Origin of the sequence: Bacillus cereus group sp. Bc031 (genome assembly GCF_027716265.1) — a bacterium.
Taxonomy (GTDB): domain Bacteria; phylum Bacillota; class Bacilli; order Bacillales; family Bacillaceae_G; genus Bacillus_A; species Bacillus_A paranthracis.
Genome location: NZ_JAQFUL010000024.1, coordinates 1 through 57,671, shown reverse-complemented (window position 1 = coordinate 57,671; position 57,671 = coordinate 1). Strand labels below are relative to the sequence as shown.

The window sequence follows — 57,671 nt, the reverse complement described above, 5'->3', positions numbered from 1 at the left end:
CGGATAAAGATTCCTGAAAGCGCTCTGTAACGATAATATCCCAGGTATCTTTTAGAAAATAATCCCAGACCGAAGGAAACACTCGTAATTTAGTACCTCGCGGCGGAAGTCGTAATGGATTTTCTAAGTTTTTTCTCGGCAACTTTAAATTTATGCCTTTAAAATCTAAAAAAATATCACTATGCTTTTTCGATTGATCATGTCGGGTAACCTTTGCCTCAAGCCCAATACTCGGCTGGAACAAAGCTAAATCTTTAAAAGCACCCTTTGCAATGGAGAGAACGTAAGAGTAATGCTCGAAATCATAATAATCCACAAAAAATGGGATTTCAGCATGCTCGTCGTACTCCTTCACCATGTCATAATCAGCACATGAATAATTCAATGTAAACTGGTCGTTAACATCGAAAATACCATTTTGTGTGACTTCCCCTTTTTTCATAAAAAGAACTTGTCCACGATAAGGGAACTGCTTTGGCAACAAGAACTCAAATGGCTCCGGTAAATCCCTTCCAGAACGTACACAATATGCTAAATGCTTTTCATATTTCTTTAAGTATTCTAAGTAGCTATTGATCTTCTGTAGTGATTCTTGAAGAGTAAATTCTAATTGCGTTAACGATTGCTTTCTCAGTAACGAGTAATGATGTCGCTTTTTAATTTCACGGATCCGACTGATAGCGGAACTAATTTCCTCCTTCACCAATTCTCTTCGATTTCGATGCTCGGATAATTGAGCCAAGATTGCTTTATGATATATTTCGCGAAATCTATGATTTTCATTTGTAAGTTCCGCAATTTCCTTGTCTAATTTCTCCTGCTCTTGCTTCGATAAAGAGTCAAACTCTTTTTGTTTACGGTCTAATAACGCTTGCAGCTGCTCCTGCTTTCTCGCAACGTAATCCTCGTAATCTCTTCGTATCCTACCTTGTTCCTGTTTCTCTTCCTCTGTTAATGTATCAAAAATAAAGGCGCCAATGGTTGCACCTATCCCTACTACTGCCAAACCTGCTGCAATTAACGGAATCACACTCTCACCTTCTCTCTACCAATAAGCTATTTTTTAACGGTCCAATTTCTGAATAGCCTCCATTAGCATTTTGCTTTCAAAAGAGTAATCTTCTCCTTTTTCCATCTTCAATCGAAAAGCGTCTTGCCACAATTCAATCGTTGACGTTTTACTTTTCCGCTTTTCACTTTCCTCCTCCAGATTTTTCATTTCAAGATTACCTTTATGATCTAGTTCTTTCAATTTCATTTCTCTTTCTGTAATGACATTCTCTCGTTCTAAGTTTGTTTCTCTTTCATGCTTGGAATCTTCATTTCTTAGAGCCTGAATTTGTTTGTCATTTTCACTTAAAATTTGAGCTGTTGTACTCTGTAACTCCGCAATTTTGTGCTTAGTTTCTATTTCTAGTCCTTTCGTTTTCTCTCGTTCTTGAAGCGTTTGTTGCCTCATGTTATATGCACCAGAAATACTTTCGACAACAGCAGGGGCCACTTCTACTACCTTTGATACAATATCCCCCGTACTCATACCTGCACCAACCGCCTTTGAATTAATATCAATAATTTCCATATCATCCACCTTAATAACTGACGAATGTTTATCTAGATTACCTTTTTTATGATTACTCATCATGTCTCACCTCTATATAAATTGTGTTCTTAACTCCGTATATTTTTGTAGACAGATTCGATGCTGCTCCTCCAATTCTAAAAACTGTTTATGATTCCCCGTATCCGATAGCTGCATTAACTTGTCATATAGGGCAAGAGTTTCTTTAATTGGGGCAATGGCTAGCTGTTGTAACTCCAATTGCTTTAGCCATTTCTCACTGTCTTGAACGTCCTTCTTTAGCCTAATCATCATCTCATTTCGTATTTTCTCAGCATTTAATTGGAGTGTCCGTCTCTTTTCATTCAATTCCTTCAACAGCTCTTCCACCATCAAATTAAATTCTGATTCAATTTGTTTTTCCTTTTCCTTTTCTTCCTCATCTACTAACTCTTTTTTTACGTTTACTTGTTTTTTAATTTCACTTGTCTGTTTTTTCGCTTCATTATATTTTAAACAGGCACAGCCCGCTTCAATTAAAGAAACAGCTGTATCAATAGCTAACAACGCTAAGTTCGTCTTGCTAATCGTTCTCTTTGTCGCAACTTTAAACAAGGCTGACGCCTGTCGTGAAAAGTTAAACGCTGATCGAGCCATGTTCTCACCCCATACTGAAAATATTTGCTGGATTTTCATTTACTTTTAAATAAAATTCCTCTTCTACCTCAAAGCCGAGCTCCCAATCCGTATTATCTACGTCTAAGCTTGTCAAATTCTCTAATACGATGGCAAAATCTCTTATTAAAATATCTTCTATTTTGTAATTAGGGAGTATCTCTACTTCGTTTCGAATATTCTTTTCCCTTCTATAACTAGGATCTAGAGCAGTGGTTAGTATACCTGAAACACAATCAAAATAAATTTCCATCGAAAGCTGATGTTGGATTCTCTGTTCCTCCTGGAATAGCTCTAGGAGATGGACTGCTTTATCACTAATCAACCCACCTTCAAACTGCTCCAATTTATCAAGTGTGCTTAACACATATCGATAAGGGTCTAATAACAAATTAGTAATACGCAATTTCCCTTTTTGCATTGGATACATAAACGGTAGCAACGAGTGGGTCTCCTCCATAATTGGCCTTTCTTCCCTTGGTACAAGTTGTTCTCCATCTACCTCATTTACCATACCACCATGAAGGATAAAAGGAACATGCTTAGTCTTAAAATGAATGAACACTTTTTTCTCTCTGTCCTTTTCAAATAACAGCTTCAGTGACACATCCAAAAGCGACTTTTCTTCTAGGGATAAAGGTGATAAATCAAAGTTCTCCAACAAAAATTCCTTTGAATTGGAAGGGTTTAAATTCCCATACAAATCCGGGATGATTCTTTGACTCAAAACAATCTCATTTGCACTAATCTCCTGTTTCTTAATGATATTTGCATTATTTGCAATAATCTCTCCTGAGACACAATTAATGAGAACTTGTTCCTTAAGATCATTAAAAGTTTCGACAGCCACAACCTTCCGATAAAATGAATTTCCCAATTCAGTTAGATTTAATGGTTGATCCAATTCCTCTACCAACCCAATTTTGGATAAGTAGCTTGCTTCATCATCAACAATGTTTAAAGGCATCCCGGTAATTTCAGCGATTTCTTGTTTAGAATAACCTTTTTCGATTCCGATCGCCCATATTAATATCTTTGAAAAAAAACCAATCTCTAATACTTCCTCCGAATGAATCGACATTTCTGCTTTCATGACAGGGCAAAATACAGACCTTGGATTTTTTAGCTTTACAGAGTAATTATATTGCACATGGTACCTCCCAAAATCAGTTATAGAATAGTATTCTTTAACTATATTCAAAAATCCTATCATTATAATAAATTATACATTAAAAGCAAGCTATTTTGTCTTTATAAGCCGACTTTAATTAACCAATAAATATCTAAATACATGAAATAGTACTGTTTTATTATAACTTAATTGTATTTCTTTTTCTTTAGATAAACAAATACTCAATCACCATAAGATGCTACCATGTTTTTTTCTCTCGAGATCATCCCAATTTAACTGGGAATCACTTGGTATATAAGTTATAACTATATTGCGTATTCATTAACTTCTCTTTCTTCTAATATAAAAAACTGTATCGTACTATCCCTTTGGATATCTGATACAGTTTTTCGTTTAATCCACTCCTAATGCTTTAAAAACAGCATCCTCAGCTGATTGATAGAACATAATATTAAATTTAGCGAATAGTTCTGCTGGTACAGTTGGAATATCAATGGCTGCAGTCATTGGTAAAAGTATTTTCTTTGCACCACTATCAAAGCATACTTGCAGTACGTTTGCTAGCTCTTCTACCTTGTTTATTGTACCACTAATACTTATAGATCCTAATACAACCAATTGGCCCTGTACAGGTCGCCCCATTGCTCCGGAACACAATCCAATGAATGCTGCTAACGATAGTTCACTAGTTAAACCAACACCCTGCATATCTTGAATGTGCATTAAGTGATCTTTATTATTAACACTTATGGAACCACTAATGTTTTTTGCATTTGCTTTGAAGAAGCGGAAAGCTGTGTCTATGCTTTCTTTTGACTCACGTTCCCTACCTAGGCCTGTACGTTCAAACTTTCCACTACCACTTACAACTTCCGTTTCAAGTTTGTATACACCAATCATCCCTGATTTACTGCGCCCAATAGTATAAACATGACCAGGCTTACCCATACCTTCTGGAATTAAGTTACCCCCACCCTGTTCAGAAACGGAAACAAACTCTTCATTTAACGTTTCATTATCAATATAGGAGAAATGAACATCATAGAATTCCATGCCGCCGATTTTTTTTAACTGCTCTTTTACACGACGACGTCCTTCTAACGCATAGCGTAACACTTCTTCTACTTCCTCACGCGTATATTCTCCATGAGGGTACAATAGTTTCATAAAACCTGATACCGTTTTACGAACAGCAATTACGTCACGTTGATTTAGATTGTTCCCTAGTTTGAAATAGGTATCAATAACGTCTGTAAAGGAATGTTTCCGCATCTCTCTTAAATATTCTGCTAAGTAGTCTGTAATGAACCCATAATCATTTGTAAAGAACTCAGGGCGCATTTTTGGTACTTCCCATCCTGGTAAGTAATAATGCATACGATCGAAAAAGGCTGCATCATTTGCCATCGCATCCGGAAATGGATCAAATAAATGAGATGTTTTGAGTAATACGTCTACACTTTGATTAATATTTCCGACAAATACCATGGATGCACTTGCATTCTTTTCTTCACGACCACGCGCAAAAGAGCCGGATGCCATGAAATCCTTCATGATTTGAATACCATCTTTGTCTTTGAATGTGATACCAGCCACTTCGTCAAAAGCAACTGTGTCCCACATTCCAACAAGCCCAATTTGTTTACTTGCCATGTTATAGAAAAGGTTTGCTACGGTCGTTTGCCCACCGGATACTAAAATAGAGTTAGGTGAAATTTCTTTGTACACATGTGATTTACCTGTTCCACGTGGACCTAGTTCACATAAATTATAGTTGTTTTCCGCTAATGGAACTAAACGTAGCAGCATATGCCATTTCACTTTATCATCTAATTGGGTTGGTTCCATTCCTGTTGAACGAATTAATATATCAATCCATTCATCTTTCGTAAATTGTTTTCTTTGCTCCAATAAATCTACAAAGTCCATATTCGGCATTTGAATAGGATCTAAGCCTTCTATGGTAAATGGACTTACACCACGTACTTCTTCATCAAAATAGTACCCCATTTTTAAAATACACCAAATACCACCGGCAAGAAGTTTCTCATATTTACCAATATAATGAACACCTATTGGTACCCCTTTTAAACCTAGATTTGAAAATTCAGCTTCATAGACATCTCTTTTTTCATTTAGCCTAACACTTATTTTATCGATAATTGTATACTGGCCCATTTCACGAATTTTAGATTTAATCTTCTCCGCTTCATCAGGACGGACAAAATTATCGGAAAGAATCTTCTTAACTATCCCTACGCCGTCTTGAATACTATTTTCATCATCTGTGGCACAATACATCCCCAATAAGTATTCAAGTACATAAACAGGGACATTTGCCCCTGCTTTTATTTTCTTCGTTAAATCTTTACGAACAACTTTCCCACCAAAATAAGCATTTAACTTTTTATTCAAATCTTCCATCGCAACTTCTCCTCACCGCTAAAAGCCAAAATCGTTTGTAAACGTAATATCAATCGTAAATGGTATACGTTCAACGATATTTTCTACACTTTCTTCTTCATCCTCCATTACCAAGTAGTATCGCTTTGTCTTATCGTAACTTATACTCTTTAAGACGAATTTCTCTTTAAACATACGGTCTTCCGCGTCCTCTGAACGTTTATCTCCAATGATAATATTCTCGTTAGATACACGATCTCCTACTTCATCTGTAATGTATACTTTCAAACGAAGTGGGATTTTCTTATCTCCTACAGCCTCTGTTTGGAAGAAATCTAAGTATGTAATACTGTTTGTGATTTTACGTGTAATGCTCGTTAATTGCACGCCAACTTTTTTAATTTCATTTTTGCTATTTTTACTACGATCATTTTTAAATTTAATAAGTGGAACAACCACTTCTTGTAACATTGATCCACCATGAACATAATTCGCACCACTTCCTTGTTTCGGGAAGCGCTCTGCCCCTCGTGGAACGGTAACATAATAGCCGCAATCCGCACCTAAGACATAATCCATGGAGAAGGATAGTGTTCCCTGGGTATGTTCTGGCTGTTTTGATACTAAGAAACGACGTTTGTTTATGATTGGTTCTTGAGAATCATTTAACACTTTATCATGGTTTTCTAAGACGCTACGTTGGTATAAGAATCCGTGATCGGCTGTAATGTAAATTTGTGAGGCACTTACTTGGTTAACTAAATTATTTACCAATGCCAATAACTCTTTAAGCGTACTGTCCACTGCATCGAATACTTTACGTTCTGTAGCGCTCTGATCCCCATGAGCATCGATAGTATTATGGTAAATATAAATAACTTTTTTCCCTGTAAACATGTCACGATATTTTTGACGATTCCAATCTGCAATTTCTTCGTACGTTACTGCAATGGAATCACTCACATATTTATTTAAAACTGTGTTTCGATTTTCTGTACTAGAAGCTCTTAATCCATCAATGTGCACATCTTTACCTACTAACGCTAGCTCACGATGTGGTAATAGTGAGGCCATACCTAAATCCGTATAGGATGGTAACACACTTTGCATAGCGCTAATTTCTGTTGACCCTTTTCGATCCACATTTAACAAGTCACATAAGTCTTTAGCAGCTTCGTAACGTAATGCATCAGAAATAATAACAAAGACACGTTCATTCTTGTTAACGTGGTTACGAATGTAATTAGTATAGAATTGATGCTGTTGCTCAATACCATGTAATTCCCACTGATTAACACCATTGTTTTCTAACGCTTTAGACCATTGAAGAGCTAATTCATTTACATACCAATTTGTATACACATTCTCAATGACATCACGAACACTATATAAGGCTTGTACTTCTTTCGCTTTATCCAATGCAGCATAAAACTTACGGTAGCACTTATCAATGAAATGGTACTCATTATAATAGGTTTTAAACATATCTTCTGCTTCACTATAAGCGATAGTTTGTTCTAGGTCTTTTACCTTCTGTAAAAGCTGTATTGCCCAATATAAAGCTCCCAGTTCATATCGATACTCATTGTACCAATAAGACTTACGACGCTGATTTATCATCCCTTTGTAGCTCTCATAATCTTGAAGGTCCTCTGCTAGATAAGAAGCTAACGTATCAATTAAGACTACATCAAAGATTCTAAACGTATCGCAGGCTGCATAATCTTTCAGTTCCCATTCACTCATGTATTTGTTAACATCAATTTTCTTAGCTACTTCATCGGAAAGAGCTGTATAGGCTTCACGCTTATTCATAAAATGGTCCATAAACACAACGCTATTAGTTAAATTGCTTGCTACAAAAGGCTTCCATGTTGCTGGAATATTCCCTTTTAAACTTTCAGCAACATCTGTAATACAGAAGAAGGTGAATAACCCTTGTAGTGACTTATCAGAATGAACGTATCCGAATACCTTCTCAACTAACGTCCAAAAGGCTTCTACATCACCAAACTTCACAATGTTATCCCAATACTTATTACTTTCATTACGCTCTTCTTCAAATAAAACTTTTAACACTTCTTCTAGACTTACATATGTCCGTTTACATAGTGCTGAAAGGATTGCAATTGTAACTGTCTGCTCATTAAATTCTTCTAATTTGTAACTAGCAAATAGATTGTATCGTTCTTTATTATTAAAGAACTTAGTATACTTCTTAAACAACTCCCGTAAACCATCATTATCAACGCCTAAATCACGCATAATAACAGTCACTTTGTCTGTCGCAAACTCAAAACTATACTTGTATACATCTAATAACCAATCTTCACGTGACGCTGGCTTTGCCATATTTCCATAAATTAAAAAATGTGAAGCTTTATCATTTTTCTCTAGTTCATATTTCGTGGCAAATAAATTATTGGGTGTTACTTCCCAAATTCGTATACCATCTAATTCCAAGTTATGGATGTCACCCTTAAATTCTCCAGCCTCATCATACCAAAATACAATATGACGATGCTTTCCATCATTCAAAGGACGTTCATACATATCCATTAATGTACGTTGTATTTCTTTTAAATTCATAATTATTTACTCCTTTAAAAAATGAGTTAGTCAACAAAGGACTAACTCATTTTTAAATTATACTACAACTTAATGTTAGCCAATAAATTCGCCTTCAATGGCTTCTTCCCTTCACCTTGAGGCACTTCTATGTTTTGGAATTTCATGTAATTGACTTTTACACCATCATCTAAATCAATGCCAATACGTTGGTTTGCAACGTGAGCAATAACTTGATCATACTCAATACATTCTAATAATTGCTTTTGTAATTTCTCTTTCTTCTTCTTCGCTTCGGTTTTCTCACGAGAACTTCCATCACCGTCAATAATCATATCTTGACGATTCATCTCCGCTTCATACTTACGCTGTAACGTATGTAAGTAATCAGTACGAACTTGTGCTATGGTGCTCACATCATAACGATGCATATAGATTAGTGCCTTAAATCCATCCTGCTTTCCGCTATCAAATAGCCAATAAATAGGGCGTTTTTGTCCTAATAAGTTTTGATACATTTGACAATGATCTTTAAAGAACTCTTTTAAGAAATAACGACGAATTGTTTGACGAGACGTTTCATTCCCTTTTCTAACAAGCGCTTCTGCAATATACTCTAAATTTTCTTCCAGTGTAGCTTCACCAAAAAGAACACTTAAAAACTTAATAAATCGACTAACTATATCATCTTCAAAATATTCATCATCCGTTATAGGTATAACGTTATCTAAATCTACGTTAAAAATATTATAATCATTAGAGACAAAATCTCCTCCCGCAAACACTATTCCTTCTTTATCTAACGAGAAGCGTCCCAGCATACAACCAACAGAATATGAAATAAACGATTTTACATCCTTTTGAATATTTGCCAACCTAAGTGTTATATCTTCCTTATCTACAATTGGTTTCAATTCATCCGTTAATCCGTAAATGTCAATAAACAACTTGTTAATTGTACTCTCATTCTCTTGTACTTCATTAAATCTTTCATATGCATAATTACTCCATCTTTGGCCAATAGATTGCAATCTTCTATCTTCTGATAAGAATTTAACAAAGGGGTGTGTTTTAAAATCCCATGACAACTCATAATCATCCCATTCTTCTTTAGAAAGTATGATATTTCTTTCACCCAAATTTTTTATTTCTTCAACAACTTTTTTATCGTCAGGTATCTTAATTGGTAAATTTGATACATTTCCTACCTGAAAATTTAATGTAGGATTTAATACTTGCAAGAAATTATAAGTTAAATTAGTAGTTAAAAATGCTAATAAGTATACAATTAAATCACTTGATGCAAAAGCAGATGGCCCAGCGTCCCCCATTATAAAGCCCTTACCATGATATCTAATTCCAAATTTAGAAGATGAAATTCTAGACCACGTTAAACCCTCTTCAAAATATTTATGCAGATTTTTCATTTGGCCTTTTTCAAAAGCTCTTATTTCTTGTCCATCATTATAGAAATTAACAACATAACCATTGTTACCATACCATTTTCTGTACGCTCCTCCTTTGTTATAAGGAAACCACTTGAGCATGCTATTTTGAGCTTCTAATCTACTTTCCATACCAAAACCAATCTTAGTGATATTAACTTCATACCAAAGTTTTAAGAAATATTCATCATTGTGTGAAGCTACACCGATTACAGGTGTATCAATATCCACTAATTTTTTATTTTCAGCAAATATTTCCTGAACCTTTGAGGTCGCCCAATATGCAATTGGAACACCTTCTATTTTAGAAAAATCATCCTGTTTCCCCTTATAAACTCCAAATCCGCTAAAAAACCACCGTTTTTTTTGTTCCAAAGAATCTACGTTTCCCTGTTTTTCAAATAATCTTCTATACACACCATTAAAACTATCAATATTCTTATTTTTCAATACAAAAGCAACTGTGCCAAAATCCGATCCGAAGACCCCTCTTCCGAAATGTAGCATATTTATTATTGTTGATTCTGCTAGTAACTTTTCTCTGAATTTCTTATAAGTAGATAAAAACATCCAAGATGGAATATTTAGCATAGATATAAAACCTTCTTCACTACAATACCCCATACATTTTTCCATAAACATCGTACTAAAATCATTTTTCGTATTAGGATAATTCTTTTTTGCAAAATTCGACAGAACAGGCGTCATTCCTTTACTACCCATATAAGGAGGGTTTGTGAAAACCGCCTCAAACTTACTACTCATTATCTTCCCTTGTTTTATCAATGCAGGAACTCTATCTAAAATTAAATCTCTATACTCTAATAAAAACATATCCCCAACGTTTTCATCTTTCACTATCTCTGTTACTCGTTTTTCAATCGACTCAAAATCAATCGCTCCTATATTAAGAATAGCCCCATAATCTTTTGCATCTTGGAACACATCAATTAAATATTCCACATCAGCACGTCGACCAGCTTTTTCCATCTCTAATCCGTTTTCATTAATTAAGTACTCAATTGCACCTTTAGGAATTCTGTTACTCTCTTGAATAGCAACCAAATTATGCTCTAGTTTATGTCTAAAAATACGACGGTTATAACTGCGCGCTTTCATCATAACCGCAAAATAAGCTAGCTGTGCTGCTCGGTCATCAATATCTAAGCCGTATATATTTTTTTCAATAATATGTTTAGGAATATCACGTTCGGAATAACCTGCTTCTTTGTATATTTGATATAGCATATCAAAAGCGTATACAAGTATATGTCCAGATCCCATACATGGATCAAGAACTTTAATCTCTTCTGGACTTAATTCCTTGTTTTTTATTTTCTCTAGTTGTTCTTGCACCTCTGGTTCTTGTTCAGCTTCTTCTAAATAATACTTCCACTGTTGTTTTAATTCTTCATTTGGATGTGATTCTAACCATAATCGACCCAATGAGTTTTCCACCATATATTTTACAATCCATTTTGGTGTAAACAGCTGTGTTGCTGCTGGAATGTTTTCTTTTGTAATCTTTTTATTTTTCTTTAAGTCAGCAAATACTTCATCTTTTTTCTCAGAAATATAATACTGATACAACCATCCGATAATCTCTACTTGCTCTTTCCAATCATCCTCAGGAACCATTGTTACTAAGTCACGTAATACAGAACCTTCTTGTAATAACTTATCTGGAAGTAGTAGTTCTGTATAATCCTCAATTTGTTCAAACATATCTGGCAAAATCTCGTTCAACTTGTTGCATTGTTTTACTAATATGTATTTGAATAGCTCTTCCGTATTGTTCGCATCTTGTAATTCATATACAAGGTTAATGTCTAACTCTAAATCTTCAGCGTATGTTGTCACTTGAGAAACGACATCTGGTTCTACTTTCCCTTCTTGTGCAGAAGACAATACTCGAACTCCAATTGGTAAGTATTCATTAACTTACATGAAACGAATAGCAATCAGTCTGTTGAACCACGTATATGCCACTTCTTCAACAACTTGCTCGTATCCCTTTTCACGGATTTTTACAACTAATTTGTTATAGTGTTTCTTTTGATACTCCTTGAATGTACGCTCCCCAATACGAAACCCACCTTGGTACATTTCCGGCTCAACAATTTCTTTTTCTGTAATCCCTAACCCATATGCTTTTTGTTTTACGTTTTCTATTAACTTTGTCCGCGCTGTGGTAGCAAATTTTTTAATTGCAGTTTTATCCATCGTTATACCATCCTTTAAGTTATTAAGAATGAGAGGACTGTGCCTCCCGTCTTCTTAAATTAATTTAATAATCGTGTCTTCATTCCACTCATTTTCAAGTTTTTGACGAATAAGCTCCACTACATCTTCAATATCTTCTTTTGTTTTAATTTCTTTTGTTTCCGGAAGAAGATTCTGCATCGATACATTTTTGGTTTTCTTTACTTTGACCGTTGGTGTACTACCTGTTTTTGATGGAGTATCCACTATTGGTGGAACAACAACTGATGGTTTCATTCTTTCTATTTCAGTTGAAATTTCGTTGAAAAACACTGTTTTAATACGGTCGCTCTCCACTTTCATTGAAATAACATCCGCAAATTCATTAGCACAATCTAAGCGAGTTAGTAAACCTGTAAACGCTTCTTGAACACGTCCCCATAACTTATCTTTAAATTCATATTTATTTAACTCTTCTTTTACTTTTTCAAAATCCGATTTAATAACGGAACGAACCGGTTCAGATTCTTTCTCCAGTAATTCAACATACTTGTCATTAAATTTCGTTACTAAGTTAGGTAATTTATGAATATCTGAGTAGGGCTCAGCTTTTTTCAAGATACTTTTGATATCATTAATAACTTTAATTGCTTCTTGGTCTGTTACATACGTTTGACTTTTATCAAATAAATCAATTTTACTTGCCGCGTCGTCATACACCTTACGTTGATCTTTAAAGAAATCTTTAATAACCCCAACATCTTCCCCGTAATCAAGGAAGTCTTCTTCCATTTCTTTTACCTTGTTGTAGAAAGTTGTTGCATCTTTAACAGATATAATTACCTTAAACAATTCTATTCCATCTTCAAGTACTTTTTGTCCTGGATAATAACGACGTGAATAATTTGTCAATAGTAGTTCAATTGCACTCTTTTCATCACGAGATAACTCTTTAAATTTATTCATAATTCCATCTTCATCATTAGGTAATGATGAAATACCAAAGACATCTTTTGCAACGTTTTTTACTTTTGTAATTAACACTGGTGGTGTCATAATACGTTTGTTTACACGTACACGATCAACGAAATCCCGTTTTGTTAAATAATTCAGCATATTTTTATCTGTTAAGGCTATTGTCTCACTTGAAAGCTCTACACGAATGTCTTGTGCCTTTAATAGCTTAATAATAATGCCTACAATATCAATTTCATTCCACCCAAAGGGCTCTTTACTGAACTGAGTCGTAATCATTTTTACTGTTAGTTGTTGCTTACGTTCAAAAGCACGTGTAATAAAAGCATTTACATCTTGATGAGCTAATATATTAGGCTCATCTTTAGAGACGTCTAACGACATTTGAACACTACTGTTATCCAGTAACAGTTGTAAATCACGAGTATTATCAATGAACTCTTTAATGTGATTTAGATTACTGTAAAGAGAATCAATTAAAATCTTAAATCCGTCATTTATTTTCTCTCCTGGATTTCTATCCTTCCACGGAAGCAATGTACCATTCACATAAATATTAGATGAACGAATTGCTTCCGTCACTTGTGTTTTCAAGCGACCTTTACGCTCAGATACTTCACGACTTTTTCGCGTCTTAATGTCTTCAATTGTTTGAGAAGAAACAGAACCACCTTTTTGTTTTAAGTAGGCATGTATTTTCATAATTTCTTCCATCTCTTCTAAATATGATGTGTCATCTGGAAGATGGACAATTACATTTTTTTCACGAGTAGACATAGCGCGTAGCTCGGATGTGTTTAAATCCGTACCATTATCATAGTATGGAGTTAAAATTTTCAATCCAATTTCGTTATTTTGTGTACCACGAGTACGATCATCAATAATAGAATTAAACGGGAAATTGTAGCGTTTTGAATAACGATATTTTTTGTCTGCATAAATTTCTTCAAAGATTACTTCGCCAATTTTTTGAATTAGTTCCCCAGAATCGATACTCATGTTTTTAATTTCACGGTTTACATCTTGTTCGTCATTTGTTAAGAAGATGTAATCATCACCATTCTTCTGTACCAACGTTTCTTTTACAAGTCGAGTCAATGACTTTTCAAGTTCTTTCTTTAGTTCAATTTTATCTTGATCAACATGACGTACCATTAAGGTCGCAATATTTTCTAAGTTAGAAGGTAGTTCTTTTACATATTTAATTAGGAATAACAATTTTAATACTTGTATGTCTTCTGTGTTCAAACGCTCGTTGTTTTCAGCATGGATAATCACTGCACGAATACTGCTGTCTAAGAATGACTCTACCGTATCAAAGAAAGATGCTGCCGGAATTAATGCTCCCGCTTCTGTATTAGCGTATTTCACTGCTGTTTCTTGGAATGCAGCAAGTAATGAACGTTCTCCCTCAGATAAACTCTTCCCAGAAGCACCATGAGTACGAATACTATTAAAGACATGTTGTAATAAATTGAATTGGTATGGTAAAAATGGATAAATATCAACAAAATCTTCTTCATCTTTGTACATTTTCATTTCAGCAGTGTTTGTTGAGAATGTAATTAAGTTCTTTAAAATAGAGCTTTTCTGCTTGTAGAGTAACGTTAATGTTTCTTTTGCCACATCATTCTTCTCTAGAATACGTTTTTTAATAACTTCATCTACATTGGCACTGGACAGGCTTAAACGTGTATTAAAACGTCCAGTTACGCGTGAGAAGTCATTTCCTTTTACTTTTGTAACAGAATCAATGTCTTGTTGACTTGTTACAATTACCCATACTTTTCCTCCGCATTGAACACCCAACTGCTCAACAACTGTTTGTAAATTAAGCATTAATTGTGAGTTATCGCCGATATATTGGCCGATTTCATCCACAAGGAAAATAACATGATGATTTCTACCTTTACTTTCTACATATTCACGAACTTTTTGAGCAAAGCGTTCTACGCTCAATGAATAATTTTCTTCTGCTTTGTTGTACCAATTACGAGCGGATTCCTCGCTCATTTTTGTTGTAGCAGCTAATGCCCCAACAACAGAGTCTTCTTCATAATAAATATCGTAACGTGCTTCTTCCCAAGTTACACCAGACAACTCTTTGAATTTGGCTTTAAAGTTGGTATAGGTATCATCCTTCACCATTTGGCGCTCTAATTCTGCTACCCATGGAATCGAGCCACAAAATCCTTGCATCTCATTAAATACTTTATTAAATACCTTTACAATGGCATCTTTTTGGTTCTTTGAATCAGACTCACTCTTTGCATCAACATTGAATAAGACTACATCCGTTGTAACATCACTCGCTTGTTTCATATTAGCAAGAACCATTGGATCATTTATTTTTTCACGGAAGAAGTCTATTGCTTTCTTCATTTCATTATCAATCATAACCGCTTTGTTATCTAACAAATATGAAAGGATTTTTAAAAAATGCGATTTACCTGATCCGAAGAACCCTGAAATCCATACGCCCATATTATCCGTATGACCAGTAATACCTTTTTGATATGATACGTAGAAGTCTCGTATGTGACGTAATAACTCATTTGTTACGACATATTCATCTAGTTCTTGTGCAACGTTCTCTTCATTTGCTTGTCCAACTTTAATTACCCCTTTAATATCTCGATTTATATCTTTAACAAACATTTCTCTTAGTAACATAAGATTCATCTCTTCCCCAAAAATTTCACTATCTATCAATTAGTTGAAAAGCACGATAGTAGTTGTCGTCCTTAATTTCGTTAAATAATTTTAATTCTTGACCATCATATTTTCCAGGGAAAAACATAATGACAGGAACTGTATCTACTGCGCTATGTAAATTGTTTAATATGGTGTGGGAACGAATAATAGGGAACGCTTTCCCTATGCCAGTTAGGAAAACAATATCATTTGGCTCAATTTTTTCAGAAATATACTTCACAACCAAATCGCTTGATAAAGTTAAACGTAATGCTTTCTTTGTTGCATTCAGTACAAATTCACTACCGCGTTTTTCTTCCATCTCAAAATTCTTTTGTAAGTAGCCTTTTTCAGCTAATATCTCTAATACAATTTCATATAAATCAAATTCACGAATGTACACAGATGAATTGCTCGTGTTAATACGTTCTTTTAAGTACTTAATCTGTAATCGAATAAGCATTTCATCTTGTGGATCATAATCAAAGATATAATAGCCTATTTCATTTCCTAACCCTTTACTCTCACGGAAATTAGAGCTTGTTATCTTTTCACGAATCATATCTAAGCGCTGTTGAATACTTCTCATACCGTCTCACCTACCAATAAAGTGACAAATGCACCGTCGCCAATTTCTTTTAAATGTTGTTTTACATCATAACTCAAGAAAGGGACATTGATGGCACGTTCTCCTTTTTGATTTTTGAGGATACCAACCTCAAATAAGATGCGAATAAATACTTGCTGCAACTTATAAAAGGTGTAATCCTTCCATCCCGATACTACGTCTGACTGTTCTCGTTTGCACAGGAAGAAAATATTAAAATCCTTATCTGCTAACAAGAAATCCCTTAGCATGTATTTATCTTTTATTACTTCGTCCATGAACTCGTAGAAGAGACGGTCTGTCTTTATGATGGTATACAGTACAATTAACTTACTTGTTTCTACATCACCAAAAACAAGTTGTTTCATCAAAAATTCATCTAGAACTTGAAGCCTACTAGACACTATTGATGCAAACTCCTTTTTTCTACTTTCTGTTTTCACTTGATAGATATTTTCTTCAAGTATTAATTTTTTCACTTGTTCTAACATATTCCCTTCTACAACAAGGGTTGCAGCCTTTTTCATTTCTAAATAAAGCAATGGTCTTGCTTTAATTGTTGTGCTATATCTTAAATTTTCCATCATTATACTCATTCCTTCGGGCCACTTTTTATATCATAAGACTATCTTATCATTTCATCTACCTATATTGAACACATCAGAATAATTTATATTTTCGAACAGATTGATAATGACTGAACAAAATACCACACTTGTTGCATAGGTTTCTTATACGACCCCTTCTTTATATTTCCCTATAGTATCATCTAGATACTCAATCATTCAAAAAGAGCTAAATAAAAGCCCTTAAGAGAAAGCTTTGTTTTGAAAATAATACAATTCATTAAAGACCCCTTTGTTCCTTGTAGTGTAACTAACTCAATTTGATTATTTGAGCGTCTGAATTTTAATTGATATATCTCTTAAATCGATCCTTCTAAATTTCATATCAATCACTATTTATTTTTTATATATAAACATCCCTATATTCATTTTTTACAAATTTTACCATCTCATTCTCAAGAATATTGATAAGTAACATAAGAATTTTTCTCTAATATAAATTCAGTGTTCATGGAGGGGTTTTAAGCATACTTTATTCTAAAGCAACCGTAGTACGTCACTTACTTATTTAAATATACTTAATATACAAAAAAGAGCCTTTGTATAAAAGCTCTTTTTTTCACCCTATTGAAATTCGCTTTTTTTCATTCATCATAAATAATATATAAGTAGTTCTAGATATAATTTCTCTTTTATGATTAGCAATCTCAGACTAAAAACTAGTTATCTAAAATGCTGTTATACTCTTCTATTTGCTATCTTGTGCCTGATTATCGACAAAGCTCATTTTCCAACTAAAAAATTCATTCTCAGGATTTTTTTCATATCTCAATATCGCATCAAATTTATTTCCCTTTTTACTTGTTAAACCTTTAACTAACGCTTCTCCATCTTTTAACAACTTCTTAACCATTGTTTTCGTTGGCTTTTTCTTCATGGTTGCTAAAAATTTATCATTTTTCCAAACAACAAACTTGCACCCATTCTTCCAATCTGAACACCCAAAACCTTTTTGTCCTTCCACAATGGCGTTCGAACAAATTGGACACTTCCCCAAAACCTCTACCTCTTTCGGTTCTCTCGTAACATGGTGTAAGATAACATCTTGATCATTTTTAATCATTTCTACTGATTTTCTTGTAAAATCAAAGATAAAGTTTAAAAAGACACTTCGACTCACTTTCTTTTTTTCCATGTCCGACAGGGCTTTTTCTAGTTTACCCGTAAACTCCAAGTCAAACAACTCTTTCACAGGAAATGTTTCTACAATTTTTCGACCTAACTCACTACATAATAAGCTTTTATCTTTTGAAAAAATATAACCTATATCCTTCAATTTCTTAATTGTTTCCGCTCTAGTAGCTGGAGTCCCTATACTAAAACCACTTAACACAGCTTCTTCTTCATCATAGTTTTTCCCACAAGTCTCCATTACACGTAATAAAGTTTTCTCAGTATGATGCTTTGGCGGCTTTGTGACATGGGAAGTAACATCTGCATTTGTAATTTCCAGATTCTCTTTAAATTCCACAAATGGTAACATCTTGTCTTTGGATTCAATTTTCTCTACTTTACGCCAGCCTTCAACAATTTGAACACGACCTTTTGCAATAAACACACCTTTTATTGAGGAATCACTAATTTTAATTTGAATACGTGTTTCTTCATGCTCTGCTACAGGCATAAATTGCATGATAAAACGATTCTTGACTGCTGTATATACAATTTGCTCGTCACTTGTTAATGATTTAGGAAGCAAATACGTAGGCATGATAGCACTATGACTTTCAACTTTTGCATTATTGAATACTCGTTTTGTTTTAACAAAAGAGATTTCATCTTCGTACGGTAATCCTTTTTTTACTGCTTCTAAAACTTTGGCTGCTCGTCCGACTAAACTTTCCTCTAAAGCTGTACTTCCTGTACGGGGATAAGTAATATATTTTTTCTCATATAAAGACTGAGCTACTTTTAATACTTTATCTGATGTCCAGCCTTTATACTTACTTGTAACATATCCTTGTAAATTAGATAAATTAAATAGAAAAGGAGGATATTCTCTTTTCTGTTCAACCTGTTTATCTATAACTTCTCCTGAAGAACGTTGCAATATATTATATATTTCATCTAAAGTAGCCTTATTTTTAAACTTCTCCTCTTGCTCCTCCAGATAAGTTGCTTCAAATTCTTCTTCCCTTTGTGTTTTAAATGTAGCAACTAACTTGTAATAGTTCTCCGGTACAAACGTTTCGATTTCTTTATCTCGATCATAAATGATTTTCAAGGTAGGCAGTAAAACGCGCCCAATATTTAACGCTTGCCCTGTTCCTTTTTGATACTTAAGTGTAGCAACAGAAGTTAAATTTATTCCAATCGCCCAATCTGCCCATTGTCTACTTACTCCCGCATCTTGCAACGGACGTAAATCCGAGTTTGGTCTAATTTGTTTTAACCCTGCATTTACCTCATCTGGTGTCCATTCATTCAATAATAGACGATAGACTTGTTTCGGTGCTTTTATATTATAAATGACACTATCACCAATTACTTGCCCCTCACGGTCATAATCACATGCCGAAATAATAGAATCAACATCTTCTCTAAAAAGTAAAGAACGGATTATATTTAGCTGTTTTTTCGCACCACTATCAGCCTTATCTCTATCTTTCGGGCTGCTTTTTACTTTATATTGAAACTTCTCTGGAATAAAAGGAAAATTATCCATTTGCCATTTAGCCATTTTTTCATCATAGTCTTTTGCATCATATAATTGAAGCAAATGACCAAATGCCCAAGTAACAATATAATTATTTCCCTCGTAATACCCATCATTTCTTTTTTTAATCTTTAATGCATCAGCAATGTTTTTAGCTACGGAAGGTTTCTCTGCTATAATTACTGCCTTCAAAATGAATCCCTCCTAAATAATATAAGTAATTAAATTTAAAAAATTGGCATTGCTTCTACAGCATCTGTCAATTCATCAAAAGAATTCTTTAAATATCTCGTTGTAGTGGAAATATGACTATGACCTGCTAAACGACGAACTTTCTCTATATCGTTATTGGTTGCCTTTAACATCCATTTACAAAAAGTATGCCTAAACATATGAGGTGTTAATTTTTTATCTGATGTACTGTAATTTTCAATCATAGCCTGGATTCCACGAATTGAAAATTTTTCAGATCGTTGACTATAAAAAACATATGGTGATTGGTTAACTATCTCTTTGTCCTTTGCTATCTTATTTCTGAATTGAAGCCAGTCAAATACTTCATTATAAAGAAAGTTTGACATTGGTATGGTTCTTACCTTAGTCCCCTTTCCAATTACCCTAAGCTTTTTTAAATCTAAATCTATATCTGTAATCTTTAAACTTGATAACTCTTCCACACGTAATCCTGCATAAGTGAGGATATAAATAATAGCTCTATCTCTCCGATACTTTTCTTCAGGATTTACTCCTCTAGTCTTTACAGGATACTTCCTCATTCGCTCCAATAAGGCTTCAAACTCTTTCTCTGTCAGCCACATGATCTTCTCATATTCTTCATCTGCTACTTTTAAATCTTTAATATCTATCATAGGATTTACTTTGATATACTGTTCTCTTTCAGCCCAACTAAAATAACTCCTGAGAGTATTTAAACGACGATTTATCGTACTTACGGACAATGCTTTACCTTCTCGAGGATTTAACATAGCTCTTATCCATTTTTTAATATCATTACTTATTACATAACTATCTGGATTTAATCTCATTTCTTGAAAGAAAATTTGCAAATCGTTGATATAGGATAGTAATGTATTCTGAGATTTTCCTTTATCAATTAAATACTTACGATATTTATGTAGCATCTTCCCACCTTCTTATATTATATGTTGAGTTATAAGTAAACAAATTTATAAAAAACAAGTAATTCCCTATACATTATACGACGAGTTTAAATGCAATATCAATAGAAACTCAACGCATAATGTATATTATGTGTTGTGTTATTAACTAATAAGAAATAACTCTATTTTCACGGAAAATATTCTAATTAAAATCATACTACCAAATAAAATGGAATTTATTACTCTTAACTAGTATTATAGACTTATAGACTTATTGACTTATTGACTTAAAACAAAGAAAACACCGCTTAAAAAAACACAAAAATAGACCAATTACCAATTCCTATATTGAACTGAAGCATTTATATAAAGTATAAGTTAACAGAGGGATTACTCTTTCTTTAAGTTCTTCGAATGGTCCGAATGAATTGTCCAATACAAATAAAATTTAACAACCTCCTAAAAGTAGAAAATAAAACACACTCTAAATTTATTGCCTCTAGAAAATAGAAAAAGGAGTACATATTTATGCAAAGAAATCTTACATTTTTTTTAGGAATTTTTCTAATTATTAGCTCTATACTAAGAGCAATCAACCTTTTTGTCCCAAATCCAATTTGGTTATTTTGCATATCTGTATCAGCCTGCTTATTTGCCCTTGTTGATTTTATTATGGAATTGGAGCTGAAAAAATTAATAACCTGGGTTAAATGGGTAGATATCGGAGCTATTCTAATCTTTATTCTCCCTCTTGCACTATCGAATTATAGTTTAAATACTGAAGACATTTTAAAAACACCTACTGACTTCACAACCTTATTAGCCTTTGGCCTGGTTATCACAACAATTGGAAAGAAAAATTCAAATTACTTAGAAAAAACAGTTAACGAAATAAAGACGAAGTATTTCGTAGAAGAAGATAAAAAAATACTCAACATGGATAGTAACACAACCAAACAAGCAATGAAGGACCTAGCATTAGCAGAATACAATACAGTTTTAAGGATAAATAAAATTATAATTGAATTAAAAAAATGCGATTCTATCGCTAGTTATAACCAAAGAATTCATGATGGATGGGGTTTATTTCATGAATCATTTTCCTATTATGCGATAACTCAAAGCACTCCATTTTACGATTTCAAACTTAATGAACTTTTCATGTCTTTCTACAGTGAAATTGGAAATGCATCAGAATGTTTTAGTACATTATCAAATCCAGATCACACAAGGAAGTTAGCTGAAATTGACTTTTTAAATATAGAAATAGAAATAACACAATATGCAATTCTTCCTAACCATAATACTCTTAGCGAAGGATATGACTCTATAAAAAAAGCATTGAAGTATTGGCAGGAATTAAAAAATTTAGCTTCTTATCACTATGAAACTATTGGTTTTAAGAGTGAACTAAATGAAGAAATAAATTAGTTCACAATTCGAATTGTCTTTATTCAATTATACATATTTTTCATGATTAATAATTCTCTCCATTAATTACATGTAACTCTAAAAACTTTCTAAATTAATACTTATTTTGAAAGAACTAAGGAGGACAGTTAGTACTGGTAAGGTAATTAACTATCCTCCTTTTTGTTTAAGATATAACTCAAAATACTTCTCGATACCCAGTCTTATAGCCAAGTAAATAAACCACTGTGATGTCACTGATCATACTAGTATCTGCTCTATTCCTACGCGTATTAAAAAATCCTTCGGTCTAAAATTTCCTTTTTCGTCATCAGACATTGTATTAACTATTTAATTATAATTTATATATTAAGCCGAATTCACTTGCTATATCATAAGTTAATTTAGCAAGGACTCGCTTATCCAACTCATCTGCTGAAACATAGTTAGAAGTAATCAGCCTTAGAATTTCTTCTTTTCCAGTAAACAAATGTGGATAAGAACTATAAATAGAATTCACAAAATCTTCATTATAAATTACTGACTTTAACAATATTTCAGCAACATAATCTTTATGTAAATTATATATCTCATTTAAATTAAAATCACGGATATTCCTTTTAGCCTTTTGATAAGATTTATTTGACCCTTTGCCCTTCTCCACCCTAAAGCCAATATCAAATACATCGGAATTATTGTTTAGAATTCCAGTGAAATCCACTACTTCTTTTTTAAATTTAACAGTAAAGCTAGCTTTTTGATCAAACCCCTCAATATACGGATGAAGATGAATATTTATATTAAATCTTTTCCTACCTTTTAAAGATGAATTACATAGATGACAGCAAGGTATCAAATTGTAAAAGGATATAGATAGAAATGGATATGTTCCTTTATCATAGAAATGATCTAAGCTAGCTCTCATCTTTCCATTTTCCATTTTTAAAGTATGAACATATTGTCTATTACAATATGGACATACTTTAACATTTAGCCTCTCTGTTAATGCATATGCTCCCCAAGATTTATCACGTTTACAAAAATTATCATAGCTAAATATTTTTTTTAATCCCTTATGCAGGGGCGATGCTGGCTCTTGATTACTTTCAGGAGCACTATAGAGCAAGTCACTATAGTTTGTTTCTACATGTTCTATGATTTTTTGTAATACCATTGGCTCTCCACATAAAATATCTGGTGTTTTGAGCATAAGATATTTAATAAATCTGCTATGCTTATCCTTTTTTTTCTGAAGTAAATCCCCACTATATTCACTAGATAAATCCTCATCATATATTTCAGTTTCATATTCTTCAAATCTTTTCTTCATGTATTCCATAGAGTATTTCTCTTTATGCTGTAGTAATAGCTCTTCTATATCAATTTGATTATTCAAATTTAATTTAATCATTTTTTACTTACCACGCTTTTTAGTTTCTTTAACTCCCCTTCTAATAAAACAATTCTTTCTTCAATACTTACCGCATTAAGAGAAAATCTATCTTTTAACATATTCGCTATTTTATTCCTCAGTATAGGCTCACCAATATTATTAATTACATATTCAATCTCTATCCTGCTTTTTCTTAATTGCTTATCATTCCCATTTATCAACAAATCAATAACATAATTTATCTTATTTTTAGCAAATTCTCCAATTAAACCGTCTTCTAAGAAAAAAGAATGAGAAAACAAACTATGAATATTGGCTGCAAATGTTTTATATTGCCCCTCTAGATTCTTAATAACAACACTGTCTTCATTTATCCTTTTTAAAAATATAACATTAGAACTTGGCAAATCAGAAACGATAAAAGGAGAATTAGATGTCATTATAATTTGAAGAGATTCTACCCCATGGCCATAGAAAATTTCTCTCAAAAAAGAAATTATGCTAGATAAAAAACGCTTTTGCCATTGTGGATGAAAGTATAGTTCCCCTTCATCTATAAGTATTATTACGTTTGGATTAAAAGTTGATTGTTTTATTAGTGAGTAAAATCGAGAATATAAATTAAGCATAGCCGTTTCCCCTGAACTTAAATTTCTCCATTCAAATGCTAAATAAGAATCACGTCCTATTGATTGGCTATATATTTTATACAACTCCTGAAATAAACCAAGATCTTTCTTTAATGACATTACAATTGAGCCTCGGTCAACTTTAAAATTCCCATTCCAAATATTATTATCAAAATATATTAAAATCCCAATTAACCCCTCAAAAAAAGCAACCTGTTCTCTAGAATAGCTTTCATTTCTTATCGAATACAACATATATTTTAACCACATTAAACATTTATCTGACAAAGTATATTTTTTATTTATTTCACGGAATTTCTTGTATGATTTTTCCATAAAATAAACTAAATTCAAGCGTGGTAGTTCAAGAAATAGTTGCTGCATCACTCTAAGAATTAAATTCCTCATAAAGTATTTTTCATAAAAAAAGTCTTCATTTCCTTCATATACAACATTATTCAATTCTTCGAACAACTCTTTGAAAAATTTAGTAAATTCAAACTTTTGCATCTCCCTAAGCATCGGTTGCATGTCAACTTCTGAAATTTTTATTGTAATATCATCAGGTAATGGGAATTTCACTTTACATAGTTTTTTATCCTCACTTGTAACAAATTGAACTTGCCGCTGTATTTCTTTAAGACGATGAAATTCCAACTCACTTTTCATGGTAAAATAACTCTTTCGAAAGTCTTCTTTAACAAGATAATTGGTCGAAATATTCATTAACTTGTCCTCATAATGTATCTCTTCAAAACCATTATCAAAAATACTTGAATAAAAAATAAAGTCTAATTTAGAGATTTCCCCTATTTCCTTTATTTCTTTTAAGATATATTTTGCATTCGTATAGTTCTGTATATTGATTTCCATTTCATTATGACAATAAATATGTAGGGAACCTAAATTATCTTGAAAAACAATAATAGCAAAAATATCTTTCATAAACGGAGTACGCAATGCGATATTCTTTTTTATAAAATTCAATATAGATGATTTACCAACACCATTCTCACCTACTATAGCCGTTATATTTTTTACATCTGTTTCCTCACCATTATTTCTCCCTAAATTAAAAAATCCTGGAAAATAATTTGGATTATTGTTAATCATAAGCGTTTGAGATTTAGGTGCATATTCTAAACAAAAATGACTACCAAAGTTTAAGTTCTGATTACAAAGTACATAATGCTCCTCTGGAAACCATATATAAACTAACTCCATGTTTTTAAACATCCTTTCTCGATTAAACTATTTTAATTACATTAATCTGTAAAGTACTTTACCTATCCTAAACTTGACTTAAAATGTTTTTTGTACATAAATCAATTTTGCACACTTGTTTAAATAGCTTCATCCTTGATTTGAGAGGTGATCTCCAACACTATTAATTTATGCACATATATTTTTTGTAGATAACGTCCCTAAACCTTCTGTTTTCTTTAATACTTTCTCCAGCTCTTCATTCTCTAAATACTTACCAGCTGTTTTCATTAACGTAATAAGTTGTCCTTCTGTATAACGCTTCGGTGGTTGTGTTTTTCCCTCTTTCACTTTCACCTTTACAACTTTTCCTTCTTCACCTTCAGCTACAATTGGAAGAATGGTTTCGTCATCTTTATCGTCTTGGAAAATAACTTTACGCCATCCTTCTTGAATTTGCTGTTTTCCTTTTGAAATGAATTCAGCACGTTCATCTACAAGCGTTACAATTGTTGTATAGTCAAAGATTGCAACTTCATAATGAGCTGCAATAAGCCTTCTTACGATCATATCGTAAATTTTCTTTTCATCACCTGATAATCTGCTTGGGTTTGTAACTTGCTCTGTCGGAATAATGGCGTAGTGATCTGTTACTTTCTTTTCATTCACATAACGCTTATTATTCATAATCGATTCAACCGGAGCTGGTAATAAACCTTTATATTCATCAAACTGACTTAACTTCTGTAAAATATCAGGGAATGTTGCCGCTTCACCTTGTGTAACATAGTTGGAATCCGAACGAGGATAAGAAACAATCCCTTTTTGATATAGTGCTTGCGTTATATCAAGCGTCTTTTTCGGTGAAAACTTAAAGGCTTTATTTGCCGTTGCTTGCAGTGATGATAAGTTAAATAAAAGCGGCGGCTGAAATTCTTTACGCTCCGTTTTCATTTCCTTCACTACTGCCGTTTTACCTTGGCAAAATGCCGCAATTTTATTCGCCATATCAGGGTCTTTTAAGCGGGATTCACTATCCTTCTCCCATTTCCCCTCATACTTCTTTCCTTCTATATTAAAGGTTGCGAACACTTCCCAGAACGGCTCTGACTTAAAGTTTTCTATTTCCTTTTCACGCTTTACGATTAACGCGAGTGTCGGTGTTTGTACACGACCAGCTGAAAATACATCATTCATTCCTTTTTTCTTTAGCAAAATACTAAACACACGCGATGCATTCATACCAACAACCCAGTCAGCACAAGATCTTGTGTATGCTTCGTAATACGTATTAATCGTGTCTGATTCATCAAGCAAGTTTTTAAATCCTTGGTAAATAGCTTGCTTCGTTAAAGAGGAAATCCAAAGACGCTTCATTGGCTTTTGCACGTTGCAAAGGTTAATAATATTTCGTACAATCAATTCCCCTTCACGCCCAGCATCGCCCGCGTGAATAATTTCTGTTACCTGTGGATTATGTAACAGCTGTTTCACAACGTTAAATTGCTTATACTTCGACTTTGTTACTTCAAATTGAAAACGCTCTGGAATCATCGGTAACGTATCAAGTGACCATTTTTTCCACTCTGCGTGATAATGTTCTGGATTACATAACTGCGTCAAATGACCAATTGCCCATGTACAGTACGCTCCATTTGGAAATAACTCATTCGCTTCTACTTCTAAATATCCATCTTTCCGGCGATATTTAAATTGTGAAACAAGAGCCAAACCTTGATCTGGTTTCTCGGCAATAATTAATTTCATTTTATAACTCCCTATCTGTATTCCACTGTTACTTTCATTGTCTATCTGTTTAGAAGCGATGATAAAACAACAATCTTATTTATCATTCGCGGGTTGTCCCAAGTAATGGGATAACTATAATATTATACGCTTATTCTTTATTGCTTCACAATAGAAACTCATTATATAACACTTTCTTTCACATGTTCACACGTAAAAAAATCAAACGCCACCTTGCTTTCATTTATGAAATTGTGCAGATAATATGCAGATATAAATAAGCATAAGTACTCTCTATATGAACATATGATGAAGTGAATGATAGGACAGGGAGGTATCATGATGTTTGCTTATACATTAACTGCCTTAATGCTTTGCTGTATCTCAATTATTATTACATCATATATTTCGAAACGTAGTGGTACCCTAATGGAGTATATGGTATTTATTATGTCTTTTAGTATGAGTATCGGTTTAAGTATAGGTTTTTATTTAGGTATTCTATTTAAAGGAGAATTGCTATATTCTACTTTGCTTGCGATTTTAATTAGTGGTTGTATCGGCTTTTTAGTTGGTCTACGTTTTCATCTATATACTGCTTTAGAAGGAATGTTCTCTGGGGTAATGGCAAGTATGATGGGAGCAATGATTACAGAAATGCTAAATGCGCAACAAGCTCATAGTATACTGTTTATCAGCCTTTTATTTACTATAACGATTACTATGTCATTTATAATTCAAATTTTATCAGAAAGGTTTTCTACTGTGATCCACCGATGCTTTTTGTTATTGCTTTCAATTAGTGTTGTAATTATTGTTTCGGTATTCATAACATTCCCCGATTTTACTCCTTCAACTTCACACGAGTATAAACAACATATGCACTAACACTTAAAACAAAATTATTAAATCAGAAACCTTAGAAGAAGCGATACTTTTAGGTATGCAAGAGGATTTCTCTGTAACGAATGTATTAGCAGTTCTCCTATTTATTAGGGCTTTATTTCTTAAGAAACAATAACACTGTGATTATTAAATTAGAAAAAGGTAACCAAAATCCCCTTCACAAAAAAACGTATGATTGTGTATAATAAGAACTAATGTTCCTTTCGAGGATTCACTAAACCTAAATTACACTTATATATCAAATAGAAGAGGATTGATATACCATGAAAATTGATAGACCCAAAATTTCACCAGAGTTATCTTCAAAAAATTTTCAAGATATTTTTTATGAAGAAGATCCTACACTAGAAATGTGTGAAATTATCGATTCCACTTTCGAAAATGAATCTGTGGATAGAGTACGATTATATGATGCTGTGATAAAGAATTGTAAGTTCACGAATACAGACTTTAGCAATATTGATATTACAGATGTTTGTTTTGAAAACTGTGATTTATCAAATGTTAATTTAAGCAATTCTTCTGTTCACAGAGTCGAATTTAAAAACAGTAAATTAATCGGGGTTAATTTTGCAGAATCTAGCTTAGGAAATGTTAAATTTGAGAATTCTATTTTGAACTTAGCTGCATTTGGAAATTCTAAACTAGAAAAGATTGTATTTAATGAAACTTCATTAAATAGTGCAGATTTTTTTGACTGTAAACTAAAAAAAGTTGAATTCCAATTATGTAGCCTTGACGAAGCTAATTTTGACCAGACATCACTGAAGGGGATCGATATTAGTTCTTCTAATTTTAATACTCTGACAGTTTCAGTGAGCGATTTAAGGGGATGTAAAGTATCTACATATCAAGCTGTTCAGTTTGCGACTTTATTAGGATTAATAATTAAAGATTAGTATTTCGAAGATAAAAAGAACCCTATCCCGAATCATGGATTTTTTAATTGTCCACGATTCGAGATAAAGTTCAAATAAATTAGCGATGACTTTCTTATTATTTAACTACAGCTTGTTTTCCTTTGACATGTTCATTATTTACACTCATAAACGCTTCAATCTCTTCAACTTCTCTAATGATATCTTTTGACAAGTTTTCATGTCCGTCTTTCGTTACAAGAATATCATCTTCAATACGAATGCCAATTGATTCTTCTTCAATATAAAGACCAGGTTCAATTGTAATAACCATACCTTCTTCTAATACTCTATCTTTGTATGTCCCTACATCATGCGTATCTAAACCAAGGAAATGGCTGACACCATGATAATAATATTTTGATAACTCTTCATCTTCTTGAATTAAACCAACCGCTTTACACCCTTCTGCAAGTACTTTTTTAGCATGCTCATTTAATGCAGCGAACTTTAAGCCTGGCTTAATAATCTCTGTTGTTTCTTTTAATGCTTTTAATACAATATTATAAATTTGTTTTTGGCGACTAGAGAATGTTCCATTTGCCGGGAATGTATAACTAATATCAGCGTTATAGTAGTCTTTTTGAGCGCCTAAATCTAGTAATACTAAATCACCATTTTGAATTTGCGCATCATTATCTTCATAATGAAGAACTGTAGCATTTTTCCCACTTGCCAAAATTGTATTGAACGCATGATGCTTAATGCCAGATGACTTCAGTGTGAAATCAAACTGAGCTTCTAATTCATATTCCATTATGTCTGCTTTTGCATGCTTAAGTACATTGTAAATACCGTCTTTCGTTACAGCAATCGCTTCTTTCATAATTTCAATTTCTTCTTCTGTTTTAAACACTCGCAATTCACAAATATTCGGATATACATTACCAATTGTTACGTGTGGATATTGTTCTCTTACATGTTTAGCAAATGCTAGCGTTTTTGTCTCTGTACCATTCCACTCACGACGCTCTAAATCTAAATATAGATGCTTCACATTTTCTGTGAAGAGTATATTTGACATTGTCTTCTCAAAACTATCTAAATATACAACTTTCTTTATACCAGAAATTTTCTCTGCTTCTTCTTTAGAAACTGTTTTACCGACCCATTTTTCCATTACTGGATCTGATTTTTCAATGAAAAGTGTCTCTTCTACACAATTCCCAAACTTTTTCAGCATAAAAATAACATTTGGTTCATCGATTCCTGTTACATAATAAAAATTCCGATTCGGCACAAACTTATAATGTGCATCCGCTGACATATGAGGTGCTTGACCAGCAAATAAAATTGTAATCGATTCATCTGGTAATGTGTTTACTAATCGTTCTCTATTTTGAGCAAAAAATGTTGATTTCATAATAATCCCCCTAGCGTTCTATGTATGATTAAAAAATAATTATCTAATCAATTCATTTTATTATTGTTACAATTTTTCGTCAATTTTTAACCTTTTTTGATGGTGTTGACATAATTAAAATTACACGTTACAATAACTATACATTAGTAAGCAACTAATGTATTTAAATTAAACTAGAGGTGAAACAAATGAAAAACATTTTATTCCGTATTAACGAATTATCAAAAAAAGAAAAAGCAAATGGATTAACAGTTGATGAAAAACAAGAACAACAAATGCTACGTCAAAACTATACACAAACATTTCGTGGAAGCTTAGATTCCATTTTATTAAACACAAAAATTGTTGATCAAAAACACCAGCCGCATTACAAGATGCTCAAATACGTTTAAAATTAAGCAAATGAGTTCCGCGCAAAAGAATTTCAATAAAACATAAAAAGAGCTGGATTTCCTATTTAGAAATTCCAGCTCTTTTTATTGTTTTTTCTAATTTAGCATACGAGCGATACATAGCAATTCTCCACGATACAATCATTGCAAAAGCGAGTAAAAAAAACATTCCACTTAACTCTGCTAAGTCAATCGATTGACTTAAATACGATTTCATTACTACTCGCACTGCTAATAATCCAACTAAAATAAATATAAATGCTTTTGACGGTTTCATATATATTTGTTCATTTTTTATTTCAAACTTCGTTGTTTTAATAAGGAATATAGAGAAAATAAGTCCTACAGTAATTGCTTCTACTATTTCTAATGACGTTAACCGAAACGCTGGTAAGAAGTACATCATAGCACCAGTACTCATAAAAAATGGGGGCAATATAATTTTCTTTTTCGTTACCGGTTTTTTCGCTGCTTTAAAGCGAAGAAACATGACACCAACAGCCATACAGACTGCTACAATACTTGATAAAAGTGCTATCATACTTTCCACTCCTATCTATTTAAATGACTTTTTGAGCAAAATCATAAATTAATAAGTAACTACAAGCACCATTATAGAATTTCTTCATTATATCCCTCCTGCTGTAAACTTTCCATATTCGCTGCAATCATTTTACACAAAGTTTATGAATGGAATATGAACAAAATATTACATTCAATTTTCAAACAAAAAAGCCATTTTGCAATTAATATTGCAAAATGGCTTTTAACTTATTTTAAATCGTCATTTGTAAAAGCACCAGGTAGTAACTGCTCAACAGTCACTTCTTTTTCATCGCCTTTTACATTCGTTAGTAATACAGGCATTTTCGGATCACAGAATTCAGCAATTACTTGTCTACAAGCACCACATGGTGAATTTGGTCCGTCCGTTTCTCCTGTAATAACTAAGTAACTAAAGTCGCGCTCACCTTCTGATACTGCTTTAAAGATTGCTGTTCTTTCTGCACAGTTACATAAACCATAAGAAGCATTTTCTATATTACAACCAGTATAAATTTTACCTTCTTTCGTAACTAATGCTGCCCCAACAGGAAATTTTGAATACGGAATATATGCTTTCTCTAACATCTTATTTGCTTCTTCAATATATTTTTTCTTATCCATATTATTTCCCCCTCAAAGTAAGTGTAATTATGATTAGTCAGTAATAACTGTATGAACTAATTTAGGAGCCACTGCTGTTTCAGCGATAGAAATGTTCTCATAAATTTTCGCTTTTACATCTTCTACATTTTCGCGATTTGCATAAATCGTTACGAATGGCTCGCCTTCTTTTACTGCATCTCCAACTTTTTTACGTAACATTAATCCTACTGCTAAATCGATTTCATCTTCTTTTGTTGCACGACCAGCACCAAGTAGCATAGCTGCGATACCGATTTCATCAGCAACAATGTTAGAAATAACACCTGAAGTTTTAGCAGGTACATCAATTACATATTTCGCTTGTGGCATTTTTTCTGGATTGTCTACAATCGAGCTATCTCCACCTTGATTGCTTAAGAACTCTTTAAACTTCTCAGTTGCTTTTCCGTTCTTCATCACTTCAATTAACATTTCACGCGCTTCTTCTAATGTATTAGCTTTTTTCGCAAGTACAACCATCTGACTTCCTAATACGAGTACTAATTCTGTTAAATCTTCTGGACCTTCACCTTTTAATGTATCAATTGCTTCTTTCACTTCTAGAGCATTACCAATCGCAAATCCAAGTGGTTGTGACATATCAGAAATAACAGCCATTGTTTGACGTCCTACATTATTTCCGATACGTACCATTGCATGTGCTAATTCTTTTGCATCTTCTTCTGTTTTCATAAACGCGCCAGCACCTGTTTTTACATCAAGTACGATTGCGTCAGCTCCAGCTGCAATTTTTTTACTCATAATTGAACTTGCAATTAGAGGAATTGAGTTAACAGTTCCTGTTACATCGCGTAATGCATAAATCTTTTTATCTGCAGGTGTTAAGTTTCCTGTTTGTCCGATAACAGCTACTTTGTCACGGTTTACAATATCAATGAACTGCTCTTTCGTAATTTCAACGTGGAATCCTTCTACTGCTTCTAATTTATCAATTGTTCCGCCCGTATGTCCTAAACCACGACCAGACATTTTTGCTACTGGTACATCTAAAGCAGCTACTAATGGCCCTAATACTAATGTTGTTGTATCACCAACACCACCAGTTGAATGTTTGTCTACTTTAATTCCTTCAATTGCAGATAAGTCGATTGTTTCTCCAGACTCCACCATTGCCATCGTTAAATCTGCACGTTCGCGATCTGTCATATCTTTAAAGAAGATTGCCATTGCAAGTGCACTTACTTGATAATCAGGTATACTTCCGTCTGTATAACCATTAATAAAGAATTTGATTTCTTCAGTTGTTAATTCTTTGCCGTCACGTTTTTTCGCAATAATATCTACCATTCTCATTACAATCACCATTCCTTTTTATATGATATGAATCTATTAAAATAATAAGCCTACGATTGTTGCTGATAAGAAGCTTACTAATGTTGCACCGAAAAGTAATTTCAAACCAAATCTTGCGACTACATTCCCTTGCTTTTCATTTAAGCTCTTAACTGCCCCTGCAATAATTCCAATTGAAGAGAAGTTTGCAAATGAAACTAAGAATACAGATATAATCGCTGTCGTTCTATCTGAGAAATTAAAGTTTCCTTGTGCTAAATCTGTCATAGCGACAAATTCATTTGATACTAATTTTGTTGCCATAATATTTCCGGCATTAACTGCTTCATGCCAAGGTACACCCATAATAAATGCAAATGGTGCAAATGCATAACCGAGAATTTCTTGGAATGAAATACCGATTACACCTTTAAATACTGCATTAATGAATGCGATAAGAGCAACGAAACCAATTAACATAGCTGCTACTGTAATCGCAACTTTAAATCCATCAATAATGTATTCCCCTAATACTTCAAAGAAAGTCTTTTTTCTTCTTCTTGTACTTCTAACATATCTTCTTCATCAGTAACTTCATAAGGATTAATAATAGAAGCAATAATAAAGCCCCCGAATAAGTTAAGCACTAAAGCGGTTACAACATATTGCGGTTTTAATAACACCATATACGATCCAACGATAGACATGGAAACGGTAGACATTGCAGATGCACATAATGTGTACATTCTTTTCTCTGGCAATAATCCTAATTGTTTCTTAACTGAAATAAACACTTCAGATTGCCCTAAAATCGCGGAAGCAACAGCATTATATGATTCTAGTTTCCCCATTCCATTTACTTTACTTAATGCTAGACCGATAGATTTCACAATAATAGGTAACACTTTAATGTGCTGCAAAATACCGATTAAAGCTGAAATAAATACAATTGGCATTAATACACTTAAAAAGAATGAAAACTCTTTTTGATTTACTAATCCACCAAATACGAAATTTACACCGTCAGCGGCATATTTTAATAGCTCTCCAAAACCATCTGCTATTCCGCTAATTAATATATTCCCTACACTTGTATTTAATAATAGAAACCCCAAAATGAATTGTAATATAACCATCGTTATGATTGGACGATATTTGACTTTCTTTCTATCATTACTAACAAGCCAAGCGATACCTAAAATCAATACGAGGCCAAAAACACCGATTAAGTATTTCATAAGCCGTCTCCTCCCGCGTTCGTATCCGCTTACATTTCTTTCAATTGTTAAAGCAATAGATACACTTTACTTTGTGTATCTATTGCCCTTGACTTCACTAATGATTAGTAGTTATCTGTAGCACCTTTTGCATCATTTAATACGATTGCAACACTAGCACTTGCTCCAATACGAGAAGCTCCAGCAGCTACCATTTTGTCTGCATCTTCACGTGTACGAACACCACCAGATGCTTTTACACCAACGTTTGGTCCTACTGTTTTACGCATTAATGCGATATCTTCAGCAGTTGCTCCGCCAGTTGAGAATCCAGTTGAAGTTTTTACGAAATCAGCACCAGCTTTTACTGATAATTCACAAGCGCGTACTTTCTCTTCATCTGTTAATAGACAAGTTTCAATGATTACTTTTACAAGAGCTTTTCCTTTTGCTGCTTGTACTACTTCATAAATGTCTTTTTCAACAAGTTCGTCGTCGCCATCTTTTAAAGCGCCTACGTTGATTACCATGTCAACTTCAGTTGCACCTTTTGCGATAGCATCTTTTGTTTCAAATGCTTTTGTTTCAGTCGTGCTTGCTCCTAATGGGAAACCGATTACAGTACAAACATCTACATCATGTCCAGCTAGTTCTTCAGCAGCTAGCTTTACCCATGTTGGGTTAATACAAACAGAAGCGAATTTATATTCCTTTGCTTCTTCGATTACTTTCATAACATCTTCTTTTGTAGCATTAGCTTTTAAAATTGTATGGTCAATTAACTTTGCAATATTCATTATCTTCACTCCTCATATCTTTTAACAACTTCATTCTAACTCTTAGTTGAACAAATGTAAATATACTTTTGGAATTTTGTTCATTCTTTTTAAAAAGGAATTTCCTTCTAGTAAATAAAGCGCATTCTAACTAAGAAATACTTCATATATAAATTCAAATTTTTTATATTAACAATGGTAGTATGTATCTCAATATCCATAATTATTTTAAAAAAGGCAATTTGTATTCAAAAATAATCCCATAATTCATACATAACAAAATAAAAGGCTTTCTCAAAATGAATATCTTGAGAAAGCCTTTTATTTCTAATCTTCTTTTTGATAATGTAACAATTCTTTCGCCGTATGCTGATCGATAATTAATACATTTGCATATCCGCCACGTAACGCACCATCAATTGCTTTTATTTTTCTATTACCACCTGCAACTAAAATAGAGCGTTTCTTTAATTTTAGTTCTTCTAACTCAATTCCGATGGTTCGCTTATTAATTTCTTCACTACTAATATTTCCGTCTCCATCAAAGAAACGTGAACAAATGTCACCGACCGATTGTTTTTTGAGTAAACTCGTTTCATCCTTATCGAAATAACCTAATCGGAATAATAGCGCTTCGTCTCGCACTGTTCCTACAGTGAAAATTGCAATATTCGCTTGTTTCCCCATTTCGATAATGTGATGAATATGTCGATCCTGCTCTACTAATTCTTTTGTCACTGCATTATCAAATATAACTGGAAGAGGTAGATTTCTTGGCGTCGTTTGAAAAGCATCTGCAAATAATGCAATGGTTTCATTTGCATATGTATTTACACTCGAATGGCTAATACCACCTTTTAGCTGGACAACTTCTACACCTTTTACATGTTGTGGTACGATTTTTCTAGCGATTTCATACATCGTCATTCCCCAGCTTACACCAACGATATCACCGTTTTTAACCGTCTTTTCCATATACTCAGCTGCATATTTACTTATATACTCTGTAATCGTTGCATATTCTGGCACTGGGGAAAATACAACATGTGCTTCTAACAAGTTATATTTTTCTTTCAGTAAATTGCCGACATTATCTAAATCAGCGAATGGATCGGCTATACTAATTTGAACAAATCCTTTTTCTTTCGCGTACTTTAATAGTCTAGAAATTGTCGGTCTTGAAATATTTAATTTGTTAGCAATTTCTTGCTGACTATAATCTGATTGATAATATAATCTTGCAACTTCAACACTTAATTGTTGTTTATCTTTATCCATAGTAACTCAATACAAATCCTTTCCTGTATTTCCTTTTCGTTACAAGCATTATACAGCTTTATGCAAAAAAATTCGACTACCGAATTTTATCTAACTGAACTTCAACTACACTTACTTTATGAAATGAAACATTATCGTGTAGATTTATTAACTCAATATAGTTACGCGTGAAACATGTAAATCGATTATCATTTAATTCATGCATTTTCTGCAATAACGATAATAAGCCCATTCAAAAATGTACGATAGAATCAAGTTATTTAACATAGAAAAGTTGTATATGAGGCCTAGGATATCAAAGACTGTTTTTCTCATACTTACGGAATTTCCGTTCGTTTTTCTGTAAGAGATTGAACGAATAAAGCAATAATTTTATTATATAAAATACAAAAGTTCTACTGAACAAAGAATATAAATTATGTATCCATAGAGATGCAATCCCACTCTTCATTTTTATAATTGATTAGCCAAAACAAGCCCCTTCTTCTTTCAATAACAATACTTTCCTGCATACCTGCAGTTGATTCTCTCGCATTCATTCTATCATGTACACAAGCCCAATGAAGCCGATAAACGAGGTCAGCCTCGTCCAAAATCTCTTCTGCATTTCGCAATTTTGTTTTTCCGAAAAATTCGTTAAAAGAACTGCAATCAGAAACCAGTTTAATTGCATAATGACAGTCACAGATTTCTTTTGGAAATTCCAGTGTATTCACGAGACCTATTGACCAAAGCAAAACCCATTGAGCTTCATACTGCCATGCAATCTGTATCGCTTCTTTCTCTTCAGGTTGCTCTGAATTTAGAAAATTCCTTTCCTGCATCGTTAATGATTCAACCACATCAAATTGATTCAGCAGCTCCATGACGAACTCTTTGGAAGTTTTCAAATCACCTTCTTGAGCAACATCACAAGCATATTGTATAACAATCAGCAAAGCTACTGCTCTCTTCGCAATCTCTTCTCGACTTCTTAACTGAATGCTTGTCAAAGGAGGCAATTGAGGCAATCCTTCGATATATGGAATCCCTTTATCTTGCAGGTAGCTTATAGATTTCTGTTTTCTTTTCTCCCCATCGGTAGAAGCACTACTCTGTCCCCTTACTTTGTTCGTACATGCTTGAGGAGTAAATTCTGAAGGACCAGAGGATCCATCCGGAAATACGATTACTTTTCCATCCTTCCCGATTAGAGTTCGATCAGGGATAAAACCAATACCATTCACCTCATTAAGTAATTTAAGAAACAGCTCCACGTATTCATCACTATAATCCTTCTTCGTCTCTATAGCGATTATGGTATTAATTACAGAAATCTGTGCCAAAACCATCTTCTTAAGATGTTCTTCTTGAAATTCGATTTGATTGTACATGTGCATCATTCCAGGAATATTATTGGAAAAATAATTAGGAGATGATTCTTCAGAATCCACCCGAATAATAATTTTATTTTTGCCAAATAGCCTTTTCGATTGAATCGTATATTCATTTTTATTGCGTTCAACCTTGAAACCATTTTGAAAAACTTGAGTAATGAAGCCTTCTATATCACTTGTATCATTCCTTGATGCAAATATCGTAAAAAATCTCAATTTTCCCCCTCCTATAATTCTTATATTCTTCTTAGCTATTAAATTTTAAAAATAAAAGAACATAAACTATTTAATATATTAAACAGCCTTTTATTGTGGCTTATTCTTCAACTAAGATCCGTTTGATTGTCTTAGTTATCCATATAAATAATTATACTACCCAGTTAGGAGCGCCGCCATATGCTATCGATTTAACGGTTTTATAACACCCAAAACGAAAAAACATTTTTTATTACAACTATTATAATTATGAAGAAGCTCACTTAAATTTACGGGGACGTCAGTAAAATAACAAATAACAAAACAATCAAACTTTTTTATAAAATCTTTACACCACTTTTCAAGAAAGAACTCCATTTTAATCACTTCTTTTTCAAAATAGAGTCTTTGTGTTTTTCATAAAATCAAGATACATACAATATTTCGAATCAAAATTAAAGTCAAATAGTTAACTTTTTTTCCTGCATAACAGTATCTTTATTCACTATTTTCAAATAGAAATGCGATACTGTTGTAATGTAGTATGGATAGATCCAAAGAAACGGGATACCAAATGTGAAAAATCCGATGATAACACCTAAAATAAACCATCCGATAAAACTTAACGATAGTAGGAATAAATCTAATTTATGTCCTTTCATCAGTACTTGACTCTTTTTAATTGCTTCACTCGCCGTATATTCTGGATGATCTAACAAAATATAATAAGCCATAGAATAAGAGATAAACTTTATAATACCCGGTACAATTAATAATACACTCCATAAAAGTGTGTATACAGTCATTAAAGTAGTCACCTTTATAGATCTAAACACATTACTTTTTCGAAATCCTTCAAATAACTCACCAATTGTTGTAGATTCGTGTTTCGCTAAACGCAATGTAACTTTAAGATACCCATAATTCATAATGCCTTGCACACTTACTAAACAGATAAATAGAACAACAAAAACAAGTAAATAAGAAAAAGCGCCTGCTGCATTTAACTTTTCGTCTCCTGTAATGGAATAACTAGCATTCATTATTTCACTTAATAAGATACCAAGAAACAAAAGGGGAAATCCTATAATTAACATACAAATTCTAGAAATAATATGATAAAGAAACGATGACAATACCGCCAATCCCCATTTGTCTTTTAATGAAGATACGGCCGCTTTTTTTAAGCCACTAATCATTTTAATCCTACCTTCCATTTTTTCTTTTATGTGAACTACTTTTACATAAGGGATAACGGAATATTTTAACAATATTCACATTATATACAACCCTATTGATATCCAAATGAATAGTGTAACTATTTCAAAAGTGTTATTTTTAAGTAAGTATCAAATTCAGTACTTCTAATGTTTTTCTAACACTACTTGACTAATTTTTGTGTATTTATTTTCAATCTATTAATCATGTAATTTATTTAAAAACACAGTGAATATACTCGCTACATAAAATCCATTGCCAAACTGAAATCATTCTATAATGGCTTTAATTAAGTTCGAAATGATCAAAAACACTCTGAATTAGGTATTTAGAAAGTTTCTTCAAAGTCAGGGTGTCTATGCTTGGGTATTCCGATTACTTGTTCTCCACTGCTAATATGATGAATAAAGCGAAACTGTAATGAGTGGGGATTCCTCATTCCCCACTCATTATTAGTTGAAACATTCGGACTTTTACGGACAGGTCCTCTCCTACCTAACTTCCTAGCACTTCTCTAAATCTTGAGGCGGGAATTTTATTGCCCGTTAATACGGGTTCTCATTCAATCACATCTTTATAAATGTAGCATTTCAGCCTTTACAACTCGAATATATTCCTGCAACTTACAAAATGCTTCCGTTAATTCCCCAGCTTCTTCTTTATGAAGAAAGCGGGCCTTGTTTCGTTCTTCCTCTATGACAAGTAGTTGCGTAGCTGCATAAGAAAGACCGTACTTTTCGCATTTTCGTTTTATATCTTGAAAAAAAGAAGGAGGTATCGTTCCTGCTCCTGAGACAAGCATCTCATCTAGAGCTTGTTCCAATTCATCGATTATGTGCACTAACTCTATCATAAAATGTTTCCCCTTCATTAAGTGTAATATTTATAATTTCTCCTACTTCTGTATATAAAATAATAGGTGTAACTACGAGCTTTGTTCCTTCCTGATAAGGATGAACTAGCATTCTCTTTACATGTAATGAGTCCAAATATATTTTTACAAGTCGAATTGTCCACTCATTTTCTGGTTGTTTCATCATTTGCAGTTGTAATATTTCCCCCTTTTTATCAATAAGAGGTATAATCCATTTTTGCTCTTTCTTTTGAAACTTCCATTCTTCCATTTCAGTAAATTCAATACAAAAGACTCCTTGTTTAGATGTCTCTAACCTGTTTGCTTTTACTTTTTTTAGTAGTTCTTCCCATGTGGTTATAAAGAGCGATTGCCACTCTGTTACATTTGTTTTCCCTCCTGCTTCTCCTACTGTTTGTGAGCTAGATGACAATTGAAAATCGACGTTAAGCTTTGCATGTTTCAACCATAGACATGAACGAGACAGTTCGTTTCCCTTCCCAGCAATCCCCCATGGAACTTGCTGTTCATGGAGATCTTCAGAAGTTATGTTGCTCCCTTCATAAAACATGGGGCGTGACTGTGTGTATGTAATCCACTTTTCCTGTTCTCGATTATAGAAATAATAGGTCACACCAACATAACCAGATTTCGTTTGCCAGCCGGCTGCGCCAAAGGCATGCAAAGTAAGCGGTGGTACTTCATAATATTCCGAACGATACGGACTCTCTTGCAGACGATGCTTTTCTAACAACATAATGTATTCATAAATCGCGGACAGCGTTTGCCGATAGGATGCCATTTGAAAAGAGGCATGTTTCATTCGGTATAGCCTAATATCAGTCCCGAGCTTGCGAAATAAATTTTCTAACTTTGCTAGTTTCAAAGAGCGCGCTTTTACAGAAAGTTGTTCTATTTCATAGATTGTTTTTTCTGTAAGACGTGTTAAGCCCAAGTGAACAATTTGCTCAATCATCTCTTTGAAAATAGATAGCTTATCCGACTCAATAATAAGACACTGCACTTGTTTCGTTTCATGCGAAATTCCTCTTTCTTTTTGATACCAATATATCGCTTCCACCTTATGCCGGCATATTCCCTCTGTTTTACATGTACAAATTGCATCAGCTACCGACTCAGCTGTCAGAAAACGAACCGTTATAGACTCTTCTGGAAAAGAGACAATTAAAGCACCCTCCTCTTCCAAAACAATTTTTTGATGAAATGTTTTGCGGAACATCATTTCAGCCCACATTTTTTCGGAGACAATATTGCGAACATCCACATTCAAAAGGGCAGAGAAATCAACTTTTATATTTTCTTCACCTTCGTACATCTTCTTCGCTTCTAATAAAGCCATCATGACATGCTTACAAATCGAGCGCGCTTCACAAGTACAGGAGTAACTGCGTATATCTCCCGTAAACGTTACAGTAGTTTCATCATCAAGATGTATTTGCGCTATATCCTCTTCTAAATCTATTTTGATATTTTTCACAACTGCCAAATCCTTCATGGCTCTCTTATATGTTCCTTTGTTGGACATGGCAATTAAATATGTTTCATCGATAGAGGAAAGAACATTTAAGAAATGATTGTTGCGATCCATTGCGCCAACCTCCCTGGTGTTAATGCTGCTACATGAGCACCAAGTGCCGCCATTTTTTTTGCTGCCTCTTTATCATAAAAAGGCTGTGCAGTCGGATCGAGAGAAGTAAGCACAATCAGCTTCGCCCCTGATTCTACAATCTTCATCGCTTCTCGGTACATTTCATTGTAACTACCGCCTTCATATAAATCCGTTACAAGTACGACAATTGTTTTATGAGGTATCTCAATTTGATTCGTTGCGTAACGCAGCGCCTGAGCAATATAGGTTCCTCCACCAAGCTGTACACTCATAAGCGTTTCCACCGGATCATCAATACGATCCGTTAAATCAACAACAGCTGTATCAAAGATGAACAGATTTGTCTTAATCGTCGGTAAGCTTGCAAAAATACCTGCCATAACTGCGCTATGGATAACAGAATCAATCATACTTCCACTCTCGTCTACTGCGAGGATTACCCGCCATGTACTAACATGCTTCGTGGCAGCATAAAAGTATGTTTTTTCAATATGAATGGTATTTGTTTCTTTGTCAAAATACTTTAAATTTTTTCGAATCGTTTTCTTAAAATCAAAATTGCGCATCGTGCATACCCGGCTAGAACGATTTCGATCCGGTCTACCGCTTAATGCGTGCTTCACTTCTTGCTCTAAATTACGATGCAACTCTTCAGTGACTTTTGCTACAATACGTTTAGCTGTGTCTAATACATCCGGTTTTACATAATCTTTAAATTGTAAAATGCATTTTAATAAATTTATATTCGGCTCCATTTTTTCAAGTGTTTGCTTATCTTGCAATAGAGCGGTTAATTCATATTTTTCTAACGCATGGTTTTCCATAATTTCAATGGTTTCCTTCGGAAATAACTCTCGCACTTTCGAAATCCAAGTCGGCACGGTTAGCTGAGAGGGTTCTAAGGATCCACCGCGCTCTTCTCCGCGTTCTCTCTCGTACAAAAAGTCCAGCATCTCGTCCATTTCTCTGTATGCAGGCTCTTCTTCCTGAAATGTGATTTGGTCATCTGCATGTTTCCCGAGAACAAGACGCCAGCGATTTAAAGAAATGTTATTCTCCATCTTCTAGCCCCCGTCTCATTAAAATCCCCTTCGCTTTCCGGTCTAACTGCATTACATACAACAGCATCTCTTCGGAAATTGGGTCTTCTTTTATCGCTTCTTCTGTATCACCATATAACTTGGAAATATGCCTAGCAATCGTATCCACTTCAACCGGCGTGAATTGACTGAATAAAAGGCGCAAATGTGGCAACACTTGCAGAAATACCTCTTCATCAAGTTCTTCTAGAACATGAGACATTCCGCTAAGCAACGATTCGTTATATAAAAAGATATCTTTGGCGCCAGCAAATAAACCACTCAAAAATATCGGAGCTTGCTTTTGCATATCACCACTTCCATAAAAATATCCTTCTGCCACTTGCATTACTTCATCGATTTCCCGCTTTCCTAAAGAAGTTAACAGCCCAAATACCACTCCCTCTACTTGACTTTCTCTCTTTTCCTTTTGCAAATAAAGCTCTAATGCGTCAATAAATTGCTGATCTGTATGCTTCATTGTATACAAATCGATAAGTTTTTCTGCAATAATTGCTGATTTGCCCCTATCTAAAACTGAAAATAGCGAAAGTGCTTTATTCCTAGCATAATCCGCTTGCTGATTTGCTTTTTCTATTTGTGATAAATAATAAGCACAATCTGCCATAGAAGCAAAATCTCCGTCCTTTTGTAAGACTTCATCTATAAATTGGGTGTACATGGAAAAGTCGGTAAACAAACCACTTAAATAGGCTTCTAGCAATAAAAGGGCCACCTCTCCGGCCCGTCCCTTTGCCTTGTTCAGCTTTGCTCTTAGCATTTCTTGCGCCGCTTCTCTCACCGTTCCGCCATACACAGATAAATCAATTAGAGAACTTTCTACTTGTGCTGAAAAACGATATTTCCAAGTTTCACGCATAAGATTAATATTCTGTTTTCTAGCTAAGTTTGGACCGCGTAGTCTCTCGGAAAATGGAACTCCTAAAAAAGCAAGGCAATGAAAAAATTGAATTAAGCGTAAGTGCTTTTCTTTCTTGTATATGTCTAGAATCGTCTCCTGCGGTACAGTTGAACGTACTGGTAGACGAAATGAGCGAACAGAAGCACGAAAATCATGCACGAGCGGCGGCAAATCGGCTTCTTTTGACAATTCCCCGCGCTTCACCCCTTGCAAACTCTTCTGAAGTAATGTTAAAGGCTTATTTGCTGAGAATATCTCACCTTTCACAAATGTACTGTGCACTGCGTCCGTCAATTCATACAATCCGGATTGCATCTTTCCACGAAGCAGTGCAAGTTCACGTATCATTCGTGCAGCCTCAATCTCATCTGCCATTGATATTCCTTCTACCTTTACCTGTCTAGCAATTCGTATCATAAATTGCTCAGCTACCGATTCATCCCTGTTTTCCCAAATATGTTGGTAAAAAGCAGGTGCAGGCATTCCGCTCTTATAGCCACGCATCTGATCGCTTTCTAAAAAAGAATACGGCATAAGATAGTTTTTAGCATTCGATTTAGATAACGGGCTTTTCGACAACTTTTTCTTTTTTCCTTCCAATTCAAGAAGCCCTTTCACATGAAAGCCTCCAGTAATAACGAGCACCTTGTCATACACTTTACGTGCTTTTTCAATTTCTTTTGCCATATGTATCTCCCTAGCTTCACAACCGTCTTCTGTCAGCATCCTCTGCGTATAGTCCACGCGTGTATAATAGCAGTAATGGAATAACTGACGAACAAATTCCTCGCTTGTCATATGAAAACCTTGCAACTCAAAGTATTTCTCCCAAAACTCATGGAAACTTCGGCACCCCGTTTTTTCCGAAAGCATACGGACATATTGACTATGTTGAAAATATCGATCTTCATTTTCCTCATTCTCTTCCTCATTTTTTGCTAGAAACAAATATTCTTTATAAGGAAGATCAATAAATGAAACAGGAATGTTCTGTGCAGCCCCTTCTCTCAGTGCGACAAGTTCCGGTGAATAGTCGAGAAAGGGATAGTACGCACGATACTTTCCACTTTCTCCTCTTTCAAGCACATTCGTTTTATCATCATAACTGCAATATATACAAATTGGAGCTTTACTATCTGCACTCACAATATGCGGAATAAGTGGGTTGCAGTCTATCGGGCCTTCTATAAGAATTACATCTGGTTTATAGCATTTAACAATCTTCTGTATATGAAAAGAGCACGCAGGACTATGATGGCGAATCGGCACATATACGACGTTTCGATCTAAATTGTAAGCTCTTTGAAACAATGCATTTACTTCAGCTGATTGCGAGCTTCGAAAAACGACTTCCATACCTCTCCTCCTATTTGACCTCGCGCCTTAACGATGCTTGTAAAATAACTGCGTAATTTTTCTAAATCATCCTTGTTTTCTTTCGCAATCGTCCCTGACAAATATCGAACAAGCGCATCCATTTTCACTTCTCCACTTCCATAATAGTACGTATCCATTGCACTTTGATAATATACTGATACAGCTTCTGCAGTACTCATAACAGAAGATGGCTGATCAATTCGTTTTCCTTCAGCAGTTATCCCTTCCCGTAGTTCATGAAAAACATTCGCTAACAGTTGAACAACCGTTTTATCCACTTTTGGTGTGATGCCTGATGCCCCTAATAACCGCGTTACTTGTGACTCTATTATTTTTGCTTCAAGCTTTACATCTTGAATTGGATGTACCGTTTCAAAATTAAAACGACGTTTCAATGCACTACTCATTTCATTCACACCGCGATCTCGTGTGTTAGCCGTTGCAATAATATTGAAGCCAGGCTTTGCTGTAAGAATTCCTTGTTCTCCAAACTCCGGAATAGTGAGCACCTTATCGCTCAGAACGCTGATCAATGAATCTTGCACTTCCTGTGGGCAGCGCGTTAACTCTTCAAATCTAGTTAATATCCCTTGTTCCATTCCAACGAAGAGAGGCCCTGGCACAAGTGCTTCCCTTACAGGTCCTTTCGCAAGAAGAAGTGCATAGTTCCACGAATACTTAATTGTATCTTCCATCGTAGCAGCGGTTCCTTGTACTGTATTACGGCTATTTCTGCATATTGCGGCAGAAAGTAGTTCACTCAGCATCGTCTTTGCAGTCCCAGGCTCTCCAATTAACATAAGTCCACGATTCCCTGCTAATGTAACAATCGCTCGTTCCACAAGTGCATCATTCCCATAAAACTTACGGCTAATTTCCACTTCTTGTCCTTCCGAAAGAAGCGCTTCTTCTTGTCCGATAATAAACGTACGAACAGCACGTGGTGACAATCGCCAGTTAGGTGGTTTTGGAAACGAATCATTCGCTTCTAACGCATTCAGTTCTATTTCATATAATTCTTCCATTAATGGTTTAATAGATTGCATATGTCATTTCCTTTCTTATCGCTTACTGCGCCAGTTTTCATCATAGCCAAGATTCGATTCTGTCGTACGTTTTATATCATATAAAATTTCGCTAAAAAATCGTTCAGGTACTTGCTTTGGTACAATGCGTCTCGCATCATCAACTTCGTCATAAGAGTATGAGCCGCGGCTCACTGTACCTGCTTTATAAAATTGAATTTCAAATAGGCATACATCGTCCTCTTCTTCATATCCAACAGGTGCACCCTCAAATGCAAGCTCCGCCCCTAATCCTGCGCGAGTGTCTTCTTTATAGAAAGAATAATACACACCAGCATCTTCAACTGATCCGCGATTCCAGCCGTACTTCGTTATCTTACCAAACAGCGAACGACCATTGATTTGAATACCCCCAAACCTTTCCACAGTTACTTTCTCATCTTCCGCCACCAAAAATACTTCCCGAACAATCTGCGGGAATGGTTGGATAACCTCATAATCTTCTAGCTGTTCCTTCCATAATTCTCTTTCCTCTTCGGACAATTCTAGCGGATGGATCAGACCGATAACAGTGTCTGGCGTAAGTTCATGCTCTTCTTCGTCAATCGTATTAAATGTTCCGTCCTCCATATAACGGAACATCGCAACCAACTTTCCTTCCTTATACTCGCCCCAAATCAGTGAGATAGCAAATTACTGCATAATTGGATTTTCTACAAACAGAGATTTCCATGTATGTTGCGACCAATAGCGATTAAGAGAAAGTGCTGTTTCGAGACGCTGCGTTTGCATACTAATGATGCTTCGAAGCTGTTTCTTGATAGACGATAACTCCACCTTAGCCTCTTCTGCTTTTTCCACATGATCTTTTGCATTGGGTTTCGGAAGCGACTTTATTCGTTTTCCCTCTTCTGTTTTCAACTCGATTTTCAGGTTGGGTGTTAAATAGGCAGTAAATGCCCTGCTTCCGTAATCAATTGTCTTTTCACCGCGTTTATTAAAGCCAAGGTCTGGAACAAGCTGATCCTCTAGCTCTTCTTCTGTTATACCGCGTGTTTTAGCAGCGAGACTCAACGCTTCTTTCGCAGCATTACGCACCTGCTTATGTTTATATTTGAATGCCATAGTATTAATCGTCATAAGTGCAAGATATGATGAAGACAACGCCAACGCCTGAACAGCTGCGGCAGCAATAGCTCCACGCATGCCAACAGCCCACTCATCAATCTGCTTTTTGAGTAGCAGCGCCATTTCATCATCACTATAAATGCCGTACATCGAAAGAATACCGCGTTTTTTCGCCTCCGCCCCTTGAGAAACCCACAACTGATAGATTGCCTGTATATTTTCTTTCAAATCTTGTTCATTCAAAGCCGCAGCTATCATTTCCGCCGCTTCCTTTTTCAAAATTACAGACTCTGATACATACTGCTGAAAATAAGCTAGTGGAAGCGTTGTATCGGCAATTGTATTAGAGTCACGAAGACGAATTTGTGGTTCAAATCCGAGCCATTGCACGAGTGCATTTCTTTTTTGCGGTGTTAAAATACGTGTACAAAAAGATTCGATACTTCCTGATACTCCTTCTATGTCCTCATCGCCAAGCAGCGGAGCAAACTTCTCCATCAAGGAAGCATTTTTCTTTTCTTTCAAAGCTTCTTGCACAAGCTGTGTATATTTTTCAGATTTATAGTATAAAAGTGTTTGCATTACATTTTCGCGTACGACTTTCTTTCTACTATTCAATTCCTTTGCTACATCATCTGCAGCTTCCACATCTTTTGTAAGAAACTCGACTGCGGCAGTACGTACTTTTTTAGAGGAATCTCCAAGACTTTGAATAAGAAGAGCACGCGTTTTAACCGCATCATACTTTGCTAGCTCATCCAAAATGAAAATCCGTTCATCTACAGAATACTCAGTAAATACTCCTTTCACATATGCCTGTTCTTTTACAAATAAACGAACAAGTGCTTCTTATGCCTTACTTTCATCCTCACTGTGCCGAGCAGCTTGTTTAACTGAATAATAAACAAGTTTCTCCTTCGATAAACCGTAGGATAGAAGATCTTCCAACATTCGTTCAAGCGAACCTTCCCTATGAGAATACTGTTGCAGAAGTTCATATAATTTATAATTATAGTCATTTCCAAATTGAAGTTTGAACGCTGCTTCCCTCTTTACCGCTTCCTCTATATCCCAAAGGAGTGCAATTGCTAAAACAGACATTCCCCGGTAATTATTTTGCTGCTTTGAACTCTCAAGCACTTGCTTCATATCTTCAAATGATAATTTCCCAACTAAATAGTCACGATATGTATCACGTATGTCAGATGATTCGGACTCAAGGGCAATCATTAAAAATTCTTCACGTAATCTGTTTCGATTAAATTCGTATCCTTTTTCCGCCAAAAGCATCACCACGAAAAGATAATAACTTTGACTTAAATATTGCAGCGTACGCTGAACAAATTCTGGCTGCTCTTCCACCATACGAAGCAATAATTGATATTCATATACTTTGTCGGGGTTAAAGACGCCTAAATGACGCCAGGTAAGACGATATGCGAAAAACCTTTCCTCTGAAACACCGAATTGTTCGCACAAGTTTAGACTGGTTTCATACGCTTGTTTATCAAAACTCCTTGTTCTTACATGATTTCCAAACTGATCAAGAACATGACACACATGATCCGTTGCATAATCCATAAAATTTTTAACAGAACGTTTCGCTAACAAGTCAATATATCGTCTTGCCACATTTGAATGCTGATAAATACGAAATAATAGGTGCCAGGTTACATCAGGTAAAGATGAACCAACAGTAACTTCACTATCAGATTCACCTCGAACGTATCTTTTCGCCAATTCTATCTTCTCTTGAGCCCCATCCAGTTTCAATATAAACTCCGCATGCTCTTGCAGCTCTTCCTCCAATAAAGAACTGTACGTAAGAAATCTCTCATAATCTGCATCTAGCATATGCAGAAGCAAAACCATCTTTGGTCGACCTGTTATAACTTGCAACTTCTCTTCTATGTACTTTGGATTCTCCCTTATTAATTCCCTAAGAAAAACATCTGCTTCATTTACAGAACGGGAAAGATTCGTTAAATACTTACACGCCAATTCTACAAGACTATCAAATGCAAGACCGCTTTTTTCAAAATAAACTTTTATATCTGGAAAACTCATATGTGAAAAGCGTACGAGAAGAACGTTCAACAGTTGATCTTCAAGCAAATAATAAAATAACCGAAAAAAAACTGCGTCTTGCTTATACGTTTCCCTAAAATCACTCATAAACTGCCAAGCAAAATCACTACGTTTATTGTCACGAATCGTCGTTTGTTCTATATGTTTTAAAACTTCTTCATCTCTCGTCTGTAAGTAACGTAACGCTAATTCCTCTTGTTCCCCTGTCATATTAAGATGTTGAAACAACTGATATGTACTGACTGCCATCTTCTCTGCCTCCCTAATCCTTTTATAAATTCATAGTTATATTACTTAAACAAAAACCATTATATCCCATATCCGAAATTTCAGATATAAAAACACGGAATATTTTTACATTATCAGTATATCATATCAGCCCAAGAGAGAACACACGTTCCGCGCAAGGATTTCATATTTATTTAAGATAATCATTGAAAATTTGGTTTAGAGATACTCAAAGTAAGTAATGGACGTTTTTATGTTATGTATTAGACTTAGGGTTTTGGCAAAAAATTAATGTTCTGTATTCAAACTCAATTTAATGAATAAAAAAGACGCCAATTATAGCGTCTTTTAAAAAATCTTGGTTTTCAAATAGATTATTATTTTACATTAACTTTATCATTTTAACTTAGTTATTTGGGAATCATTTTAATATTTCTGATAACCCCATAATTTCTTCAGCTTTTGGATTTTGGATGCTATAGTAGATTTCTAGCCCCTGACGATTTCCCTGTAGAATGTTTCCTCTCATTTTAGATAGGTGTTGTGAAACTAATTCCTATCGTTGTCAGTGGACATAAAAAAAGATGGCTTCGATCGAATATCAGAACCACCTTTTAAGTGCTTGATTTTTCAGGTCTTTTTTATAAACATAAATGTATTAAGATTTATATTTTTTTACTGTACAAGGAATAGTTACAATGTACAAATCTATAGCATAGATTGTAACCCAAATACCTTTACCTTCAGCTTCTAACTTTTTATCTAGTTGAGACAAATGTTCTGAAACTTTTCTTTTCCCCCATCTCCTAGGAAACCATTGAAAAACCTTAGGAACATTATATTTCTTATTATACCAAGTATTCAATCTCCAGAAAATCAAAAAAACAAAACAATAGTTACGATACGAAAAATATCAGAATATGAGATTCCTAAAATCATATTATATCCTCTCCATTTTCACTAAAATCCATATAATTCACTTTTTAATTCTAATTCATCCCCATCCCCTGTTTCGAAACCCTTAAATAATAAATGAATTATTTAATTATGATTAAAGAACACATTATATTCTTTTGATAAATTACCATGAGGATATGGACAAGAAACATAATCCCATAATTTATTATCAGCTTGTTGTTACGTTCTTCCATAAATCATAAGGGGGTTATTAATTTCTTCTATTAGGACAATGGGGCTTACGATTAATCATACCAAGAAAAATAAATACCCTGCGATAAAAAGATCGGTACCTTCATCAAAAAATGTACATTATTTGGTTTCTGAGTTTTATAAAATTACAAGTCCACCTCTCACAAAAACAGGATAAAAAAATAAACAGCAGAACTAGTCCACTGTTTACTTCGCTACGCCTTCATGTAATTTTTCTGTATAATCTTTTACGTCTTTCCAGCTATCTTTTGCTGTATGTAAATCTTCTTTTATAAACGTAAACTCTTCAGGAGTAATTCCTTTTACGTTTTGTAATAAGTTATTATATTTTGCCCCTACTGTATACCATTGATTTGATATGTTTTGCAGTGCTGTAATTGCTGCATCAATCGTTTCAGTCATATTTGTTGTTTTATTTTTTACATCTGTTAAAATTGCGACTTCTGCTTGCGCTCCAGAAATTCTATCTTTTAAATTAGCGATTTCTCGTTCTGCATTTGCGATATCTTTTTTCGCAACCGCAATCATCGGTCCGCCAGCAAGACATGTTATTAGAGCTACGCAAAGTACGCCACCAGCAATAACCATATCATTACTCTTTTTAATCGAATCGTTATATGTATTTATTTGTTGCTCTAGAGCTGGAATACCTGCATTCGTACTTGCCAATATCGCTGTTAACTGATTTGTATCCTCTTTGAAACTATTTGTATCTTTCGCCATTCTATCGCGAAAAGCTTTCAAATTTCCTAATAATCCATCTACCTCATTTGGATTCTTTACAATATCCGCATACAACTTTTCTAAATCCGCTTTTAATTTTCCGCTATCCTTTTGATCAATCGCTATTAACATGTCATTATAATACGATTGAAAAGTATTATTGTAATTAATAATATTTTGATCCGTTTTCATAATTTGAGGCTTCATATTATTTAACCAATATGCCGCATTCATTTTTGCATCTCTTTGATGCTGAATCATATTCCCTTTAAATTCACTATTAATCAAACTTATTTTACTTAAATCCGTCTCTTGTTGATTTTGAATTAATTTTGCATATGAATCCATTGCAAATATGCTTGATGTCGTTTGTGCCATTACATCTTGGAATCCAGCTGGTCCAAGAGAATAGTTTTTCACATTTTCTTGTAGCACCTTTACATTTTGTTCTGCTGCAAAAGGATGTAAAGGAAATGCATTACTCGTTGCCACCCCAGCAATCATTAACGTTAAAAGACATTTTTTATAAAATCGTTTCTGCATACTTTTCACCTGTTTTCTTTATAAGGGTATAAAGTGAAACTTTAATGAGTGGGGGTTTTCTTCATCCCCCACTCATTATTAGTTGAACCAGTCGGACTTTAATGGGCAGCCCGATCCCCACCTAAATTCTTTGCTTTCGCTGCATTTTGAGGTGGGGGTCTTACCGCCCATTAAAGTCGGATAAAAAGCTCCTGCTCACAACTGAACAGGAGCTTCAAATCTTTCATCAATACGTAACGCTCTAACGATTCGTATTTAATTAAGCTTTTTTCGTATCTACTACTTTAATATCTTCAGCATAAATTTTTTCTGCATAGTCTTTAATGTTTTTCCAGCTATCTTTCGCAATGTTTAAATCTTCTTTAATGAAAACAAGGTCATTCGGACTAATTGAATCTACATTTTGAAGTAAAGAATTGTATTTTGACCCCATTGTGTACCATTGGTTTGAAATGTTTTGCAACGCTGTAATTGCAGTATCAATTGTATTTGTTAAATACTCCGTTTGTGTTTTAATGTTTGTTAATCCTGCTACCTCTAATTGAGCAGTTGTAACTTGTCCTGTTATTTTTTGAATTTCAGCTTGTGCATTATCAAGCTCCTTTTTTGCTAATACGATTCCAGCTGTACCACCGCCTACAGCTGCTGTACCACCTGCAATTAACGCCACTCCTAACGGCGTTCCTGCACCTGTAGCAATAACTACTGCACCACCGATAATTGCAATTGGCCCTAGAGCTGTCGCAACTGATGAACCGATAATAATTGCATTATATTTACTAATTGCTTCATTGTACGTTGTAATTTGATTTTGCAATAGCGGAATTCCAGCGTCTTGACTAGCTAAAATAGATGTAATTTGATTTGCATCACCCTTAAAGTTTTGCGTATCCGACGTCATTTTATTTCGGAATTTCTTTAAGTCTTCTACTAACTGATCTACTTGCGCTTTATTTCATTAATACTACTTGATAATCTAGTTAATCCTTTCGTAAGCGTCGCTTTATCTTTTGCATCAACCGCAGCAACTAAAGTATCATAATAGTTTTGGAATTTCGTATTGTAATTAATGATATTTTGATTTGTTGAAATAAGCTGTGGCTTCAATACATCTAACCATTGCTTCGCATTTCCTCTAGCTGTATCCTGGTGCTGAATCACTTTTCCTTTTAAAGCAGCATCAACAGACGATACATTTCCAAAGTTAACATTACCTTGTTTAATAATTGTTAAAGCGTATAGATCCATTACTAAAGCGTTTGAACCTGTTCTTTCCATTGCATCTTTTAGGCCTTCTGGTCCTAATGAGTATTCCTCATAGTCATTATAAGCTTTTGCTACCGCATGAACTGGAGCTTGTTTCACTGTACTTTCAGCTGCATACGTATGAGCTGGCATAATGTTTCCTGCTGCAAATACTGCCATAAGTGCTGATAGAGCCATTACTTTATAAGGTTTTTTTGTCATTTTTCTTCTCTCCCTATATCGTTACTTATTTTTAATGTACTTCAACGTTTGTAACGTAATCTTCAAATTGATTCGTTTGTTTATTCATTTCATCACTTACTTTTTTAATTTGGTTGAAATGTTTTTGTAGTAAACTACTATCTGTATATGTGCCTTCTTCAACATTTTTTTGAATTTGGATCATATTATTGTTTAAAACTTTCCAATCCGTTAACAACGTTTCTAAAGTTGTAATTTGACGGTCAATTAGTTCTGTAAAGCTACTTACTTGATCTTCAACGAATGTAATTTGAGTCGCCTCTGCTTCAGTTTGTGATAATTTTTGAATAAGTGGTAGAAGCTCTTTTTGTTTTTGCTGAATACGAAGAGCCGCTTCCCTCGTTTGACTATCGGCAGCATTTACAATTTCATTACTTAAAGTACCGATAGAAACAAAATCAATTGTTTTCGTTTGTGCAGTTTGATTTGTAATTGTAAATACTTGTTTACCGATATTAATAGAACCTTTAATAATTTCTTGAGGTCTATTCAATATAGTAGTTAGTTCAGCTTGAATTTCCCCTTGAATTCTTTTAATATCTTCTCTTAACTTCACAATATCTCCACTTGATCCTTGTAGTGTTTTTATTGCTTCATCAGCCTTTATCGATAAGTTATTACTATCTTTGTCTAATACTGCTTTAAATCGATTTAGTTCTAATAAATCTTGCTCGATACTCTCTTGGATGCTTTGTACTTGCAATTGTAATTTTCCATATGCGCCTGTAAAATCTGCTTTTGCCTGTTCATTTTCATTTACGTTTTCTGCTAGTTCATAGAGCTTACTATAATAGCTATTAAATCTAGTACTATACCTCATCATCTCTTGATTTAAGTCGATTAACTTCGGATTATATTCATCAATCCACTCTCTTACATTTGCCTTTGCAAATTTTTGATGATTCGTCAAACTACTCATCGCGTTCACCTTAATGTCTGGCTGTTGTAAAATAACTAATCCATATGCTTGTATAAGTGGTGATTGTGATCCTAACATTCTAATTGAATTCGATAATGTATTTGGAGCAATTACATTTTGTGCATATACTGTTTTCACTTCTGTTTGCCCCTCCTTAGCGTAAGCGCTTACAGGAATAAAACAACTCGTAGATACTGCTGTAACCAATAACCCTGTAATTAAAGTCTTTTTCACTTTAACTCCTCCTATGTATTAGCAACTATTACTATCGCATTTTATTATTCTATTTTCTTACACATAATTTGAGATGGTTAAAATAGAGAACGTTCTCATCGCGATCCATGTACGAACCACCTCTCCAAAATTTTATTGCTACAGTACTTACTTATTGTTATAAAACTTTTCATATATACTTAGTATGAATAACATTGCATAAATTTTCTATTTCATCTTATTTTCCACATTCATACAGTGAATATATTACATAAAAATATTATTCATCTTAAATTAAATAACGTACGTAAATATGAAATTCCGTTTTGTTTTCATGTAAGTTTTGTACTGTAAGGTCATTTAAACACAGCTATTTATATAACGTAAAGAATCATTTTCATTCCCTTTATTTTCAAGCCTTCATGTCTTTATTTCAAAATATAATCCACTTCACTTTTTCAATTGAAATATACATATATCACAACAAAAATCTCTACTTTCTCCAAGACGCAAAAATTATATTAATATACTTTTATAACCCATATGCAATTATGCATAGCGTATACACAAAAAGGATAGCTTCACTTATGTAAAGCTATCCTTAAAAGACCTTCTTACTTTTTCAAATGATATGGAACTGTCGTAATAACAACATTTCTTTTATAAAGTAAATACGCACGAATAAGTAAACTAGATTGATTATGAAGAATGTTATGCCAACCTTTTTTCGGAATGAATTGTGGTATAACGACCGTAACTCGGTAATTTGATTCACTCGCTTTATACTGTACTGTATCAATGAACTTTGTTAGCGGTTGAATAATACTTCTATAATGAGAATGTAAAGTAACAAGCCTTACTTCAGGTTGCCACTTCTTCCATTTCTCTTCAAATTTCTTTTCCTCTTCTCTGTCAAAAGCAACATATACAGCGATAACTTGGTCTGCAGAAAGAGACTTCGCATAGTTTAATGAATTTTCTACTACATGCGTCATACCAGCTACTGGAACGACAATTACATTTCCTTCAATCGGTACAATCCGTTCACAAGTTTTTAAACTTAGTTGGTCTCCTACTGCATCATAATGTTTCTTAATTCGGTGGAACAAGAAGATAATAACAGGTAAGAAAATAAGGATTGACCAAACTTGTGCGAACTTAGTTAAAAAGAACATACTCATTACGATAAAACTAATGACTGCACCAATTAAATTGACGGTTAACCTCAAAGCCCATCCTTCAGGTTTTTCACGAAGCCATTTTAATACCATACCCGTTTGAGAAAGTGTAAATGGAATAAATACACCTACTGCGTATAATGGAATTAAATGTTCTGTTTGCCCTTGGAAAGCTACAATTAAAATAATCGATGCGATCCCAAGTATAATAATTCCGTTTGAGTAACCTAGGCGGTCTCCTCTAATCGTAAACATTCTCGGTATAAACTTATCTTTTGCAAGGTTTACTGCTAATAACGGAAACGCAGAATATCCTGTGTTAGCAGCAAGAATTAATATTAAAGCTGTTGTACCTTGTATAAAATAGTACATGAAATTACGTCCAAATGTTTGTTCAGCAATTTGTGAAACAACTGTTACTTCTTTACTTGGAGAAATTCCGTAATAATAAGCTAAGAACACAATTCCTGAAAATAAAACTGCAAGTAATGCACCCATTGCAAGTAATGTTTTCGCTGCATTGTTTGGCGCAGGATCTTTAAAGTTCGGAATTGCATTTGAAATTGCTTCAACACCTGTTAAAGCAGAACTACCTGATGCAAATGCTCTTAGTAATAAAAATAAACTAATCCCTGCAACTGGTGTTCCAATCGGCGTGTGTAAAGCCTGCGAAACGTGCTCCGTTAAAATATTGTATATCCCTACACCAATTAATATAAATAGTGCCAAAACGAATAAATAAACAGGATATGCTAAAACGGAAGCTGATTCCGTTACACCTCTTAAATTTAAGATGGTAATAAATATAACAAATATAATCGCAATGATTACATTATGTGCATGTAAACTAGGAAAAGCAGATGTGAGCGCATCTGTACCTGCAGACACACTTACTGCAACAGTTAAAATATAGTCAACTAATAAAGATCCTCCAGCAATTAAGCCTGGATTCATCCCTAAATTTTCTTTTGATACAACATACGCGCCCCCGCCATGCGGATAAGCAAAAATAATTTGACGATAAGATAAAATAAGGGCCGTCAATAATACTAATACCCCAACAGCGATCGGAATGGAATACCAATAAGCGATCGCTCCAACACCTGCTAAAGCAATTAAAATTTGCTCTGGACCGTAAGCAACTGATGACAATGCGTCAGAAGATAAAATAGCTAAAGCTTTCGTTTTATTAAGCTTCTGTTCTCCAAGCTCTGTTGATTTTAACGGTCTTCCAATTAAAAATCTTTTAATAGATGAAACCACTGCTGTCCACTCTCCAATAATTTTGTACGAACTTTTCTGCTAGTTATAGCGGATAAACGATTTCTTCAGAAAACAAAAAATGTCTACAAGCCATAACGAAATAGACTTGTAGACATTATTTTTTTTGTCGCACAAGCTCCACCTTCCTTCTCAATATAACGCTTACGAGGTTAGCTGTCGGATTCGGGCCTATGAGTAGCCCTACCTTTTTCAAGGATTCACCCCATTGGATTAAGAACTAATCCATAAGAACGGGTCCCCCGCACCATGCGGTTTCAGCGATTTAGAAAATTGAAACTGTGGATTATAATACTCCTTTATTTTCAAAATGTAAACAAAAATTTTTAAAAAGGAAAAATTAAAATGATTGCGCATAATCCGCTGGTAAATATACATAATGAATACTAAAAAATCAATAAAGGAGATCTATATGTCTAAAGAAAAGAAGCCTATTTTTTCCGATTCCTATTTAGATGCATTAGCAAATGAAATTAATCAATTATACGGTAAACGTGAACAGGAAATAAATTTGACAGATAGAACAAAAAGAAATAAATGATTTGTCATAAAAAAAAGAAAGCAATACACTAATCCGTACCCTTTGTAAAGGACATTTTAAAAAAAGTTAGGCGGCATCAAGAAGATGATTTCTGTATTCAACAGG

The 57,671-nt window shown here is 34.1% G+C and carries 34 protein-coding genes, 8 pseudogenes and 1 riboswitch (1 of these 43 running past the window's edge); of the genes and pseudogenes, 5 read left to right on the top strand and 37 right to left on the bottom strand.

What is annotated here, in order from left to right; all coding sequences use genetic code 11:
- The 13 genes and pseudogenes from PDQ33_RS11885 to PDQ33_RS11825 all read right to left on the bottom strand — a co-directional run.
- Nucleotides 1–1,030, bottom strand: partial view of an AAA domain-containing protein gene (locus tag PDQ33_RS11885; RefSeq protein ID WP_242808258.1) — the 5' end (the start) only. It extends 2,402 nt beyond the left edge of the window; 1,030 of the gene's 3,432 nt are visible here — the first part of the coding sequence; its start codon is at nt 1,028–1,030; its stop codon lies off the left edge, out of view.
- 33 nt (nt 1,031–1,063) lie between these two features.
- Nucleotides 1,064–1,639 (bottom strand): hypothetical protein, encoded by a 576-nt coding sequence (locus PDQ33_RS11880; protein WP_242808259.1) that lies wholly within the window; start codon nt 1,637–1,639, stop codon nt 1,064–1,066.
- A gap of 12 nt (nt 1,640–1,651) precedes the next feature.
- Nucleotides 1,652–2,215, bottom strand: a complete 564-nt coding sequence (locus PDQ33_RS11875) for a hypothetical protein (RefSeq protein ID WP_242808260.1) — start codon at nt 2,213–2,215, stop codon at nt 1,652–1,654.
- A 4-nt stretch (nt 2,216–2,219) separates the two neighbouring features.
- Nucleotides 2,220–3,383 (bottom strand): hypothetical protein, encoded by a 1,164-nt coding sequence (locus PDQ33_RS11870; RefSeq protein WP_242808261.1) that lies wholly within the window; start codon nt 3,381–3,383, stop codon nt 2,220–2,222.
- A 375-nt stretch (nt 3,384–3,758) separates the two neighbouring features.
- Complete coding sequence (brxL, locus tag PDQ33_RS11865; protein ID WP_242808262.1) at nt 3,759–5,789, bottom strand: protease Lon-related BREX system protein BrxL; 2,031 nt, start codon at nt 5,787–5,789, stop codon at nt 3,759–3,761.
- Between the two features lie 18 nt (nt 5,790–5,807).
- On the bottom strand, nt 5,808–8,357 hold the full coding sequence (gene pglZ, locus PDQ33_RS11860) for a BREX-1 system phosphatase PglZ type A (protein WP_270755748.1): 2,550 nt from the start codon (nt 8,355–8,357) through the stop codon (nt 5,808–5,810).
- Nucleotides 8,358–8,419: 62 nt separating this feature from the next.
- Nucleotides 8,420–11,710 (bottom strand): annotated as a pseudogene (gene pglX / locus PDQ33_RS11855) (BREX-1 system adenine-specific DNA-methyltransferase PglX); the annotation flags it as partial.
- A 12-nt stretch (nt 11,711–11,722) separates the two neighbouring features.
- On the bottom strand, nt 11,723–12,004 hold the full coding sequence (locus tag PDQ33_RS11850) for a hypothetical protein (RefSeq protein ID WP_270755745.1): 282 nt from the start codon (nt 12,002–12,004) through the stop codon (nt 11,723–11,725).
- Nucleotides 12,005–12,058: 54 nt separating this feature from the next.
- Complete coding sequence (gene brxC, locus PDQ33_RS11845; RefSeq protein WP_270755744.1) at nt 12,059–15,631, bottom strand: BREX system P-loop protein BrxC; 3,573 nt, start codon at nt 15,629–15,631, stop codon at nt 12,059–12,061.
- Between the two features lie 28 nt (nt 15,632–15,659).
- Complete coding sequence (locus PDQ33_RS11840) at nt 15,660–16,241, bottom strand: DUF1788 domain-containing protein (RefSeq protein WP_034638123.1); 582 nt, start codon at nt 16,239–16,241, stop codon at nt 15,660–15,662.
- Complete coding sequence (locus PDQ33_RS11835) at nt 16,238–16,855, bottom strand: DUF1819 family protein (RefSeq protein ID WP_242808266.1); 618 nt, start codon at nt 16,853–16,855, stop codon at nt 16,238–16,240. The genes PDQ33_RS11840 and PDQ33_RS11835 overlap by 4 nt, the downstream gene beginning before the upstream one ends.
- Before the next feature lie 718 nt (nt 16,856–17,573).
- Nucleotides 17,574–19,733, bottom strand: a complete 2,160-nt coding sequence (locus PDQ33_RS11830; protein ID WP_242808267.1) for a type IA DNA topoisomerase — start codon at nt 19,731–19,733, stop codon at nt 17,574–17,576.
- Between the two features lie 35 nt (nt 19,734–19,768).
- Nucleotides 19,769–20,683, bottom strand: coding sequence for a tyrosine-type recombinase/integrase (locus PDQ33_RS11825; protein WP_242808268.1), 915 nt, complete (start codon nt 20,681–20,683; stop codon nt 19,769–19,771).
- A gap of 507 nt (nt 20,684–21,190) precedes the next feature.
- On the opposite strand from PDQ33_RS11825, the gene PDQ33_RS11820 reads away from it, so the two are divergent.
- Nucleotides 21,191–22,093 (top strand): hypothetical protein, encoded by a 903-nt coding sequence (locus tag PDQ33_RS11820; protein WP_270755742.1) that lies wholly within the window; start codon nt 21,191–21,193, stop codon nt 22,091–22,093.
- A gap of 334 nt (nt 22,094–22,427) precedes the next feature.
- Here the strand turns inward: PDQ33_RS11820 and PDQ33_RS11815 are convergent, their stop codons facing one another.
- The 3 genes and pseudogenes from PDQ33_RS11815 to topB form a co-directional block, all read right to left on the bottom strand.
- A complete protein-coding gene (locus PDQ33_RS11815; protein ID WP_270755741.1) occupies nt 22,428–23,483 on the bottom strand; it encodes a hypothetical protein in 1,056 nt (351 codons plus the stop codon).
- Entirely contained in the window at nt 23,480–25,318 is a 1,839-nt protein-coding gene (locus PDQ33_RS11810; RefSeq protein WP_270755740.1) for an AAA family ATPase, read from the bottom strand. The genes PDQ33_RS11815 and PDQ33_RS11810 overlap by 4 nt, the downstream gene beginning before the upstream one ends.
- Nucleotides 25,319–25,501: 183 nt before the next feature.
- Nucleotides 25,502–27,064: pseudogene (topB, locus tag PDQ33_RS11805) on the bottom strand (DNA topoisomerase III); the annotation flags it as partial.
- A 321-nt stretch (nt 27,065–27,385) separates the two neighbouring features.
- On the opposite strand from topB, the gene PDQ33_RS11800 reads away from it, so the two are divergent.
- Complete coding sequence (locus PDQ33_RS11800) at nt 27,386–27,931, top strand: hypothetical protein (protein ID WP_000458505.1); 546 nt, start codon at nt 27,386–27,388, stop codon at nt 27,929–27,931.
- A gap of 281 nt (nt 27,932–28,212) precedes the next feature.
- The gene (locus tag PDQ33_RS11795; RefSeq protein WP_000687263.1) at nt 28,213–28,848 is read left to right on the top strand and encodes a pentapeptide repeat-containing protein; all 636 of its coding nucleotides are present in this window, start codon (nt 28,213–28,215) and stop codon (nt 28,846–28,848) included.
- Between the two features lie 97 nt (nt 28,849–28,945).
- Here the strand turns inward: PDQ33_RS11795 and PDQ33_RS11790 are convergent, their stop codons facing one another.
- Nucleotides 28,946–30,229 (bottom strand): aminopeptidase P family protein, encoded by a 1,284-nt coding sequence (locus PDQ33_RS11790; protein ID WP_061131157.1) that lies wholly within the window; start codon nt 30,227–30,229, stop codon nt 28,946–28,948.
- 188 nt (nt 30,230–30,417) lie between these two features.
- Here PDQ33_RS11790 and PDQ33_RS11785 point away from each other — a divergent pair.
- Nucleotides 30,418–30,635 (top strand): annotated as a pseudogene (locus PDQ33_RS11785) (DUF896 domain-containing protein).
- A gap of 47 nt (nt 30,636–30,682) precedes the next feature.
- On the opposite strand, the gene PDQ33_RS11780 reads toward PDQ33_RS11785, so the two are convergent.
- The 20 genes and pseudogenes from PDQ33_RS11780 to PDQ33_RS11685 form a co-directional block, all read right to left on the bottom strand.
- Nucleotides 30,683–31,162, bottom strand: coding sequence for a CcdC family protein (locus PDQ33_RS11780; protein ID WP_270755739.1), 480 nt, complete (start codon nt 31,160–31,162; stop codon nt 30,683–30,685).
- Between the two features lie 230 nt (nt 31,163–31,392).
- Nucleotides 31,393–31,788, bottom strand: coding sequence for a cytidine deaminase (locus tag PDQ33_RS11775; RefSeq protein ID WP_270393992.1), 396 nt, complete (start codon nt 31,786–31,788; stop codon nt 31,393–31,395).
- Nucleotides 31,789–31,821: 33 nt separating this feature from the next.
- Nucleotides 31,822–33,123, bottom strand: coding sequence for a pyrimidine-nucleoside phosphorylase (locus PDQ33_RS11770; RefSeq protein WP_001983022.1), 1,302 nt, complete (start codon nt 33,121–33,123; stop codon nt 31,822–31,824).
- Between the two features lie 36 nt (nt 33,124–33,159).
- Nucleotides 33,160–34,340: pseudogene (locus PDQ33_RS11765) on the bottom strand (NupC/NupG family nucleoside CNT transporter).
- Between the two features lie 104 nt (nt 34,341–34,444).
- Nucleotides 34,445–35,116 carry a deoxyribose-phosphate aldolase gene (deoC, locus tag PDQ33_RS11760; protein WP_001017431.1) on the bottom strand — a complete coding sequence of 224 codons (672 nt, stop codon included), beginning with the start codon at nt 35,114–35,116 and terminating at the stop codon, nt 34,445–34,447.
- Between the two features lie 306 nt (nt 35,117–35,422).
- Entirely contained in the window at nt 35,423–36,373 is a 951-nt protein-coding gene (locus PDQ33_RS11755) for a sugar-binding transcriptional regulator (protein WP_000356563.1), read from the bottom strand.
- Between the two features lie 416 nt (nt 36,374–36,789).
- Complete coding sequence (locus PDQ33_RS11750) at nt 36,790–37,965, bottom strand: DUF4272 domain-containing protein (RefSeq protein ID WP_061131154.1); 1,176 nt, start codon at nt 37,963–37,965, stop codon at nt 36,790–36,792.
- A 440-nt stretch (nt 37,966–38,405) separates the two neighbouring features.
- A complete protein-coding gene (locus PDQ33_RS11745; RefSeq protein WP_002194960.1) occupies nt 38,406–39,143 on the bottom strand; it encodes a DUF975 family protein in 738 nt (245 codons plus the stop codon).
- A 593-nt stretch (nt 39,144–39,736) separates the two neighbouring features.
- Entirely contained in the window at nt 39,737–40,015 is a 279-nt protein-coding gene (locus PDQ33_RS11740) for a hypothetical protein (RefSeq protein WP_061131152.1), read from the bottom strand.
- A complete protein-coding gene (locus tag PDQ33_RS11735; RefSeq protein ID WP_061131151.1) occupies nt 39,987–41,624 on the bottom strand; it encodes an SWIM zinc finger family protein in 1,638 nt (545 codons plus the stop codon). The genes PDQ33_RS11740 and PDQ33_RS11735 overlap by 29 nt, the downstream gene beginning before the upstream one ends.
- Nucleotides 41,600–42,706: a VWA domain-containing protein gene (locus tag PDQ33_RS11730; protein ID WP_061131150.1), complete on the bottom strand. Its 1,107-nt coding sequence runs from the start codon at nt 42,704–42,706 to the stop codon at nt 41,600–41,602. Before PDQ33_RS11730 ends, PDQ33_RS11735 begins: the two co-directional genes overlap by 25 nt.
- The gene (locus PDQ33_RS11725) at nt 42,696–45,002 is read right to left on the bottom strand and encodes a DUF5682 family protein (RefSeq protein ID WP_270755738.1); all 2,307 of its coding nucleotides are present in this window, start codon (nt 45,000–45,002) and stop codon (nt 42,696–42,698) included. The genes PDQ33_RS11730 and PDQ33_RS11725 overlap by 11 nt, the downstream gene beginning before the upstream one ends.
- Entirely contained in the window at nt 44,963–46,069 is a 1,107-nt protein-coding gene (locus PDQ33_RS11720; protein ID WP_270755737.1) for an ATP-binding protein, read from the bottom strand. Before PDQ33_RS11720 ends, PDQ33_RS11725 begins: the two co-directional genes overlap by 40 nt.
- A gap of 15 nt (nt 46,070–46,084) precedes the next feature.
- A pseudogene (locus tag PDQ33_RS11715) lies at nt 46,085–49,513 on the bottom strand (DUF4132 domain-containing protein).
- A 637-nt stretch (nt 49,514–50,150) separates the two neighbouring features.
- A pseudogene (locus tag PDQ33_RS11710) lies at nt 50,151–50,431 on the bottom strand (hypothetical protein).
- A 21-nt stretch (nt 50,432–50,452) separates the two neighbouring features.
- Nucleotides 50,453–50,650 (bottom strand): annotated as a pseudogene (locus tag PDQ33_RS11705) (DUF4176 domain-containing protein).
- A 198-nt stretch (nt 50,651–50,848) separates the two neighbouring features.
- Complete coding sequence (gene nheC / locus PDQ33_RS11700) at nt 50,849–51,928, bottom strand: non-hemolytic enterotoxin NHE subunit C (RefSeq protein WP_270755736.1); 1,080 nt, start codon at nt 51,926–51,928, stop codon at nt 50,849–50,851.
- Between the two features lie 259 nt (nt 51,929–52,187).
- A pseudogene (gene nheB, locus PDQ33_RS11695) lies at nt 52,188–53,395 on the bottom strand (non-hemolytic enterotoxin NHE subunit B).
- Nucleotides 53,396–53,426: 31 nt separating this feature from the next.
- Nucleotides 53,427–54,587: a non-hemolytic enterotoxin NHE subunit A gene (gene nheA / locus PDQ33_RS11690; RefSeq protein ID WP_270755735.1), complete on the bottom strand. Its 1,161-nt coding sequence runs from the start codon at nt 54,585–54,587 to the stop codon at nt 53,427–53,429.
- A 593-nt stretch (nt 54,588–55,180) separates the two neighbouring features.
- A complete protein-coding gene (locus PDQ33_RS11685; protein WP_270755734.1) occupies nt 55,181–57,007 on the bottom strand; it encodes an APC family permease in 1,827 nt (608 codons plus the stop codon).
- 144 nt (nt 57,008–57,151) lie between these two features.
- Nucleotides 57,152–57,298: riboswitch (cyclic di-AMP (ydaO/yuaA leader) on the bottom strand.
- A gap of 139 nt (nt 57,299–57,437) precedes the next feature.
- Between PDQ33_RS11685 and PDQ33_RS11680 the strand changes: the two genes are divergently transcribed.
- Nucleotides 57,438–57,566 (top strand): hypothetical protein, encoded by a 129-nt coding sequence (locus PDQ33_RS11680; RefSeq protein ID WP_000031869.1) that lies wholly within the window; start codon nt 57,438–57,440, stop codon nt 57,564–57,566.
- The last annotated feature ends 105 nt before the right edge of the window (nt 57,567–57,671 follow it).

Excerpts from the sequence above, each read along its gene's own strand:
- brxL (WP_242808262.1), bottom strand. The coding sequence starts at position 5,789 with ATGGAAGATTTGAATAAAAAGTTAAATGCTTATTTTGGTGGGAAAGTT.
- PDQ33_RS11820 (WP_270755742.1), top strand. The coding sequence starts at position 21,191 with ATGCAAAGAAATCTTACATTTTTTTTAGGAATTTTTCTAATTATTAGC.
- PDQ33_RS11800 (WP_000458505.1), top strand. The coding sequence starts at position 27,386 with ATGTTTGCTTATACATTAACTGCCTTAATGCTTTGCTGTATCTCAATT.
- PDQ33_RS11740 (WP_061131152.1), bottom strand. The coding sequence starts at position 40,015 with ATGATAGAGTTAGTGCACATAATCGATGAATTGGAACAAGCTCTAGAT.
- PDQ33_RS11680 (WP_000031869.1), top strand. The coding sequence starts at position 57,438 with ATGTCTAAAGAAAAGAAGCCTATTTTTTCCGATTCCTATTTAGATGCA.
- PDQ33_RS11725 (WP_270755738.1), bottom strand. The coding sequence starts at position 45,002 with ATGGAAGTCGTTTTTCGAAGCTCGCAATCAGCTGAAGTAAATGCATTG.
- PDQ33_RS11730 (WP_061131150.1), bottom strand. The coding sequence starts at position 42,706 with ATGGAGAATAACATTTCTTTAAATCGCTGGCGTCTTGTTCTCGGGAAA.
- PDQ33_RS11810 (WP_270755740.1), bottom strand. The coding sequence starts at position 25,318 with ATGGAGTTAGTTTATATATGGTTTCCAGAGGAGCATTATGTACTTTGT.
- PDQ33_RS11825 (WP_242808268.1), bottom strand. The coding sequence starts at position 20,683 with ATGCTACATAAATATCGTAAGTATTTAATTGATAAAGGAAAATCTCAG.
- PDQ33_RS11775 (WP_270393992.1), bottom strand. The coding sequence starts at position 31,788 with ATGGATAAGAAAAAATATATTGAAGAAGCAAATAAGATGTTAGAGAAA.
- PDQ33_RS11850 (WP_270755745.1), bottom strand. The coding sequence starts at position 12,004 with ATGGATAAAACTGCAATTAAAAAATTTGCTACCACAGCGCGGACAAAG.
- PDQ33_RS11795 (WP_000687263.1), top strand. The coding sequence starts at position 28,213 with ATGAAAATTGATAGACCCAAAATTTCACCAGAGTTATCTTCAAAAAAT.
- PDQ33_RS11755 (WP_000356563.1), bottom strand. The coding sequence starts at position 36,373 with ATGGATAAAGATAAACAACAATTAAGTGTTGAAGTTGCAAGATTATAT.
- PDQ33_RS11880 (WP_242808259.1), bottom strand. The coding sequence starts at position 1,639 with ATGAGTAATCATAAAAAAGGTAATCTAGATAAACATTCGTCAGTTATT.
- PDQ33_RS11780 (WP_270755739.1), bottom strand. The coding sequence starts at position 31,162 with ATGATAGCACTTTTATCAAGTATTGTAGCAGTCTGTATGGCTGTTGGT.
- nheC (WP_270755736.1), bottom strand. The coding sequence starts at position 51,928 with ATGCAGAAACGATTTTATAAAAAATGTCTTTTAACGTTAATGATTGCT.
- brxC (WP_270755744.1), bottom strand. The coding sequence starts at position 15,631 with ATGTTACTAAGAGAAATGTTTGTTAAAGATATAAATCGAGATATTAAA.
- deoC (WP_001017431.1), bottom strand. The coding sequence starts at position 35,116 with ATGAATATTGCAAAGTTAATTGACCATACAATTTTAAAAGCTAATGCT.
- pglZ (WP_270755748.1), bottom strand. The coding sequence starts at position 8,357 with ATGAATTTAAAAGAAATACAACGTACATTAATGGATATGTATGAACGT.
- PDQ33_RS11815 (WP_270755741.1), bottom strand. The coding sequence starts at position 23,483 with ATGATTAAATTAAATTTGAATAATCAAATTGATATAGAAGAGCTATTA.
- PDQ33_RS11875 (WP_242808260.1), bottom strand. The coding sequence starts at position 2,215 with ATGGCTCGATCAGCGTTTAACTTTTCACGACAGGCGTCAGCCTTGTTT.
- PDQ33_RS11770 (WP_001983022.1), bottom strand. The coding sequence starts at position 33,123 with ATGAGAATGGTAGATATTATTGCGAAAAAACGTGACGGCAAAGAATTA.
- PDQ33_RS11735 (WP_061131151.1), bottom strand. The coding sequence starts at position 41,624 with ATGGATCGCAACAATCATTTCTTAAATGTTCTTTCCTCTATCGATGAA.
- PDQ33_RS11840 (WP_034638123.1), bottom strand. The coding sequence starts at position 16,241 with ATGAGAAGTATTCAACAGCGCTTAGATATGATTCGTGAAAAGATAACA.
- PDQ33_RS11720 (WP_270755737.1), bottom strand. The coding sequence starts at position 46,069 with ATGCAATCTATTAAACCATTAATGGAAGAATTATATGAAATAGAACTG.
- PDQ33_RS11745 (WP_002194960.1), bottom strand. The coding sequence starts at position 39,143 with ATGATTAGTGGCTTAAAAAAAGCGGCCGTATCTTCATTAAAAGACAAA.
- PDQ33_RS11790 (WP_061131157.1), bottom strand. The coding sequence starts at position 30,229 with ATGAAATCAACATTTTTTGCTCAAAATAGAGAACGATTAGTAAACACA.
- PDQ33_RS11835 (WP_242808266.1), bottom strand. The coding sequence starts at position 16,855 with ATGAGTATAATGATGGAAAATTTAAGATATAGCACAACAATTAAAGCA.